Below are 57671 nucleotides of genomic sequence, written 5' to 3'. Positions count from 1 at the left end.
GTGGTTAATCTGTTGTTACAGCACGGGAAATCCAATTCCCGGAGAGTTGCGGTAGATTTTGAAGGAGATCTGTGGACTTACGGCAGGCTTTACGAAGAGGTTTTGAAGTGCGCAGCCTTGCTCAAAACGCTGGGAATCGAAAAAGGCGACAGGATTGCATTGCAGCTTCCTAAGGGAATGGATTTTATTTGTCTTCATCTGGGAATTCAATTCCTGGGAGCCGTGACTCTGCCTTTGAATCCGGCCTATTCTCATGAAGAAATCGAATATTTCCTGAGCGATTCGCAAGCGGCTCTGTACATCACGAATTCAGAAATCTTCGAGCGCACAAAAAAGGGTCTCGAAAACCTGGAGCACCTGAAGATTATGCTTACTGACGACATTAGCCCCGGAGGGCTGGAGCCGATTAAGAAAGAGCTGTCCAGGATTCCTAAACCCCATACGGAACCCTGCCGTGTTTCCGAAAACGACATATCGGCTATATGCTATACTTCGGGGACGACGGGTAAACCCAAGGGGGCGATGATCTCGCATAAAAATCTCATAAGCAACATGCTGGCTCTTCAAAAAATCTGGAGGTGGACGGAACGAGATGTCCTTCTACACGTTTTACCTCTTTTCCACGTACACGGCTTGTTCGTTGCACTTCACGGAGCCTTGAATAGTGGCTGTAAGACCGTAATGCACGCCAGATTCGACCCGGTAAGAACATGGGAAGACATCGAAAAACATAAATGCACTATGCTCATGGCGGTGCCCACAATTTATTATCGGCTTGTAAATGTAAAAGAGATGGTGCAATGCGACATCAGCTCCATGAGGGTCTTCATTTCGGGCTCTGCTCCGTTGCTCGAAAATTTATTTAATCGTTTTGAAGAAATCACGGGCCACAGGATACTGGAACGATACGGAATGACGGAAGCTCAAATGATCACATCCAATCCTTACGAACCGGAAAGGCGTATCCCTAAAAGTGTCGGCTACCCGTTGCCCGGTGTTTCCCTTCGGGTTGTGGATCCCGACGGAAAAGATGTCAAACCCGGCGATGTGGGGGAGGTGTGGATAAAGGGGGATAATGTTTTTCTCGGATACTGGAACAATCCCGAAAAGACCGGGGAAAGCTTTCACGAAGGGTGGTTCAAGTCGGGGGATCTAGGTTACCAGGATCCTGATGACGGAATGAGGCTTTATCTCGTGGGACGGGCGAAAGAGCTGATAATAAGCGGTGGTCTAAATGTGTATCCGAAAGAAGTGGAAAATGTTCTGGAAGAGCACGAGTCGGTAGCGCAGGCGGCCGTTGTGGGCCTGGCCGATCCCGATCTGGGTGAAAGGGTGGTTGCGGCTGTGGTTCTGAAAGCAGGTGTTGAATCGATTGATGAGCAAAAACTTATCAGCTACTGCAGGGAAAGGCTTGCGCCTTACAAGTGCCCAAAGCAGGTTTTCATGGTCGAGGACCTTCCCAAAAATGCCATGGGGAAAGTCCAGAAGTCGGCACTCAGGCGAATACTTGAAAGCAAAGTTTAAACGCATCGGCGAATTAGGTAACACCCATTATTTCTTGACATGTCCTTCTCAAAAGGTTACATAGCACGGCGCAAGGCAGATTGAAGATCTGGTTCAAGGAAGAAAATCGGGAAGGAGGGATATCGTTGCCTCATCATAAATCGGCAATCAAACGGATGAAACAGAATGAAAAAAGGCGCATGAGGAATCGCGCACGCAAATCGAGGATGAAAACCGCAATACGTGCGGTTGAGCAGGCAATGTTTGAGAAGGACATTGAAAAGGTACAGCAGAAGCTCCGGGAAGCCGTTTCCGTAATTGCAAGGACGGCCGCAAAGGGAACCATCCATCCCAACAAAGCCGCCCGGAAGATATCCCGTTTGACCAGAAGGGTAAACCGTTTTTTAGCCGAACAGCAGGCAGCATAGTTCCTAATTCAGGGTACGACTTGCTTTACGAAAGCTCGTGCCCTTTTTTCTTTTGTTTCATCTGAGCAAAGGCTTTCGATAACGACCCTTTCGATCAAATAGACCGGGGGTATTCCGAGAGATTTTATGTCCCTGTCGGCAGAGTAAAGCATTGCATGTATCCGGCGAAGAGCCTTTCCGGAAAACTTCTGGCTTTGATCTCTGAGTTTCTCAACGACGAAGAGCGGCAAATTAAGCTCTCGGGCAATGGTTCTGGAATCGTAATTTTCCGCCACATAGTCCTTTACCTGCCACAGCAACCGAAAATGCCTTGCAATCAGTGATACAAGTGCCGTAGCCGATTCACCGGCATCCATCAGATTTCTCAAGATCTCCAGCGCTTCGGCTCCTTTTCGGTCACCTATTTTATCGGCCAGGTCGAAAATACCGTAACTCACCTTACGATCAGAGACATTCAAAACGTCATCTTCCGTAATTTCTTCTTTATCACTAACGAAGAGCACGAGTTTCTCTATATCACCGTTTAAAACGGACAGATCGTGGCCCGCCAATTCGATAAGTATTTCAACGGCTCCATGAGTTATACGCTTACCTTTGAGCTTCACCCGTTGTCGTACCCAGGCAGGTAATTGAGAAGGTTTCAGAGCAACCGGAGTGATGACCTGTCCCCCGCCGGATTTTACCGCCTGCTCAAGTTCACCATTTCCCTTAACATCGTTCCACAGAAGTATCAGCCTGGCGTTAGGCGACGGTTTTCCCACATATTGCACCAGCTTCTTCAAACCATCCCTGCGACTCTTCTCCACATCGTCAAGCACGATTATCACTTTACGACTTATTATGGGACGCGTTCGGCAGATTTCTATGATATCGTCAAGATTAACCGTCTTTGCGGAAAAATATTTCACGTAAGCCGACGCTCTGTCTTCCCGGGTTATGCTCTTGATAACCTCCTCCCGTGCTTGATCTACAAGGAAGCGGTCGGAGCCTCTTATCAGATAAACCCCTGCATTAACGGATACATTCATGGCCCCGGTCACCTAAAAGCGGTTTATAAAACGATCGTGAATGCGCTGGGCCATCTGCTCCGCAAGGTATTCCAGAGCAGCCCTTCTCCGATTGTAATCCCCGAAGGCGTCTTCCTTCCGAACGAACTCTTCATAATAAGTAAACTGATTGTCCTGCCAGAGTATATCTCCCGTTCTGGCATCCTTACATCGGACATCAACGGTGACGTAGATCCTGGTCTCTGTTGTATGCTCAACTGCATCATGGGCCACATCGGTCGTGTATATTTTCGTAACCCTTCCCACCATAACGACATCTGCCCGGTCTTCCGGTACAACGCTTACCACTCCTTTTTTTATGAATTCGTCCCTGAGAGCCCTGGTGATGAGATATTCAAGGTTGGGCTCCGTCGTGGCGTTGGAAAACATGGGAATGGCGATCGATTCGGGGAGATTTCCGAAGTCCTTATCTCCTCCGCCATATCTCACAAAACGATAACCACAGGCCTGAAAAAGGCAGCAAATCATAAAAAGGATTACCGCGCTTTTCCACATCGATGGGCCGATCTTCATACCTTGTCCCTGAAATAACCCTCTTACGGGTCCCCGGTTAATTAGAATGAAGCTTGCATCCCGGCGGATAATACCCTCCGGGCACCGTTACTCCAGGCCACACCATACTGTTGGGACCGAGAAGAACCCCGGGATTGGTCACGGAATTACAGCCGATCTCGCTACCGTCCCCGATGATGGCCCCGAGCTTTTTCATTCCGGTATCTATCTCCACATCCAGAATCTTAATCTTGACCACCTTTCTGTTGATCTTCAGGTTGGCCAGCTTAACACCCGCACCCAGATTGACATCCTTTCCGAGAATACTGTCCCCGATGTAAGCAAAATGACCGGCCTTGGCACCGTCAAGCATTATCGAATTTTTAACTTCCGTCGTGTGACCCACAACGCAGTTCTTACCGATCAAACATTTCCCGCGGACATAGGCCCCCTGCCTGACTTCTGTACCGTCCCCTATTACCGCGGGCCCTTTTATCAGGGCGCCGGGCTCGACAACAACGCCCTTGCCAATCTTCAAACGCCTATCCCACAAAACACAACCCGCATACAGCACGGTAGCATCCGAAGTAACCTCACCATCGACAATAACCTGGAAGGTTCCTTTTGTGGGATCCCCTCCCAGGATCTCAAAATTGGATGTGTAAACATTGCCTTTCCAGATAACGGTTGTGAGGGATAGGGGAACCGCAACGGGGATGTCCTCTGGAAGCAGGTCCTTCTCGTCCGCCAGAAGTTCGTCACATATCGAACCTATGTCTGGAAGCACTTTCCAGATTTCGTCATACCGGCCTATGTAATCACCGAAGGACACCGAGGTCAGTTCAAAGAAAGCATCAGGCCGCAGTACATCAAAATTTATGTGCTCTGCCACTTTATTCCCCCCGGTAAACAGGTTCTATTTCTGCCCTTCCGAAGCCAGCAACCTCGAATGTTCTATTTTAATACACCTGCTCATCACAACCCTGAGACCCGCCTTCCGGGCTTTTTCGGCCGCCTCATTATGGGCAATCCCAAGTTGCATCCATACAGTTCCCGCACCCACCTTTATAGCTTCGTCAACAATGGGCGGCACCGCCTCGGGCTTACGAAAGATGTCCACCACATCAATTTTTTCAGGAACCGAAGATAGATCGGGATAGCACTTCTCGCCCAGAATTTCCGAACATCGAGGATTGACCGGTATGATTTTATATCCATGCTCTTTCAGATATTTTGCCACCCTGTAACTATCCCGATCGGGTTTGTCCGAAAGACCGACAACGGCAACTGTTCTGGCGGTCTTAAGAATTTCCACGATTTCATCATCCGGAGGATTGTATTCGGGTATTTCGCATCCCTGCATGACCTTCTCCTCTATTTAGATTCAGGTTAAACTTCTTCCACGACTTACCGTCTTCACGACGGTTGTAAGCCTCCAGTACTCTTTCAAATTCTCCCTTTCGCCGGGACAAACCATCGCTCAGATCTATCTCAAAAACCCTGTAACCCAGAGCCAGAAGCCCGGGAATCTCGGAAAACCATCCAACAGGAACTTCTCCGTAGATGTAGGTCAATCCGGAACTGCCTTTGCAAATATAGCGATCACCGTCGGAACTCACAAAGGGTTTTTCCTCCATGAGATCGGGCCGGAGTGCCGAAACCATCAGAGGAAGGCGATGATAAACCAGAATTACGGGCACAGCCGGTAGAGGATATTTTACGAGGCCCTCCAGCTCCGACATGGTTATTTCCGGTGATAGGGTCACCCAGGAGCATCCATGTTCTGCCAGCAGAGCCATGGCATATCTGTTTCTGACGTTTAATCGGGGCCCTCCTATAAGCGTGCAGGAATCCCGAAATTCCTCGAAGAACGAGAAATGTGCAAGGTTGTTAACTTCCCAGAGTCTGAATCCACGATCAACAAACCAGCGCACTGCTCTGTACAGTTCTTCTTCACGGACCACAGGCGACGGCAGGGACAGAACAAGCCGGTCCTTTTGATTCCTGCCCATTCTGGTCCTTGCAAGAACCTCGAGATTATGGATGTCTGCATTCAGGGAAACCCATTGAGCCGGGGAGTGGAAGGCCGCCGGAAGGTCTTTTACAGATCCAACTTTAAGAACCAGAGTCTCAGAATGTTTCTTCATCGAAGATCTGAAATCCCGGATGCTCTGATCCAGATCGGCCTTCAGACCGCTGCGGCCGGCGTTCTGCCGGAGGCCGGATATCTGAGATCGGATACGGTTCCATAATTTACGGGAGTCTGCAGGGCGTGATCCGATCTTGAAAAGCTTTGTCCCGACGGGAAAGGTACGCAACCCCGGTAGAAAAACCTTTTCACCCGGGGACGCCTGATCGATAAAATCTCCCGAAGTCGAATAAATTTCTCTGACGTGCTGAATCGGCTCTTCGCGCCCTATGCCGGTTACCGGCCTGAGCAGATCGTTTACCGCGAAAGGTTTCCTCACGCTGAGCCACAATCCGGAAACGTTCTTCTTTTTTCCGGGTATAACCGTACCGACAAGTATGCCGCTGGTCGTAAACCCTCCTGGGGACAGCACACTTTTTGAAGGACTATCACCCCAGAAACCGGCCGTAAGCTTCCTGGAGGGGACTTCTCCAAGCATCCTTTCGGCTTCCTGGAGTCTTTCCCTCTCCTCTTCGGCATCCCGGGCATCCAGAACGAGTCTATAGGCCTTTACAACCCGGGATACATATTCGGCGGACTTCATTCGGCCTTCGACTTTCAGCGCCGCCACCCCGGATTTCTTCAATACGGGAACAAATCCGATTCCGGAAAAATCGTTGCAGGAAAGAAAAAAACCTTCTCTTTTCCCCTGCCTGTAGCTGAGCCTACAGGGCTGTGCACATTGGCCCATAAGCCCGCTACGACCGCCCCTGAAGCTGCTCATAAGGCAAAACCCGGAGAAGGAAAAACACAGGGCGCCGTGCACGAAGACCTCAATCTCTATGGGTGCTTCCCTGACTATGGAAAGGACCTTCTCCAGGGGTAACTCCCGTGCCAGGACAACTCTGGAAACCCCGAGATCCGCCGCCACCTTTACTCCGGATAGGGTATGGATTCCCGAGAGGGTGCTCAGATGAATCCTTGCCTGTCGTGCAAGTTTCCTCAGCAGGAAAAGGGCCCCTAAATCCTGAACTATTATGGCATCCGGAGCAATAGAGATCAGATCCTCGGCAAGCCGAAGAAGCTCTTCCGACATCCCGGTATCCATCAGGGAATTAACGGCCACGTAAACGGCAATGCCCTGCTTATGGCCCCATTCCACCAGGTCAGCACATTCCCGAAGAGAAAAATTCTTCGCCGATGCCCGGGCGTTAAACCCTTTAAGACCAATGTATACGGCATCAGCTCCCGCATCCACTGCAGCAACAAAGGCTTCAACCGACCCCGCAGGCGCAAGAAGCTCCGGAAGCCTCTTTCCTTTTTCAGGTCCTCTATTACCGGTCCACATTCCCTAGTCCCGATTCATCCGGTCAACGAGCCTGCATATCTCCCGAACCGATCGTTCCATGATGGCTTTTCCCTTCTCGGGAGACGCCTTTGCAGGATCCCCCCAGACACCGCCTCGCCAGAACCTCCTTTTGTCTCGCACTATCAGGTAGTCCGGAAAGGAAGGGTATTCTTCAGAAGAAGAACCCCGAAGAGCTTCGGGCATTAGATACGCAATAATCGAAGTTTCAACCTCTCCGGCATGTGAATCATCGGGCGTTTCGACGATGCCGTCCCAATGTTTTCTTAAGTCGAGAACTGACAGAACCGCACACTTTAATTCGGGAAGGCGCTTTATCATTTCTTCACAGGCATCAACGATCATTGCCATATGAGTACCGCCGGCATGCCCGCTCAGGATAATGATGTTTTTCATCCCCTGATTATACAAAGACTCCACAAGATCGCAGATGACGGAACGAAGAGTTATACCCCTTATACCAACCGTGCCGGGATGGTCCGACGTGCTTCGACACAATCCGTACCACAAAGGCGGAGCAACCCATACTTTCCTTTCCAGAGCAACTCGTCTGGCAATTTCAAGGGCGTGAAAGGTATCGGTTCCCAGAGGCAGATGAGCCCCGTGCTCTTCCACCGAGCCAACGGGGAGCAACACGGTTTGTATATCGTTCCGGAGGCCTTCGAACTCCTTCATCGTAACATTTTCAAGAAGAGGCATGACCGAAAACCCTTGAAAAAATAGTGTCCACATGACGGGTAAAATAGGAAACGTCAAAGAGCCGATCCAGTTCATCAGGGGTTAAATACTGCATTACCTCCCTGTCCTCAAGGAGTCTATCTTTAAGGTTACCTCCCTTTTCCCAGACCTTCATGGAGTTTCTCTGAACCAGCCTATAGGCGTCTTCCCTGGCAAGTCCCTTTCGGGTAAGTGCCAGAAGGACTCGCTGGGAATAAAAGAGACCACCGGTGAGGTTCAGGTTCTTTTCCATATTTTCGGGATAGACCAGCAGATTTTCAAGAATGTCGGCCAGCCTGTTCAGCATGAAATCGAGAACGGTGGTGCTATCGGGTCCTATAATCCTTTCGACCGATGAGTGAGAAATGTCCCTTTCGTGCCACAGCGCAACGTTTTCCATGGCGGCAAGAGCATTGGCCCGAAGTATTCTGGCCAGGCCCGATAGATTCTCACAGCCGATGGGATTACGCTTGTGAGGCATGGCCGAGGATCCTTTTTGACCACGGGCAAAAAACTCCTCGGCTTCCCTCACTTCAGTACGCTGAAGGTGGCGGATCTCCACGGCAATCTTTTCCACTGTGCACCCGACCACGGCAAGTGTCGTAAAGTATTCTGCATGACGATCCCTCTGAACAATCTGATTGCTTATCGGATCGGGCTTCAAGCCAAGCTTTTCGCATGCAGCCTTTTCTATGTCCGGGTCTATGCTCGCATAGGTACCCACGGCTCCGGATATCTTCCCCACCCTAACCGTTTCACGAGCCCTAACCATTCGCTCCCTGTTCCGTTTCATCTCCTCATACCAGAGGGCAAACTTTAAGCCCAGGGTAATAGGCTCGGCGTGGACTCCATGAGACCTTCCCATCATAACCCGGTCTTTCCACCGAAAGGCCTGCGTCTTAAGAACTTCCATGACCCTATCCAGATCGGCGATTATAATGTCGGCCGCTTCAACCAGAAGCAGGGCAAAGGCGGTATCGAGAACATCCGACGAGGTCATACCTTCGTGGATGAACCTTGAGGAAGGCCCTACGTTTTCGGCAACGTTAGTCAAGAAGGCAATAACGTCATGTCTGGTCTCTCTTTCAATTTCTTCTATTCGCGATACGTCAAACCGTGCCCGCTGACGAATCATCTCCCAGTCTTCAGGCGGAATCTCCCCCCGCTCTGCACGAACCTCGCACACTGCAAGCTCCACCTCCAGCCACTTACGGTACTTGTTCTCAAGAGACCACAATCTTCCCATTTCCGGTCGGGTATAGCGCTCGATCATTTTCTGACTGCCTCCTCTATTCGGGATAATCCTTTCCGAGCTTTTCAATTCCGGAATGGGCCCCCAGCAGGATTAACCCATCTCCATCCTGAACAACATACGACGCCCGGGGTATAAACTGCAACTTCTGAAGGCCCTTATTGCGTACAGCGATTACCTGAAGACCGTATTTGTTTATGAGGTCGAGTTCTCTGAGTGGTTTGCCGTGGAAGGCCGAAGGAGCGGCTATTTCAAAAATGGCGTAATCCTCCTGAAAGGGAAGATAGTCCAGCATGTTGGGATGGTGAATTCGTCTGGCAAGCCCGAGAGCCACATCTTTTTCGGGGAACACAATGTGATGGGCACCCACACGCTTCAGAATTCTTCCGTGCTCTTCGCTGAGTGCTTTTGAATATATTTCCTTGACCTTTATCTCCCGGAGATTGAAAGTGGTCAAAATACTTGCCAGCATATTCGTCCCGATCGCAACGACGGCTATGTCAACGTCCTGTATCCCCAGAGACTCCAGGACCTCACGATCTGTTCCGTCGGCCACAACGGCTTCACTGATTTCCTGCCTTATTCTCTGAACCGCCTCTTTACGAATGTCTATGCCTATTACATCATGCCCTTTTTCATAAAGATCCCGACCCAGATAATATCCAAAATTACCAAGTCCTATAATGGCAATCTGCGCCATTGCAATAACCCCTACTTCCTTCAAAAGGAAACCAATATCCCGAGTCTTTCACTCGAGTGATGATAACTTTAAATCATGTACATTAAAAGGCAGGTTTTTACTGCAGTCCGGTAGCAGAAAAATTTTTGCTTTTTTCATTGAAGGGCCGCAGGAAAGACCCACGGCCCGGGTTATTTACCTGGCAAAAACAACTCTCGGTAGCCAGGTTGCCAGAGGTGGGTACAGGGTTACCACCAGAAGGCCGATAAGTTGCATAATCACGAAGGGTATAATGCCTCGATAGATGTGTCCCGTCGTGATTTGTGGTGGTGCTACGCCTTTTAAGTAAAACAGCGAAAATCCAAAGGGAGGGGTCATGAAAGAGGTCTGAAGGTTTACGGCAAAAAGGATTGCAAACCATAGAGGGTCAAAACCCAGGTGTTTCATAATCGGAGCCAGTACGGGAATATGGATAAAGGTAATTTCAATGAAATCGAGAAAAAATCCGATGACGAAAACGATTGACATGCATATGACGAATACTCCCCACTTTCCGTAAGGAATATGCTGTATGTAGCTTCTTACCCAGTGGTCGCCTCCGAGCCCACGGAAGACCAAGCCAAAGGCCCCGGCGCCGACCAGGATTATGAAGACCATGCAGGTTAGGCGTGTGGTGGCCTGCATGACCTGCCTGAGTATTTCAAAGTTGAACTTTCTATTCACAATTGACAGCAACGTTGCTCCTGAAGCTCCAACGGCGGCCGCCTCCGTTGGAGAAGCGATACCGGCGAAAATCGATCCCAGTACGCCTATCATGAGAACCAGGGGGGGCACCATAGCCTTCATAACCCTTTTAAAAAGCCCCTGCCTTTTGGCCTCCTCCCACTCGGCTCTCGGAATGGGTGGCGCCCACGAAGGCTTTATATTGGCAATTATGAGTATGTAAATAATGTATAGTGTCACAAGAACAAGGCCGGGAATGACGGCGCCTATGAAAAGATCACCGACAGACACACCTATTATGTCGCCTAAAAGTACCAGCACTATACTGGGGGGAATGATCTGTCCCAGTGTTCCGGCGGCGGAAATCGTTCCGGTGGCAAGTTCCGGCTGGTAGCCTCTTCGGAGCATGGTGGGAAGGCTGAGAAGCCCCATGGTAACCACCGTGGCACCGACAATGCCGGTGGACGCACCGAGCAGTGCCCCAACGACGACAACCGATATGGCAAGCCCGCCGGGAAGCCTCCCGAAAAGAAGAGCCATGCTCTCGAGAAGCTCCTCTGCAATTCCCGAACGCTCGAGCATAACCCCCATAAAAACAAAGAGGGGAACCGCAAGGAGTGTAAAGTTGGTCATAACCCCCCAGATCCTCAGAGGAAGCAGGTTAAAAAAGCTCCAATCGAAACCGATGAGCCCGAAACACAGCGCAGTACCCAAAAGTGTAAAAGCCACAGGAAAACCCAGCATAAGAAGAATCGTCAGCACAAGAAACATGATGCCAGGCAAAGACTCCATATCAGTGGCCTCCTTCCTTATTGCTTTCCGGCGGATCAGGTATGTCTCGCCCGATAATGGTCATAAAGCTTCTGATCATTAAAGGAATACCCTGGAGTGCTATAAGTCCGAATCCCAGAGGTATCATGGCTTTCAGAAGATACCGGGCAGGGAGACCTCCAGGGTCCGGAGAACCCTCCCGCACCGCCCAGGATGCGGCAACAAACTTCAGAGACGTTACGATAACCAGATAACAACCCGGAAAAAGGAAAAAAATACAGCCGAGAAAGTTGATCCAGGCGCGGGTTTTTTTAGAAAAGCGCTGATAGAAAACATCTACCCTGACGTGGGCGTCATACAGGAGTGTGTAGCCTGCACCTATCAGAAACAAAACAGCAAAAAGGTGCCATTCCAGTTCCTGGACGAAAACGAAGGTTATGTTAAAGGCGTATCTCAAAATAACATCTACGGTTATCACAACGACCATCAAAAGCGATACATAGGATATCCCCCGTCCTACAATTCTGTTTACCTGATCAAGCCGAGCACACAGCTTTTCAACCCATTCCATAGCTCCGCAATAAACCTCCTTGGCGATTTATTTCACCAGGCAAGAGCACAGGAAGGAAATATCCCCGCAAAACGCCCTCTCGGATCGGCTCCTGCCTCCAGACTTCCGTCTTCGCGTCTACAAACGGCACAAATAAATCCATGCCTCCAGGGTGGATCCTTAACGATCTTATGTCCTCGTCTCTCCAATTCTCTGATGGTTTCATGAGAAATTCTTTCTTCTACCCTAACCCGTCCCGGTGATACCTCGTGAGGATAAAACGTTCCGGGGAAGTGGTCGGTACAGAGTTTGGGAGCCTCCAGAGCCTGAGACATACTCATTCCGAAGACAACCATGTTGAGAAAAAATTGAAGAGTCCATTGATCCTGCTGGTCTCCCCCCATGGTCCCAAAAGCCATCCAGGGGCGACTGTCTCTGAAGGCCAGCGACGGGGATAAAGTGGTTCTGGGGCGTTTGCCAGGTTGCAGGCAATTGGGATGGCCTTCCTCAAGATAAAAAGTCTGAAGTCGATTGCCCAGAGGAAATCCCAGAAAGGGCACAACTTCGTTTCCGGAGATCCAGGCTCCGCTGGGAGTAAGAGCCGCAAGATTGCCCTTTTCGTCGGCGACGGCAACGTGAACCGTTCCGTAGCCCCAGTGTCTGCTCCGAAATATTTTTTCTTCCGAAAGCAGCGGGGACTTTTTCAGCGGATCTCCCGGCCGATGGTAAAGAGAAGCTTTCTCAAAATCTATCAATCCTCGCCGCACACTGGCGTATTCTTCATCCAGAAGCTCTCTCAGAGGCACACGAACAAAACGGGGATCGGCATAGTATTGTTCTCTGTCCGCAAAGGCAAGCTTCGCCGCCTCTATCCACAAATGCAGGTACTCTGCCGAATTGTGCCCCAGTGCCCGCAAATCAAACCCTTCAAGAATCTTCAGCATTTGCAGAAAAACGGGCCCTTGAGACCAGGGGCCGCACTTAAAGACTACAGTATTTCGAAAACTCACCCTGACCGGCTCTTCCATAAAGGTGACGTAAGAAGCCATGTCGTCATAGCTCAAAAGACCATCCAGCTCTCTCACAAAGGCTTCAATTTCTCTGGCAATGTCGCCCCTGTAAAAGAGCTCTCGTGCTCTGATAATACCCGCCCTTCGATCCTCACCCCCCTTTCTTGAAGCCTCTATAAGGGCGTCCAAAAAAGACGCATAAGCCGGATTTTTCATCAACCCGCCCGGCTCCGGAACCTTTCCGTCTTCGGTAAGATAGAGCTTTGCAGAATTGGGCCATTCATTTCGGAATCTTTCGGCACAATGCTGGATCCCGAATTTATCCATATAAACAAGCCCTTCATGAACGGGAAAACCCTTCAGAGCCAGTTCCCGGGCCGGGGCCAGAACTTCCTCCAGGGGCATAGACCCGAACTCGGCGAGCACATCCAGCAGAGCGGCGACCGCCGCAGGCACTCCTGCAGAAAACACCCCCGACGGCGGAATTATGTCAATCCCTCTCGACAAATACTCATCAATAGTGGCTTTCGAAGGGGCCTGCGTATTCCCGTTAACGGAAACCACCCTGTTAAGGTCTGCAAGGTAGAGCAACATGGGGCATTCGCCACCCGGGGTAAACATGTGAGGATTCACCAGGCCTTCCACAAAGGTTGCGGCAACGGCGGCATCAAAGGCATTACCGCCCGATTTAAGAATGCTTAGCCCTACCTGGGCGGACAGATAATGCTCCGTTGCAATTGCATGGCTGGAGCCTTTACATGTAAAAACATCTCTGAGATCAACTGACGCAGAGAATACCCGCATTACCTTTTCCCTAACGGAGGAAATATGACAAAAGGCAAAGCAACGAAATCCAGTCCCCTGATCTGAAAGATGGATGCCGTAACGACACCGAACATTTCTCATAGCGAAACATGAGTGAAATTGCAAGAAATGAAAGAAACTTGAAATGATACTAAACATTGTTTTATGAGATCATTGTAGAGTTTGTTAACGAAAATCTCAAATCCTGGAGGCGCTGGGCTATGGAGATAAAAGTAATGCCGGCGGGAGAATCAGAACGACGCCCCAAACCGAAAGACGAAAGCAAACTGGTTTTCGGGACCGTATTCAGCGATCACATGTTTATCATGAACTACGATGAAGGAAGGGGCTGGCACGACGCCAGAATCGTGCCCTACCAAAACCTGAGCCTTGACCCTGCAGCAATGGTACTCCACTACGGTCAGGGAATTTTCGAAGGCCTTAAAGCCTATCGGGCATCGGACGGCCGCATCCTGCTTTTTAGACCTGAAAAGAACTGGGAACGCTTCAACAAATCGGCCCGTCGTATGTGCATGCCCGAAATCGACCCTGCCGTTCTTATGCAGTCTCTGGAAGCCCTTCTCCGGCTGGACGCCGATTGGGTTCCCCGCAGTCGCGGTACGTCTCTCTACATAAGACCCACGATGTTCGCCACCGAGCCCGCCCTGGGTGTGCGCCCTGCAAAGCAGTACGTCTATTACGTAATTACGGGCCCTGTCGGACCCTACTACCCTGAGGGATTTAATCCGGTAAAGATTTACGTCAGCGACGAATACGTTCGCGCAGTTCGGGGAGGAGTAGGCGAAGCAAAAACCATGGGGAACTATGCCGCCAGCCTTTACGCTGCAGAAATCGCCAAAAAGAAGGGTTACACCCAGGTCCTGTGGCTTGATGCGGTGGAGAGGCGGTATGTGGAAGAGGTCGGTACAATGAACATATTCTTCCGCATAGAAGACACCCTGGTAACACCTCCCCTGACCGGGTCAATTCTTCCCGGCGTAACGAGAGAATCCGTAATCCACCTTGCCCGCCACTGGGGCATAAAAGTAGAAGAAAGACCTATAACGATTGATGAGGTTATAGAACGTGCCAAAGACGGTAGCCTTAAAGAGTGCTTTGGTACGGGAACTGCAGCCGTAATATCGCCGGTTTCAGAACTTTGTTACAAGGAAGAGCGGGTAACCATCGCGGACGGATCGGTAGGGGAATGGTCAAGAAAGCTTTACGATGAACTCGTAGGGATCCAGTACGGCGAAAAAGAAGACATTTTCGGCTGGGTCAGGGAAGTTCCGCTGGATAAATGACGTGAAGGGCGCCGCTCTATTTCAACAGGGCGGCGCCTTTCTGTCATATAATCCTGTCAACAAGTTCTTCCGTCATTTCGTTCCCGGTCTGCGCAACCCTGAGGTTCGCCTCGTACAACTGCCTGGCCATTACGGAATTTACCATTTCCCGCTCAAGGGCCACATTGGAGCCTTCTATAAACCCTTGAAGCAGCGTACCCCGCCCGTTTTCACCGGGATACCCAATCTGAGGCACACCACTTTCAGCCCCGGCTCTGTACAGAGTACCTCCGGCCGAAATGAGGCCTTCTTCCGACGGTACTGAAGCAACGCCGATCCGGTATTCATCACCCGCAGGAGCCCAGTTTCCGGAGGAATCCTGTAGATAGATTTCACCGTTTTCCGTAACCTTCCAGTTCTGAGCTTCCGGAAGCGCCGGAATGGGATTACCCTGAGCATTCAGGAGACGATGACCTTCGGGAGTAACGAGCTGACGGTCTTCGTCCAGGCGAAAGGTTCCGTTTCGCGTAAGGTACCTCTCACCTTCTGAACTCTCCACGGCAAAATACCCGGAACCCACAATAGCGAGATCGGAATTCATACCGGTCATGATTAGCGGCCCGGAAGAGAGGTCTTTTGTGACGGCAAGGGTTTTAACGCCGTCACCCGCAGGGGATGCAACGACATCGGCGGATCGCACCTCACCGGCTTTGAACCCCGGAGTCAGTGCGTTGGCCACGTTATGCGACGTGACCTCAAGCCTGCGGACGGCTTCCGACATCCCCGTCAAAGCCGTTTGCCCTATTTTCGATATCATTTTCTCTGCTCCCCGGCGCCTTCACTCCACATAATTTTCACACTCGGCGCACGTAAATCCCGGCCACATGGCCCGGGCTGCCTTATCCAGACAATCATCATAATAGGGGCAGTCGAAGTTACGAACTCCCTTTCCCTCCTTACACTTCACAGGATTTGGAGCGGGCTTTTTCGTAACAGGTTGCCTGGACTTCTTCTGCTGAGCATTTACCATTCCTTACCCTCCCTGACATAAATAACATCGACTGCCGCGTGAGTACACTGAAAATTTTAAATCATCCTCTCTTAGGTGGAAAGTCTCTTAAAGACCAAAGAATGATCAAACCGCAAAGAGCGATTGACCAACACACAAGTTCCATGAAAAAATTCCTCCTTTACAAAAGTGAGAATGTGCTAATTATTGTCCTTTGTTTTGAAGGTCAAGAACAATTTGACAGGGGAGCACGGGAAGTTGATGGAGCAGATACAGTCCGTAAAGGGCATGAACGACATCCTGCCTTCGGAAGCTCCGCTCTGGCGACACATTGAGGATAAAGCCAGGGAAATCCTCAACCGCTTCGGCTATCGGGAGATTCGTACGCCGGTAGTGGAAAAGGCGGAGCTCTTCGCCCGGGGAATCGGCGATACAACAGACATCGTAGAAAAAGAAATGTACACCTTCGCCGACAAAAAAGGCCGCCTGCTGTCTTTGAGACCTGAAGCCACGGCGTCGATAATTCGTGCCTTCATAGAGCACCAGCTTCATATGGTATCGGGACTGCGCAAGTTCTTCCTTATCGGTCCCATGTTTCGGCACGAGAGGCCACAGAAAGGCCGCTACAGGCAGTTTCACCAGATCGATGTCGAAGTTTTCGGCATGAACGACCCAATGGTGGATGCAGAGGTCATGTACCTGGCCTGTCTCTACCTGGAAGAGATCGGTTTAAAAGGCGTTCGGCTGGAAATAAACACTCTGGGCTGTACGAAGTGCAGACCCCGGTTCAGAACGGTTCTTCGAGAGTTCCTCCTCGAACACGTGAGCTCTCTCTGCCCTGATTGTGCCAGGCGGGCCTATAAAAACCCTCTTCGCGCTTTCGATTGCAAGGTTCCGTCCTGTGGTGAAATTGTGGCCGACGCTCCCGTTATCACGGACTTCGTCTGTGACGAATGTGTCAACCACTTTGATCAGGTTAAGCAGTACCTGGAAGAGCTCGGCCTCGGTTACAGCCTTAATCCCAGGCTGGTTAGAGGGCTGGACTATTACGTTCGCACGGCTTTTGAGATAGTTACGGAGCATCTCGGTGCTCAAAATGCCGTGGGAGGCGGAGGCCGTTATGACGGTCTCATGAAAGAACTAGGAGGGCCTGATCTACCGGGCATAGGGTTTGCCCTGGGGATGGAGCGAATAGTTCTCCTTCTGGACCAGACTCTTGAGCCCTTTCAGAACGGGCCTTTCCTTTACTGCGTTTTTATAGGCCCGGAAGCAAAGAAATACGGCTTTAAACTGGTACAAAAGCTTCGCAAAGAAGGCTTTTCCGTTGATTGCGATTACGAGGATAAAAGTGTTAAAAGCCAGATGAGGATGGCCCATCGTGTGGGAGCATCCTACGCACTTATACTCGGAGAAGATGAACTTCAAAAGGGAATTGCCCAGTTGAGAGACATGCACCGGAGTGAACAGTTTGTGGTTGAATTGAGCGAAATCGTAAACGAGCTTCACTCCCTGGCAGAGATTGAAGGAGGTAGACGGTCGTGACAGAACCGCTGGCGGAACACATTAAGCCGGAAGAAGAAATATCGGCAGAAAGGTTCTCCGAGGTCTCGCTGGACTCTTTAGGTGAGTGGAAGAGAAGCCACCACTGCGGAGAACTCGGCGCAGAACACATAGGGGAAGATGTGATTTTGATGGGGTGGGTACAACGCCGTCGAGATCACGGGGGTCTGATTTTCGTGGACCTTCGGGACCGCGAGGGTATCACCCAGGTGGTGTTCGACCCACAGCACTCCAGGGAGGCCCACGAACGCGCCCACTCTCTCAGAAACGAATACGTCATTGCCGTGAAAGGCACCGTGAGGCGTCGTCCCGAGGGAATGGAAAATCCAAAGCTCAAGACCGGAGAGATCGAAGTTCTCGTTCACGACCTGAAGATCCTGAATGCCTCCAGAACCCCACCCTTTCTCGTGGAAGATAGGGTTCAGGTCGGAGAAAATGTAAGGCTACAATATAGATACATAGACCTGAGACGCCCTTCAATGATGCGAAATCTCAGGACCAGGCACGAGGCTCTGCAGATTACCAGGAATTTCTTTTCAGAACGAGGATTTATCGAAGTAGAAACCCCTGTGCTGACCAAAAGTACTCCCGAAGGTGCAAGGGACTACCTTGTCCCCAGCCGGATCTACCCGGGCCGATTTTACGCCCTTCCCCAATCTCCTCAGCTCTTCAAACAACTCCTCATGGTCTCCGGCTTCGATCGCTACTTTCAAATCGTAAAGTGCTTCAGGGATGAAGATCTCAGAGCCGATCGTCAGCCCGAATTTACTCAACTGGATCTCGAAATGTCCTTCATCAGTGAAGCGGATATTTACGCCATAATCGAAGAGTGGCTTTATACCCTCTTCAAAAAAATAGCGGGTGTAGAGCTCCAGATACCCTTTAGAAAGATGACCTATGAAGATGCCATGAACAAATACGGAACAGATCGGCCCGACCTCAGATACGATCTCGAGATAATCGACGTAACCGACATCGTGTCGGCCTCTGACTTCCAGGTGTTCCGACAGGCTATATCTTCGGGTGGAAGGGTCTGCGTGCTGAAATATCCGGGCGGGGTTAAGTTTTCGAGAAAGGAACTGGACGACTTTATCGCCTTCGTTCAGAGATTGGGTGCTAAGGGAATGGCCTGGATAAAAATTCAACCCGACCAGTGGCAATCTCCCATTGCGAAGTTCCTGGATGAAGGTGTTCGTGCGGCTCTGACCGAGCGGCTCAATCTCGGCGAAGGCGACATCATCTTCTTTATGGCGGACCGACGGGATGTGGCTTTCCCCGTAATGGGAGAATTTCGGACCCATCTCGCAGAAAAAGAGGGCCTTGCGGAAAAGGGGAGCTACGAATTTGTTTGGATCACTCATTTCCCGCTCCTTGAGTGGAGTGCCGAGGAGAAGCGCTTTGTATCCGTCCACCATCCCTTTACGGCCCCTGTGGAAGAAGAACTCCATCTGCTTGAAGAATCTCCGGAGCGGGTACACAGCAGAGCCTATGACCTTGTACTCAACGGGATTGAGATAGGCGGAGGCAGTATACGAATCCACAGAAGGGACGTTCAGGAGAGGGTCTTCAGGGTTCTCGGGATCGGCGATGATGAAGCCAGGGAGAAATTCGGCTTTCTTCTTGAGGCCCTCCAATACGGTGCTCCACCTCACGGGGGTATTGCCTTCGGCTTCGATAGGCTTTTAATGCTTATGGTCGGGGCTTCGTCAATAAGAGACGTTATAGCCTTTCCCAAGACACAAAAGGCAACCTGCCTCCTCACAGGAGCGCCCTCTGAACCCGATGTGCAACAACTCCTTGAACTGCACATCAGGGTGGAAGTAGAAAAAGAAAAAACCGGCAATCTGTCTTAAAAGAGAGGGAATCATGGCCCGATGGAATCCTCGAAAACGGCTTCTCGATCACGAACATTCTAAGTTCTGGCGGTATGACCTCAGAGACGTGGAAGAACCCAATCTTCTGAGAGAGATTTTCCCTTACGACGAAGTGCCGAAAATCGACTTCGATCACAAGCTGGAACCTCTGGATCCCGCCGAAGACATGTTCATAACCGACACAACCTTTAGAGACGGCCAGCAGGCGAGGCCTCCTTACACAGTCGATCAAATAGTAAGGATCTTCGATTTTCTCCATCGACTTTCCGGACCTCGAGGCGTCATAAGGCAGACGGAGTTTTTTCTTTATACGAAGAAGGACAGAGAAGCCGTAGAACGCTGTAGGGCAAAAGGCTATCGTTATCCCGAAATAACTGCCTGGATAAGAGCCAGGAAAGAGGACTTACAGCTCGTTCTGGATATGGAAATCGAGGAGACGGGCCTTCTGACTTCCGTTTCAGACTACCACATATTTCTCAAACTGGGGAAAACACGACGCGAAGCTATGAACGATTATCTTGATGTTGTTCGTGCTGCGCTTGAAAAGGGCATCCGTCCCAGATGCCACTTTGAAGACGTAACCAGAGCCGACATTTACGGTTTCTGCATCCCCTTTGCCATAGAGCTTATGAAGCTTCGGGAAGAGTCCGGGGTCGATATCAAGATTCGGCTCTGCGACACCCTTGGATTCGGCGTGACCTACCCGGGAGCAGCACTTCCGAGGAGTGTTCCAAAGCTCGTACGGGCTTTTATCGACGAAGCCGGGGTGCCGGGGCATCTGCTTGAGTGGCACGGTCATAACGACTTCCACAAGGTTCTGATCAACGCCACCACGGCGTGGCTCTACGGTTGCAGTGGCGCAAACGGCACACTTCTGGGATTCGGAGAGCGCACCGGTAACGCCCCTGTTGAAGGCCTTATAATGGAGTACATCTCACTGCGGGGTACCACCGACGGAATCGATACGACGGTGATAACGGAAATTGCCGAGTATTTCGAGAAAGAACTCAACTACGCAATACCCGCCAAGTATCCCTTCGTGGGAGAGGATTTCAACGCCACGGCTGCGGGAATACATGTGGACGGTATCATAAAGAACCCTGAAATTTATAACATTTTCGATACCGAGAAGATCCTTAAGCGTCCGATCACCATAACCATAACGGACAAGTCGGGCATTGCGGGAATCGTCTACTGGGTAAATCAGAGGCTGAAGCTAGAAGGTGACAGGAAACTCGACAAGCGGCATCCGGGAATACAGAAAATTTACAAGCGCGTCATGGAAGAATACGAAAAAGGACGTAACACTTCCATATCAAAAGAAGAGCTGGAAAAATGGGCACGGAGGTATCTCCCCGAGTACTTCGAAAGCGAATTCGACCTGCTCAAACAGAGAGCCCGATCTCTGGCCGCTCACCTTATCGAGGAAGTCGTGGAAAACGAAGCTATTCGCAGCATGGATCCCGAGCGTCAGGAGCCTGTTCTTCGTACACTACTCGAACTTAACCCCTTCATACAGTATGCTTACGTAACGGATGCCGAAGGAAGACGCATCACCAGAAACATCACCCACATTGTGGACAAGGCCAAGTACGAGAAGGCTCAGGTTGGAGAAGACCTTTCCGACAGGCCATGGTTTATCGAGCCCATGCGCACCGGTAAGGTTCACGTTACCGATTTCTATACCTCCAGATATACCGGCGCACTTTGTATTACCGTCTCGGCCCCGATTCGTAACGAAAAGGACGAAATAGTCGGGGTCCTGGGCGTTGACATAAGGTTCGAAGACCTGGCGAGAATGGAGGAAAGGGCATCCAGGTAGGAATACCGAAACGGGGGCAGTCAATGAAAGTTGAAGGCGCTCGGGTGCGTATTTTAATGCTGAGCCTTATGATCTGCACGGCCGTCTTTTCCTGTGCCACGATTCCGGCGAAAAAAAAAGAAAAGCGAACCGTTAAAACGAAGGTAAAACCTTACTGCGTTCAGGATCAGTGCTATTTCCCCTTACCTTCCGCCGAGGGCTACGTTGAAGAAGGGTATGCAAGCTGGTACGGTCCGGAGTTTCACAGAAAAAGAACAGCAAGCGGAGAACCTTACGATATGAACGCAATGACGGCGGCCCATAAGACCCTCCCATTCGGAACCTATGTGAAAGTCACGAGGCTGGACAGCGGGAAATGGGTTATCGTGAGAATAAACGACCGCGGCCCCTTTGTCCGGGGTCGCATAATAGATCTTTCGAGGCGCGCGGCAAAAGAACTGGGGATGCTCAACGACGGCATTGCAAAGGTAAGAATCGAAGCCGTTCAACCCGCCACTCTGATCCCCTATGCGAGCCTGCAACCAATATGGGAACTTCAGCCCGTGCCGTCTTTCCGAACCGGTGAGTTTGAAATTCAGGTGGGAGCCTTTCTGTTAAGAGATAACGCCGAACGGTTGCGCAGTCGTCTGAAAGGATCGTACGATTACGTCGTCATCGTGCCCTTTGAATGTAGCGGCAGGATTTTTTACAGGGTCAGGGTTGGTCTGTTCAAGGATCTGGTGGAGGCCGAAAGGGAGGCGGAAAAAATTCGCAGGCGCGGTTTTCCCGATGCTTTCGTCATAGCAAGAGAAGGAGCCTGAAAATGATAGCCCTTTATTCATACCCCTCGGACGCTTCAGAGCAATTCCTTCGCCGCCTTAGAGAACGGGGAGCAATTGTCGATGAAACCATTGAAGCACGGGTTAAAGGCATACTGGAAGAGGTGCGGAAAAAGGGCGACAGGGCCATCGTTGAATACACCAGGGCTTTTGATTGCCCCGACTTCGAAAAAGCAATGATTGCCGTTTCCGACGACGAAATCGAGAAAGCCTACGAGGAAATATCAGGCTTTGATCGGGATTTTACCGACATCATTCGCAGAGCCGCAGACAACGTCCGCGAATTTCACGAGGCCCAGAAAGAAAGGTCCTGGTTTATGACCCGGGACGACGGGGTTTTCCTCGGGCAAATGGTCAGGCCCGTGGAATCCGTAGGTGCTTACATTCCGGGGGGAGCAGAAGGAGCCACGCCTCTTATTTCGACCGTAATCATGACGGTAATCCCCGCAAGGGTTGCGGGGGTTAAGGAAATCGCCATTGCCAGCCCTCCCAGAAAAGACGGGACCCTTCATCCCGGTTTACTCGTTACGGCAAAGGAGTGCGGGGCACAAAGAATTTACCGAATGGGAAGTGCCTGGGCAGTTGCCGCATTTGCCTGGGGTACGGAGACGGTCAAACCCGTAAACATCATAGTAGGACCCGGTAACATTTACGTAACAACCGCCAAAAGACTATTGATGGGAATTGTGGGCGTCGACATCATAGCAGGGCCGAGCGAAGTTCTCATAATTGCCGACGAAACAGCTAACCCCGTCTTTGTGGCCGCCGATCTCCTAAGCCAGGCGGAGCACGATACCTACGCCAGCCCTGTTTTGATAACCTGGAATAAGGAACTTGCCGAAGGGGTGATAGAAGAAGTAAAAAGGCAGGTCCGGAGCTTACCCAGAAGGGACGTGGCCCTGGAGGCTCTGACCAACTACGGAGCCTGTTTCCTCGTGGAAAACGAAGACGTTGCGGCCGAACTGGCCAACAGAATTGCACCGGAGCATCTCGAGCTTCACGTCAAAACACCCTGGGATTGGTTGGGCAAAATAACCAACGCCGGCGCCCTGTTCATAGGTCACTACACCCCGGAACCTCTGGGAGATTATTTTGCAGGTCCGAATCATGTACTTCCGACTTCACAAACTGCGCGTTTTGCCTCGGCCCTTGGCGTGCAAAACTTTTTAAGACGGATCAGCCTTCTCCACTACCCTGAAGAGGCCTTCTTCCGGGATGCTTCGGCCGTGGAAAGGATGGCCAGATGGGAAGGGCTGGAAGCCCACGCCCGGTCAATATCGATCAGGAAGAAGAACGGGTAACTTCGAAGACCCAGGAAATGTATCCGTCAATCCCGTCAGAAAGTCTCACGCCGATTATTTCCGGAACTTCGTAACTGTGAAGCTCCTTTATTCTGTCCCGGATCGCACCAAAAAGCTCGGCTCTGGTCTTGATGATCATAAGGCTTTCCGGATCATCGCACACTTCCCCCTTCCATGAATAGACGGATCTTATCTGAGGAACGATATTGACACAGGCTGCCAGTTTTTCCTGCACGACGGTTTTTGCGATTCTCGAAGCTTCTTCAGCATTCGGCACAGTAACGAGAACAACCATAACGTTCTGCGCTGCCGTATTCATAGCCTTCTTCTCCTTTTAACCCTTCCGTTTTCACAGACACCTCTGCCGGGTAACCAGCACCGGATCAAAAGACTACTCCTCCCGGACCGTTGCATAACAGGATAATGATTTTTTGCCGTGGTTCCAGCGAAAGATAACGCAGTGGGCAGGCATTTCGCCTGCCCGGGCTTTTATTTTTTAATCCACCCAAGCACTTCTTCTTTTTTCGGAACCTTGCCCACGGACTTTACTTCACCGTCAATGACGACGGCGGGGGTTCCAAAGACCCCGTAGTTTGCAATCTCCACGGGGTCCTTCACATGATCAATCTTTGCGTCAACACCCGCCTCCTTCAGGGCTTCTCTGACGATTTCCTCGGTTTGCTGACATTTTTTACATCCCGGTCCGAGAACTTTGATTTCCATGGTTTACCTCCTTTATTTAGCACAAATCTTCGAGCGATCCAGATCAGGGGCCTTTTTCATGATTTCTGCTATTTCGGGATCTTCGTTGAGCCAGTGCCTCAAGGCGCCCAAAAGAGTTGCAGCGTAAGGGCTGCTGGCTCCGTCGGCAATGCTGTAAATCACCCAGAGGCCGTTTTTTTTGCTTTTGACGAGTCCGGCATCTTCGAGAATTTTTAGATGCTTGGAAACGGTGGGTTGGGATATATTGAGCGCTGCCTGTATTTCGCAAACGCAGAGTTCTCTTACCGTTAAAAGCTTTATTATTTTCACCCTGTTGGGATCCGAAAGGGCCTTCATGACCCGTATAAAGTCCTTCATGGGCGTTCCTCCACAGCACATTCATGTATCGCCATACGGTAAAATAGTCAAGAAGTTTACCTCAACCCTTCCCATTTTCACTTACCGCTCCCGAGCTGGCAACTTCAACCAAAAAATCTTGCAACGACACGCCGCTTTAAGGAAGTATGTCTGCATCCCCAGCCCAAAACGGAGGCAGGTCAATGTTTAAAACAGCACTGGTACTGAGCGGTGGAGCCGCAAGAGGACTGGCCCACATCGGAGTTCTGGAGCAACTGGAAAAGGCACGAATATCCTTTGATATGGTCGTGGGAACCAGCATGGGAGCCATCATAGGCGCTCTTTACTGCTACACCGGCAACGCTTTCCTCACAGCCCAGCGAATGAAATCCTTCCTTCAAAGTGAAATCTTCACAAAAGGCCTTGCCCTTGCCGTAGAACAACCGGCTCTGACGGATCAGTCGGAAGGGGCGTTCCAGAAACTTTTTGCATCGTTGAAAAAAGGACTCTACTACACCCGCTCGGTTACCCGCCCGAGCCTGGTTCCCGAAAAGTTTTATCGCCAGGCAATTTCCGAACTTCTGCCGGACATACTGATCCAGGACATGCCCGTTAGATTTGCAGCGGTAAGCCTGGATATGACAAAGGGCGAAGAATACATTTTCACCAGAGGTCCCTTAAGAAAGGCAATAATGGCAAGCGCCGCCATTCCCGGCGTGTTTCCTCCCGTAGCAATAGGGGAACGCCTTCTGGTTGACGGTGGGTGGATCGATAACGTACCGGTCACGCCCGCAATTAAAATGGGAGCACACTGCGTTATATGCTCGGATTCATCCTGGTCGGTTGCCGAACTAACCCCTTTTCCGACAAACGCCGTTGAGGTTGCCTTCAGATGCAGTGACATAACCAGAATCCTTTTGACCGAAATCAAGAAAAGCCAGGCCGACTTTATCATTCGACCCGGTCTTTACGGCGTCAGGTGGTCTGATTTTCACATGTTCGACTATTGTGTTTCTGCCGGTCGAGAGGCCTGTGCCAAAGTATTGAAAAGAATCCGGAGGACAATCAGGATCAGAAAAATCCAATCCCTGGGCGGTCTTTGCCGTCCACGAAGAGGGTGCTCAAACCCGGTGGGAATGGTCTTTCACGATGAATTCCATGCGTAAAAATGATGCACGGGACTGTGACCACGTCCCACGGGAAAGGCATGCTGGAGTGCCCGGGTTATGTATTCCTTAGCCCTGCTTACGGCTTCACCGACTTCCTGCCCCATGGCAAGAAAGGCGGTTATTGCAGCAGAAAAGGTGCACCCCGTTCCATGGGTATGACGGGTTTCCACCCTGGGGGATTCAAAAAACCGCCAATCTTCCCCGTCGAAGAGAATATCAACGCACACTTTTCCCGAAAGATGACCGCCTTTCACCACAACGTACTTCGGACCGTAATCCCGTATTGCCACGGCGGCCTGCTTCATGTCATCAACGGACCTTATGGTTATACCGGTCAGCGATTCCGCTTCGGCTATGTTTGGCGTAACGACATGGGCCAGGGGTAAAAGCTCATCTTTAAGCACCCTGACCGCATCGCTCTTCAAAAGAGCGGCTCCGCTTTTCGAGATCATTACGGGATCAACTACCATTTTTTCTATCTTCCATTCCCGAACCTTCCGGGCCACGGCACGAATTATTCCGGCATCCGAAAGCATTCCCGTTTTTGCCGCATCCGTCCCTATATCTTCCATAACGGCATCTATCTGAGCGGCAACAAAGTCGGCATCGACACCATATATGCCCGTTACGGCGCAGGTATTCTGGGCAGTAAGAGCCGTTATAACGGTCGTTCCGTAAACGCCAAGAGCCGAGAAGGTCTTTAGATCTGCCTGGATACCGGCACCTCCACCGGAGTCGGAACCGGCTATGGTCATGGCCTTTGCAACCTTCACACCTGCCTCCGATCCCGTCAGAAATGAGTCCACCCCATGCTGGCAAAAAACTCCGCAGACACTTCGGATCCGTCATTCATCCGGATCCAGACCCTACCGGAACCTTCACGAAAATAGCCTATTACATTAAGCCCGACAACAGAACCGAAGATTTCGAAAAGTCTTTTAAAATCCTTCTGCGTTGTTGCAAAAAGAAGCTCGTAGTCCTCTCCCCCGGTAAGAGCCCATTCGAGAGGATCTTCACCCACTTCCTTCGCCACCAAGGCACATGACTCGTCCACGGGGATACTCTCAAGATCGATGACGACATCAACCCCTGAAGATCTGCAGATATGCAAGGTATCCTGAAGGAGACCGTCGCTTACGTCAATCATTGCCCGCGCAAGTCCTTCTGAACCGATAAACCTGCCCAGTTCCATCCTGGGCTCAGGCGCATAATAGTGGAGAATAGCATTCTTCAGAAGATCATCGATGCCGGATCGGGAAGAACCTTCCAGAATTTTTTGAAGGCTTTCGGCATCCTTTCTAAGGAGCAGCGTCAGGCCGGCCCTGGCTCTGCCCAGAGTTCCCGAAACTACGAGAAGATCTCCGGGCTTTGCTCCGGAACGGGTGACCATTCGGCCCTTTTCAACGCGGCCCGTAAGAAACAGATCAAAAACGGTATCTCTGGAAGTCCTCGAGCAGTTGCCTCCGACTAGGGAAGCCCCGATTTTTTCCAGGCCTTCCACTATCCCCTCGTAAAACTCCTCAAGATAAGAGACATCGGTGTGATCGGGCACGTTCATTGCCACAAGAGCCCACAGAGGAGTTCCCCCCATCGCGGCAATGTCGCTTGCATTTACCGCAACCAGGCGCCTTCCCGAATATCGGGGCGGAACTCTGTCGGATAAGAAATGAACTCCTTCAACCTGACCATCACAGGTTGCAAGCAAATAAAAAGGGCCCACATCAACAACGGCCACATCATCTCCTATCCCCACGACCACATCACTCCGCCTGTGATGCCGGAAGCGATTCCTGATGAGTTCGATAAAACCAAACTCTCCGAGGTCTTTAATGGTGAGCCCTTGCACGGTTGTATCTTTCCAAAAAAGCCTGAGCTGCAAGTTCCGGATCTGTGGCTCCCATGATTGCGGAAACGACGCACACTCCATCTACACCGGTTTTGTAAACCTCCTCCACGTTGTCCAGATTAATTCCGCCTATTGCGACAGAAGGCACCGTCGCGGCTCTGACCAGTTGCTCAAGCCCGGAAATTCCCAGGGGAGTTTGGTGATCCGGTTTTGTGGATGTGGCAAAAACGGGTGCGAAGGAAACGTAATCGGCACCGTTTTGCTCGGCGGCACGACGCTCCAGATCGTTGTGAACGGTGATGCCGATGATTGCGCCGGAGCCCAGAATTTTTCGTGCCAGATGCAAGGGCATATCGTCCTGGCCGAGATGCACCCCATCGGCTTCAACGGCAAGAGCCACATCAACCCTATCGTTTACCAAAAACAAGACTTCGCAGGACCTGCAAAGGTTTCTAAGCTCTCCGGCTTCTTCGATCATTTTTCTGGTGGAAGCCTCTTTTTCTCTGTACTGAACCGCCGTTACCCCGCCTCTGATGGCCGATTCGACCACATCCTTCAGAGACTTTCCTTCGGGAACGAAACGATTATCCGTAACGAGATACAATGCCAGCTTCGAAGAAAGAGCGGACTTCGTCGTCATGCCGTCCCTCCGATCTCCTTTAATGCCCCCTTGATGTGCCGGTAGAGAACGTAGGAGAGTGCAAAAATCTGATCAAGTACGGGAAAGTGCCTCGTAATGGTCTCATCAAACCTCAGGGCAGCCTGAGGGTCGAATTCTTCGTCCCCTTCCCAGAATATAACCATCACGGGTACTCTTGGAAAAACACGAAACACATAGGAGCAATCGCCTTTATCACCTCGAACCCCACCCAGAAACTCCACGGCCTTTTCCATATCTTCCGGATTCATCTGAAACATTTCGGCCAGGGGTCTCGTCGGGAGTTGATGAGGCCCCTGGAAAAAGACGAAGCCGCCGGGGAGATCCTTCTCCCCGACCCATTTTCCGAGAGGCTCCACGGGTTCGGCGTTTATGAGATAATTCAATCCCACAAGGGCAGTTTCAAAGTCCACGGTAAGAGCAGAAAAAGGCGGATCCACTTCAATAATTCTTCGCTCAGGGTTACAAACAAGGGTTCTGTTAAAGAAAGGAACCCTGTAGCTACCGCTCAGCTTGTCGTATTCAGCTCCGGAGGCCCGGCAAACATCATCTGCGGAAAGCCCGAGAAGCTCGTCCCAGAGGGCCGGATCTACTTCGTCGGGATCTTCATAGAGTCCTTTCCTGGGTTGATTCTTCAAAAGGGCATAGATGATTCTTATGGCATTATGATAGTGCTGGCGTGGAACGAGCACATGCCCCCATCCCTTCTGAACCACGAAAAGCCCATCATAAGCTGTGTCCTCAAAGGATCGAATCCAGAAAGGTATATTTTCCTGTTCCAGTGCATGGGCAACTATGTCGGCTTCAAACCTGTTGGCAAGAGTATAAACCGTTACATAGGATTTTTCTCTAACATCCATTTTCCACCCTTCGTTCTATCTGATATGTCAGGCCACCAGAGAGAGTTCCTTACGGCAAGCTCCGCACAGCAAAATCCAGCCTGTTTCAGCGGTATCGATATGGGCCAGCGTCTTCCTGACATGTTCAACCATATTCAGAGTGGCAAAGTAACTGCCGCAGGATTTGCACGCCACCAGCGGGAATTTACACTCAACCCTTTCATCAGAAAGTTTCTCCGTAACTTCCAGAGCCTGCGTAGGGCAAAGGTCCCGGCAGATCCTGCATTGCTCTACCGGGCACCTGCCGGGAAAAGACAGGACCCTGTAACCATCAGCATCTTTTAACGAAATTAACCCCTCGGTGCAGGAAACACTGCAGGCCCTGCAACCTATGCATTTCTCCAGGTCGATTTTAAGACCCTTCACCGATGAACCCTCCTGAACGGACATATCTGAAGGCCCTATACCGTGTTGCTTTCCCGAAATCCTCAACAGGCCTCATTTCTATTGCTCCGGACGGACAGGTCGCGGCGCAGGCAGGAATTTTTCCACTGCTTTCACGGTTCTCACATCCATCACACTTTATCGGATATGAATTGGCTCCAGTAAAGATGGCGCCAAAAGGACAGGCAATTTCACAAAGCCCACACCCCGTACAGCTTTCCTGCTTAAATCGAACCCGTCCCCTTTCGTACACAAGAGCCATCCTATAGCAGACCGAAACGCAGGGCGCTACATCGCAGTGGCGGCAGAAGGCAGGGAAGTTCACGCCGTTGCGAGACACCACATGAACTCTGGAAAGGCCCTCGTGTTCTCGTTCACAGGCAAGCTCACAGGCATGACAGCCGGTACACCGGCCCGGATGTACCAGTATTTCTGATCCTGCACCCTTCATCACTCTATCTCCACACTGCACCTGGTATCCTTATAGGCGGGAACCCTTGCTTCAGGATCCAAAACGTCTTCGGTCAAATTGTTTACTTCCGGAAAGTGGAAGGGAATAAATACGGTCTTTTCGTGAAGATTACGGCTGGATCGCAGGGGGAAACAAGCTTCACCGCTCGAAGTTTTTACGAGAGCCTTTCCGTGCACTGCCTTTTCTGCCCTTTCGCATCCGGGGTTGATTTCCACTTCTGCTTCGGGTTTGTATCTGTTCAGATTTTCAATACGGCGGGTTATGGATCCCGAATTGTAATGAATTCCCAGCCTACCGGTTATCAAAAAAAGATCGGTTCCTTCGGGGAATTTTTCTGAATAATTCACCGCCGTAAAACGCGCAAGTCCGTCATCGGTATAAAAGCGATCTTTGAAAAGAACGGGGGTTCCCTCATGAGCTTCATCAGGACAGGGCCATATAAGCCCTTCCTCCGAGTTTTTTAGCCTCCTTGAGGTAATCCCACCGTAAGCCGGTATGACTTCCGCGATTTCATCGAGAACTTCTTCGGCACTTCCGCAGTCTTTCCAGAAGCCGGCACGTCTGCCCAACTCGCTTATTGTCCATAAATCGGGCATCGCCTCACCAGGCGGTTCGACAGCCTTAAAAGACCACTGAACCCTCCGCTCCGTATTGGTATAAGACCCGGATTTTTCAGCCCATGCCGCAGCCGGCAGAATCACATGGGCATATTTAGAGGTCTCCGTAGGAAACAGGTCAATAAGCGCCAGGAAATCGAGTTTTTTCAGCGCTTCGGCAGTCTTACCGGAAGCAGGATCGGTCACAACGGGATTCTCACCCATTATTACAAGTCCGCGAACTTCGCCTCTGATTATCGCCTCGGGAAGCTCCGCAGCGGTGTAACCGGGCGATGAAGGCAACCTTTCACACCCCCACAGTTCCGCAAACCGCCTGCTCCGTTCGGTATCCGAAAGAGGAACGTAACCGGGCAGAAATTCCGCAAGGCAGCCCATATCACAGGCGCCCTGAACGTTGTTCTGTCCCCGCAAGGGATACAGACCCGTTCCGTCGCGACCGATATGACCGCAGAGAAGAGCCAGGTTTGCACAGGAAAGCACGTTATCGGTTCCGCGCCTGTGCTGAGTAATTCCCATGCAATATACGAGACTTCCTCTTCTTGCCTTTCCGTATGCCTCGGCCACCCTTACGATCGTCCCGAGATCTACTCCGGATATACGCGAAACCTTTTCAACTTCCAGATCGCGCAGGCTTTCTTCCAAACCTTCGAAGCCAACGGTACGCGCCCCTATAAAGGGATAGTCGGCATAGCCTCTTTCGATAATCACCTTCATCAATGCTCCGAGGAGCAACAGGTCCGTTCCGGGTAAGGGTGCAACGTGCAAATCTGCAATCGAGGCCGTGGCGGTTTTTCTCGGATCAACGACTATCACAAGGGCTCCCCGATCTTTTGCCTGAAAAATTCTTTTTGCTACGACCGGATGGGTTTCGGCAAGATTGGAACCGATAATCAAAAGGCAGTCCGACAGAGCCAGATGGGAAATGGGATTGGTCATAGCACCAGAGCCGAAAACCTTCCTCAGCCCCACCACAGAAGGTGCATGACAAAGCCTGGCACAATGGTCTATGTGAGGGGATCCGAAAAGGCGGGCAAATTTCTGAAACATGTAATTTTCCTCATTTGTTGCCTTGGCCGAAGCAAGAAAGGCGACCGATTCGGGTCCGTAGCGCTCCCGGAGTGACATAATCGAGCCCAGAATGCCATCGAGTGCCCTATCCCAGGACACGCTCTGCCAGCCTTTTTCGTTTCTAATCAGGGGAGTGGTTATTCTGTCGGGATGACCTAATAACTGCCATGCCGCATTTCCCTTGGCGCACAATGCTCCACCGGCAACGGGATGATCCACAACGTAGTCCAGTCCTTTTACTTCTCCGTTCTGAACGACCAGCTCAAACACACACCCTGCCCCACAAAAAGGGCAAACGACACGGCATCTTTTCATTGCTCCAGACCTCTGACCGCACTCTTCAAAGATTCTTTCCTGCGAAGACTCTCAAAGTCCGTTTCTTCCGTGAAAACCAGTGCCCCTGTAGGGCATGCCTCCACACAGGCCGGCGTTACTCTTTCGGGACAGCGGTCGCATTTTACGGCTATACGCCTTTCGGCCTCACGGTTTATAACACCGTAAGGACAAACCATCGAGCAAAGCCAGCAGCCGATACAACGATCGGGGTTGTGAGAAACGATGCGAGTAATCGGATCCTGATTTAAAGCACCGGTACGACAGGCGCCCACACAGGGGGCATCCTCGCAGTGGCGACAAAGGAAGGGAAGCTTACGCCCCTCGATATACTCAACAAAAACCCTTCGCCTGGGACGGGGAGTTTCGCCAACTGCTGCATAAAGGTTCTTACTCTGCGAGTGCTCTACGGCGCAGGCCAATTCACAGGACCTGCAACCCACACATCGCTCAAACCTGACGAAGATCTCTTTCATGATTCCCTCCTCAACAACACTGGCAGGTACGCACCTGGCACTTAACCACTTCTCATGCTAACCAGTTTATATTTAACCTTAAATGTTTCCAACCTTAAATCGAGCCGAGATTTTCCATCAGGAACAGGTCCCGGAATCTTTTGAAGGAATTAGAGGTTTTTTCTTTAAGGTAGCTGAAAGTCCTTTGACTCTATCCCGTAACAAAGCCCATTAGACCGCCAAATACCTGCACTGAACATCCCTGTTTTCGAGTAATTCTTCCTTTGTGCCTTCAAAACATATTCGTCCCTTTTCGATAATGTATCCTCTATCAGAAAGTCTGAGGGCAAAGGCCACATTTTGCTCTGCCAGCAAGATGGGAATTTCCTTCTTTATACCTGCTATCACATCACCGAGGAGTTCAACCACAACCGGAGCAAGCCCTTCGCAGGGTTCATCAAGGAGAAGCAGTAAAGGATTTAATACCAGAGCTCTGGCTATTGCCAAAAGCTGTTGCTCTCCTCCACTAAGCTGCCCTCCTTTTTTGTTGCGAAGCTTTCGCAAAAGCGGGAAAGCCTCAAAAACTCTCTCCGGTGTCCAAACATCTTTCCCGTCGTGTCGGGGTCTGAATGCTATTTCCAGGTTTTCTTCTACCGTAAGATTCGCAAAAATTCTTCGGTCTTCCGGAACGTAGCCTATGCCCATGCTAACGACCTGATAAACCGGAGTACCGTTGATCTTTTGCCCTCTAAAAATTATTTCCCCTCTAAAAGGTCTGGCATAGCCCATTATAGACCGCATTGTGGTGGTCTTACCGGCTCCATTTCTTCCCAGCAGGCATACGAGCTCGCCTTCCCCGACGTTTAAGCTCAAACCCTGAAGAACATAACTATCGCCGTAGTAAACGTGAATGTCTCTGACTTCAAGAATCAAGAGCCCCCCCCAGATAAGCTTCTTTAACCTGTTCGTTCTCCCTGATTTCTAAGGGCTTTCCCTGAGCCAGCAACCGACCTTGATGCAATACATAAATGTATTCAGCAACCGAAAACACTACCTTCATGTCGTGTTCGGTCAGGAAGAAGGTTATCCCCGTCGTGTTTGCAAGGTGTTTTATGAGATTAATCGTTTTATCCGTCTCTTCCGGGGTCATTCCGGCCGTCGGCTCATCCAGAAGAACCATGTCGGGTTTTCCGGCAAGGACTATTGCGATCTCGAGAAGTCGGCGATCTCCGTAGGAAAGCTCTCTAACAAACTTCCGGCTTAACTCTTCAAGCCCTACAAGTTCGAGAATACCAAGGGCTTCATCACGACTGTACCGATCCTTTTTTACAGAACTCCATATCCGAAAACCCTTCCCGTTACGCAAAATGATGGGAACCATAACATTTTCAAGAACCGTTAGATTGCCAAAAGTATTGGTTATCTGAAAAGACCTGGCAAGGCCCATGCGAAACAACCTGTGAGGTGGATACCCCGTGATGTCTTTATTCTTGAAAATAATCCGTCCGGAAGTGGGGCGAAATTTGCCGGACACCACATTGTAAAAGGTCGTCTTACCAGCACCGTTTGGGCCAATAAGAGCCGTCAACTGCCCCCACGGAATTTTTATGTTAACATCCTGCAAAGCCACGAAATCACCGTAGCGATGACTAACACCGTTGACCTGAAGAAGAATTTCACCCCTTGACGCCTGCATGCAGGAACCTCCGAAGGACCTTCAATACCGTTCCCAACACCCCTTCCGGGAAAAAGATCACCACAGGGATGAGAATGGCTCCCAGAACAAAAAGCCAGTTCTCCGTTATGTCCGTCACGATTTGTTCCAGCACAAAGAAGATCACCGAACCTACAAAAGGTCCCCAGAAAACGGACGATCCTCCCAGTATGCTCATAAGCACAGGCCGGGCCGAAAAACTCCAGTGAAGCATATCAGGGGTTGCCATACGGTTGTAAATGCAAAAAAGCATCCCGGCCAGCCCCGATAATGTTCCGGCTATGACGAAGGCAACCAGCCTTATAAGCGCAACATTACCGCCTGAAAAAGCCAGCCTCTCTTTGTTTTCCTTCGATGCACGAAGAATTAACCCAAAATGAGAATCCGTAATCACCTTAAGAAAGAGCATGGAAAGAAAAACCAGAGTCAGAACAAAATAGTAGCCGTTCAGGGGATTAAATAAGCTTACTTCAAAGAACACAGCTTTTACGGGGGGAATGGTACCAACGGGCAGGCCGTCACTGCCGCCCGTTACCTCCAGCCAGTTATGGGCTACCGTAAAAAGCATCATTCCGAAACCAAGAGAAAGCATTGCGAAAAATATTTCATCCCTCCGGACGCAGAAGAAACCGACAATCAGGGAAACCACGAAAGACAAAGCCATAGATCCGAGTATTATCAGCAGGTACGAGTTTACTCCTTTGGTTAGCATTATACCCGCCGTATAAGCTCCTACCCCGAAAAATCCGGCCTGCCCGAAAGAAAGGAGCCCTCCGTAGCCGAAGAGGAGATTAAAACTCATTGCAAAAAGACCCATAATGAGAATCTCTGTGGCTATCATGGTCCAATAAAGCGGAATAAACCGGGGAATCATTAGGGCAAGCACCATAAACAGGCAGATTCCGAAGTAAGGGGAATTTAACAGTGACCTGACGAATTTCCCGCCCAACTTCTCACGCCTCCTTTCCAAACAACCCGGCCGGACGCACCAAAAGCACCAGTGCCAGCAGCATATAGGGCAATGCCATCTGAACTCTTCCGGCAAACATGGTTCCAAAAGACTCCAGGAGGCCAAGTGCTACGGCCCCTACAAAAGCCCCGGGAAAGCTACCCATTCCTCCGATCACAACGACTATAAAACTCTCAATGATAATCTTTTCGCCCAGCGACGGCCCAAGGCTCTGATAAGGAACGGACAGGGCACCCCCAAGCGCCGCAAGCCAGGTACCCATGGCAAAAACCAGAGTAAATATCCGGGGAACCTTTAGCCCTATGCCTTCTGCCATTTCACGGTCGAAAGCCGCAGCCCTGATGATTTTCCCCCACCTGGTTCTCCGGAAGAAAAACCACAGCAAAATGCCGACGGCAGGACCGGCGGCCATGAGAAAAATCCTGTAAACAGGATAGCTTTGCCCGAAGAGGGTAACCGAACCCGCAAGTACTTCGGGAGGATCAACCACATGATATCCCGGCCCCCAAATGATCCTTACGGCATCGTCAAGCACCAGCAGCACGGCAAAAGTAAGAAGAAGTTGAAAGGTTACGTCCCTCCCGTACACGGGCCTCAGAAGAGCCATTTCCATAATCACACCCACAAAAGCAACGAGAACAGGCCCTATCAACAATCCCACCCAGAAGCTGGAAGTCCATTTCATAAACTGCATCCCCAGATAAGCACCCAGCATGAACAACGATCCGTGGGCGAAATTGAGAACCCCCAACACGCCGAACACGGCGGTCAGCCCCGAAGATATAAGAAACAGAAGAGTGCCCCAGCTTAAACCGTTCAGAAGATTTATCATAAGGGTATCCATGATCGTCCACTTCCCCGACAATTCCGATCCGAGACGAAAAGGAGAGAGGGTTCAAAGCCCCTCTCTCCAGACCTTATTCCATCTTGCAACCGGTCTGTTCAACAGGTGGCGTAACCTGATCGGCAGGGAAAACCCTGACAGGTTTCAAAATTCTGATGGGGTAGTTTGGATCGGCCGCCGTTTTGCCCCAGGTTGCTGGCGTAAGGGCCTGATGATCTTCGGGTCGAATCTTCACGAGACCCACAGGCAGTTCTATCTCCAGGCCTTCCAGGGCTTTTACAACGGCTTCCTTTTCGGTAGAGCCGGCCATCTCAACGGCTTTTTTATAAGCATAAACGGCAGCATAGGCGCCATGAGCATTGTAAGAAGGATATTGACCGTATCGCTTCAGGTAGGCTTCCCGAAAGGCAACGTTAACGGGGGATTCGTTCCCCAGAAACCAGTACCTCGTTCCAACCCATATTCCTTCGGGCATCTTGTCCTGCAGGGCATACAAAACTTCCGTTGCCGCTCCAAGAGTCATCAGCACTTCCCACTCGCCGTTGAAAAATCCCATTTCCGAAGCCTGCCTGACGAAATCTATCAGGTTTCCACCCCAGAGAGAAATCAACACACCTTCAGGCTTTGCATGCATAATTTTCGTGATGTAAGGGCTGAAATCGGTGGTTTTGATCGGCGCAAAAGCCACCTGATCATCCGGCATAAACAGGACATCAGGCTTTAACTCCTTAAGATACTTTTGAAAATATTCCCAGGACTGATGACCGAAGGCATAGTCAGGCCCAACGGTGGTCCATTTTTTTGCTTTCATTTCAGATGCCAGCAATGCCGCAGCCTTTACGTTCTGTGCAAGGTTAACCGAAATTCTGAAGGCGTATCTGTTGCACTGAGACCCGGTAACATCAGGTGTTGCAGCATGAGTGATTATCAGCGGGGTTTTCATCTCCTTTAAAAGAGGAACCACGCTTTTGGCAACGCCGCTTGAATCCAGGCCGATAAGACAGTCAACCCCATCCTGATAAACGAGTTTCCTCATCGCTCTTGCGGCGACATCGGGCTTACCCGTGGAATCCTCAAAAAGAGCTTCAACCTTTCTGCCGAGTATCCCTCCCTTTGAGTTTATCTCATCAACGGCCAGCTCGGCTCCCTGCCTGGCAAATTGTCCATAGGTCGCAAAAGGGCCCGACATAATGTAAATAAAACCCAGTTTTATGGGCTTCGAGTCGGCATAAACACGATAAAAAGGAACCACCACCAGGCAACACAGGGCCAGCAGGCCTACCAGGTTAAAACCCCACCGCTTCATAACCGATCCCTCCTGGTTAAGTCTGGTTAAACAAAGCAGGAAATCAATCCAATAGGGGATCCCTTGAAGTCGGGATGCCCTCTTTCGACCACCCTCTGGCTTTATAGTAATCATCACGCAACCGCATAAATTCACCTTCTGTTATAAGGGCCCCGTTTTCCAGAGGTTCGGTAAAGAATCTTTTCGGCAGGGAATCATCTTCCGCAGTCAGACCTTCTCGAAGGTTGAATCGCCGGGTATTATCGACCACCGACGATGCAATCTTCCTCAGACGAGCTCGATCGAAGTGCAAACCCGTGGCCATTCCATAAATTTCTGCAAGCTCATCCCATAGATAAAAATCCCTGTAAAACCGACAAAGTATTCCACAGTCATGCAGGGTACATCTGTCTTCAAAATCAAGGAACATTTCCACCTTGCCTTCAATTTGGTCCGGAGGTATCAGCCCTGCGAGCTCGGCTTTGTAAAAGGTACTCCTTAAATGACAGGCTCCGCGATCGCTGACGGCATACGCCAGCCCCATCCCTTTCAACACCCGGGGGTCGTATCCTGCAGGCTCCAGTCCTTTGACGTGAACCGCCAGATCTTCCATATCCCATTCTCTGGCAGCCCTCCGAATACCGTCGGCGAGAACCTCACCAACCCCTCGCCTGTAAGCTACATCTCTCAGAAGATTTGCAATCCCTTCAACGTCTCCATAGGTTATCCGGAAAGGCAACTTTCCCCGGTACGAAGCTTCTACGGCAAAAGCTGCAAGGTTGCCCGCCGTTATGGTGTCCATTCCCAGTCTGTCACACAGGTCATTCAGATAGGCAATGGCGTCAAGTCGATCTATTTCACAAAGTCCTCCAAAGGCATAAATGGTTTCGTATTCCGGACCTTCTATAACGAGCCCCTTGTAAGGCCCTTCTTTTATTTCCAGAAATTTCCCGCAGGCCATAAAACACTTCCTGCAGGCCCTGGGCCTGGCACCAAGATGATCTTTGAGCAACTCCGCACTGATGTGTTGCCACCGGTCGAAAAAGCCTTTACGCCAGTAGCGGGTTGGAAAACCGTTGACACTGTTTAGAAGAGCTACCATCATCGGCGTTCCGTAATTACGGTACGCCTGCGCTGCGGGGTGATCTTTCCAATCTTTAATGCTTTTTTTTGCATATTCCGCAAGTCCGTCGTAATCGTAAAAGGGCCTTCGCCGTTTCCCCGAAAACGCAAGAGCTTTTATCTTCTTCGAACCAAGAAGAGCTCCCATTCCCGTCCGGCCTGCAGACCGCCACCTGTCGTTCTCCACGACGGCAAACAGAACCAGATTTTCACCTGCAGGACCTATTGACAGCACGGCAGCATCATCGCCGATAATTTCCTTAATCCGTCGCTCTGTTTCAAAGGTATCAAGCCCCCATAGGTCGGTAGCATCATTGAATCTCACACCTTCATCGGTAATCCACAGCCAGACCGGATTGTTCGAGGCTCCCGAAATGCAAAGAGCATCAAAACCGGCCCTGCTTATAACATCGGCAGCCCTACCACCCGAATAGGATTCAGCATAAAAACGGGTAAGAGGAGATTTGGAAAAAATGCCGTGCCGACAGGAACCCTGGAGGGGGCTGTCAGAAAACGGCCCAAGCGCAATTATGATGAGATTGTCCGGCGAAAGAGGATCCACGCCTTCGGGGTTTCTCTTGAGCAGAAGATAAGTAGCCAGACCCTTACCTCCCAGATAATTTTCAAATACCCGGGATTCCAGAGGTTCCGTAAACCAGCTTCCCGATGACAAATCCACAGAAAGGAGCTTTCCGAAAAAACCGCGGACACTCATTCTATACCCCCGAAAAAATTGTTTTCCTGAACCCGAGATTCCAAATTCGAAACCCTTAAAGGAATATAACTACCTTTAACATCAATCATCGGAAAACATCAACAACAAATTCAACCTGTTAGCGAGCACTGCCCATGAAGGAAGATTATCGGAGGGTCACCGGTTACGTCTTAATTTCAAGTCCACAACAGGGTTGACCAGGGGATGAAACCCCGTAATTCGGCACTCGATGACATCACCCTCTTTCAGAGGAACTGCACCGGGCGTTCCGGTAAGGATTATGTCACCGGGTAGCATGGTCATGATTCTGGAGTGATAGGAAACGAGAAAATCCGGAGGGAAGGTCATATTGGAAACGACATCTTCTGCATGAACTTTTCCGTTTATCACGGTCTGTATCTTTAAACTGTAAACATCATCCACTTCGTCAGCGGTGTAAAGGATCGGACCAAGGCTGAGAAAGGTATCAAAGCTTTTGGACTGAGTCAGGTTTCTGGGATTTCGTCTGAGAATATCTTCGGCCGTCATATCAATTGCCGAAGTAAATCCGGCCAAAACGGTCAACCACTCGGAGGCCTCCACATTCTTACACTTTTTACCGAAAACAAGCACAAGCTCGGCCTCTCCGGTGGTTTTCTCCGACATGGTGGGTATCCTTATCTCATCACCATAACCGATTATCGTGGTGTCCGGCTTCATGAAACTGGCCGGTTCCTGCGTAGGGACCCTTTCAGACAAATCCTCGGCATGGGCTTTATAATTCAGGCCAATTCCCCATATCTTCCTCGGACGTCTGTAAAGGGGAGCGAAACGGACACTTTCCAGCGGCACGCAGAGATCTTTAACCTTTTCGGAAGACGAGATTTCGCTTTCACTGAACCATGATTTTATTTCATCAAGCTTTCCTTCGGTCAGAATGCCCAGAATATCAACAGGCCATTCTTTACCGAAGCGATCGTTAACTGAAGGCAGAGGCAGAAAGCCGAAATCCGTCAAGATTGCGGCTACTTCGGCGTCCTGGCGCTTTATTGCAGCAATTCTCATGAATCTTCTCCAGAAATCGGTCCACCTGATTCACACAGATCCCCCAGACTTTACCAGAAGCAGGTTCTTCATAATAGAAAAAGTTCTTCTCGTAAAATCAAAATGTCGGTGAAAATACACCTGATCGGCCCAGAATAAACCCCGGGCTACAGTAACCCACCGTCAAAAATCCTCAGGAAATTCAAAGTTTAAAAACCTTTCGTGGTCACTCCGCCAGCCTTTCTATTATTGCTCTGCAAAAGGCGGGCAGATCTTCCGGCTTTCTCGAAGTAATCAGGTTTCCGTCTATGACGACCTCCGAATCTTCCCACAGGGCACCGGCGTTCACCATGTCATCTTTGATTGCAAAAAAGCTCGTCGCTCTTCGGCCTTTGAGAATGCCGGCAGAAATCAGCACCCAACCGGCATGACATATGGCGGCAACAACCTTGCCCTTCTCAAAAGCTTCCCTTACTAGTTTCGTAACCGACCCGTAACGACGAAGAAGATCCGGAGCGTAACCTCCGGGAATGATTACGGCGTCGATCTGGTCGGCAGATACTTCGTCGGCCGAGATATGGACGGTCACCGGATAACCATACTTGCTCGTGTAGGTTTGAGAACTGCCCGTGCCCACTATTTTCACCTCAGCCCCTTCTTCCAGCATCCTCAAATAAGGATACCACAGCTCAAGATCCTGATAGTTATTTTCGGCCAAAAGGGCTATTTTCTTACCTTTAAGCCTCATCGCTAACCTCCGTTCTCATACATCAGCAGGCTATTTTTACCGAGTTACTGCTTTCCGTAATGAGTGGTCAGATAATCCACAATTGCCTCCGCTTCTTCGTCCGTAATGGATGCACCCGGCTTGGCCTTCATTCTCGTGACGGTCTCAACCCATTCTTCTCTGGATTTTAGAAGGGATTTGGGACGATCAAGTCCGTGACACACACTGCATTTGGTTTCGAAAAGGGCTTTACCGTCGTCCATCCGGGTATGCCCCTGATAGGGTAAGATCGAAATAGTTGCAACACAGGCGAAAAAAATTAACAACACTGAACCTTTTTTCATCCTGACCTCCATAATTTTACGTTCATCCGATCATCGCGGCCGAAATTCCGGCATCCTTACACTCAAACCGATCGATTAACAATGGAGGTGATTATTTAAAAAGCTCCACGACGTTGGTTCCCGCTTCCCGGGCAAGCGCAGGAAGGCCTCCTTTCAAGAGATAGGCATCAAAACCGAGCATCTTTAAAGCCATGGCAACCGGGGCAGCCCTCGTGCCGCTGTGGCACACGACCACGATCTTTCTGTCCTTCGGAAGCCTGCCGAGATTGTCTTCTCGGAAAAGCTCGTTCATGGGAATTCTGAGTGTGTCCGGGTAGGTCAGTCCGACAATTCCGGTTTCCTGAGGTGTTCTTATGTCCAGAAACAGGAAAGGCTCCCTGGCTTTGATCATCTCGAGAACCCTGGCCGGGGTAATCTGACAGGGCTTTTGGGCTACTACCTCGGGGGTCATTTGAGAAAACATGCCGTAGAATTTCTTAGCAAGTTCCGTATCAAAGGCATAAGTGTAGGCCGACAAAGCAGACAAAAAACATACCATCAAGATTGAAATCTTAGATAAATGCTTTTCCCTCATGGCATTACCTCCGGCTAAATTAGCATAATTGTTACGCTGATCCGCAATGTTACCGTTTATGATAATCACTTGCATACAAAACAGCAAGGCATACCGAGTTTATCCTTTCGGGATTGTGTGACTCCTGCCATGCTGGTCAGGTAACTCACGTAGTAAAAGAGAAGTTAGATTTACAAAGCTTTTTGGGTATCCTTCACGTTCTTTGATGAAAACGCAGCTCTTTGAATCCCATGCCCTCGGTTACCGTCATCACGAGGATATCGGTGGGAATGAAACCTAAAGATTAAGTTCCGCAGGTGGGCCTTCATCCCAACCTAATGGATCGGCAAAGCTTCTTTGGTTCGTGCCGGATTACAGGGGTTAAAATTTTATTGTGACTTTGATTTCACAAAAATATATTTTCAATTCTACAATTCAAACCCCGGAAAGGTATTATGGCGAACCGATGGCGTGACTGGTATGAACAGGGAAAAAGGGATTACGAACGAGCACTGCTGGATTTTCGTTACGGATACTACGAATGGGCATGTTTTACATGTCAGCAGGCTGCAGAAAAAGCCATAAAGGCTCCTGGTATGGTGAAGGGGTTAACCCTTTGGGGGCATTCTTTAACGGAAATGCTAAAAAAAATTCAGGAAATACTGTTTGTCCCCGAAGAGTTAGTAGACCTGGGAAGGTTGCTGGACTTCTATTACATTCCTGCCCGTTATCCCAACGGTTTTGCTTCGGGGAAACCGGCGGATTATTTCACAAAATCACAGGCCCAGGAGGCCCTAGGTGCGGCAGATAGAATCATCAGGTTCTGTGAAAGCCATCTCCCTCAATCGTAGTAAACTCATTGACCGCTTAATAGAAATTTCCATCGAAGCTCTGAAAACCTTTCCCGAAATCCTCGAAATAAGACTCATTGGCTCTTTAGCTGCGGCAACTCACAGCGGGACGAGCGATGTGGATCTTCTGATAAAGCTAAAAAAAGCACCTGATAATCCCCTTCAGACGATAAAAAATTATTATTTCTTCTTCTCAAAACGCCTGGGTCTGGCACTAGACATCTTTTGCGTAGATTCGTCATCAGGAGACGATCGCGAAAAAATCTTTGAAAAAAGCCTGATTCTGGCTTCCCGAGAAAATCTCTCCGAAAGGCTAAACTGCTGAAATCCGACACGATCCGATCACTCAGCCACAATCATCAGCACCTTTCAGTCAGGAAAACACTTCGATCCCGGGATAGTGGAACTTTTTCTCAAAATAATCGAAGAAGAAAAGGAACCTCATTAAAGAAACAGCACAGGTCTTAAACGCGTTTTCTCGCTATGATCAAAGCCGAGGTGACATGATCATCGACGCCAACCCCCGGTGCCCAGTCTCTGATAAAAGAACTGCTTCCCGGAACAGGCTCAATACTGATATCGACAAAACCGACCTTCCTGAGAATCCTTTCGATCTCTTCCGCCGTAACAGCACCCGATATGCAACCTGCATAAAGATCCGGATTCCTTTTTATCTCCTGCGGCAACTCTTTAAGCGCCAAAATGTCTGAAATCGCCAGTCTTCCTCCGGGTTTCAACACCCTGAAAGCCTCACGAAATACCCGCTCCTTCTCAGGCGAAAGGTTTATAACGCAGTTTGAAATGACCACATCGACGCTTTCATCGGCAACAGGCAGTTTTTCTATATCGCCAAGCCGAAAATCAACGTTTCTGCATCCGGCTTTTTCGGCGTTTTCCCTTGCCCTGGCAATCATTTCCGGGGTCATATCAACACCGATTACGAGTCCCTCCTCTCCAACCTCGCCCGCTGCAATGAGGCAATCAAACCCGGCTCCGCATCCCAGATCAAGAACGGTTTCACCCCGTTTAAGACATGCCGACCTCAGGGGATTTCCGCAACCGAGCCCGAGATTTGCCTCCCGGGGAACTCTCTCAAAAACATCCGGGGAATATCCGAGTTTACCGAATACTTCATCATTTTTCTGAGGGCCGCCACAGCAGGAAAGGACTTCGTTGCAACAACCTTTGCGATGCCCAGAGGCAATTTTGCCGTAGTAGTTGAGAAGCATCCTTCGAACTTCTTCTTTTTTATCTTTCATCGTCATCCTCACTGTTTTTTGAGCTGTTATCGAACCTTTCTTCTGGAAGATTTAGAGGCCATTGTCGAGGGCAACATGCTTCAAAGGCATCTGCAAGGGCTCGCAGGAAGCGTATTAATTCACCCGTATTGATCGAATACCGAACTTCCTTGCCCTTTTTTCTGGCAAGAAGAATACCGGCATCCCTGAGGATTGCGAGATGCCTCGACACTACGGATATGTCCACCGGTAAATTTTCGGCTATTTGAGTTACCGTAAGCGGCATTTGTGATTTACTGAGCACGCATACGATGGCTATGCGATTGGGATCGGTAAGGGCTTTAAAGAATTCTGGAGACAGAAGCCTTTCCAGTGCTTCGGTTTCTTTACAGCAATTCATGGTTTTTTTCCGGTTCCCGTTCGTGTATGTTTGCACAATCGTGCAATTAAAATACCCCCTTCCGGGCGTTGTGTCAAGCAGAATGTCCCACCCTGTTTCGGCAACCCTTCAAATCGACCGCTTACACCAGATCCGTGGACTCAGCACCCTGCAGGTTAAGCAAACCAACCACAAAGTTTTGCTTACTTAGAATTTTTAATCTATGCTAAAAAAGAAAAGTCCGTCCGGGACGGCATTAATCTGCAGCTTTTCGAAGGTTCCACAGGCAAAATGAAAATAAAAATCAAAAATAAAAACTTTGTGTCCCGCCCGGTTCTTTTAATTGCGCTAATGTTTTTCTTAAAGATCTCTTTATCGGCTACCCCCTCCGTAGCCCTGGATCTCACAACTCTTAGCCTCGAAGAACTTATGAATATAGAAATTTCATCCGTTACCAAAAGAACTCAGAAAGTGAAAGATGCTCCGGGGGCCGTCTATGTGATCACAGCCGAAGATATCCGAAGATCCGGAGTCACAACCGTTGCGGATCTCTTTCGGATGGTTCCCGGTGTTCACGTTGCCAAAATAGACGCCCAGGCCTACGCCGTTTCAGTACGGGGCTTCAACGATCGTTTTGCCAACAAACTTCTGGTACTTGTGGATGGAAGAACCGTTTACAACCCTCTTTTTTCCGGCGTTTTCTGGGAGTATCTGGATACCATACTGGAAGACATAGAGCGAGTTGAGGTAATCAGAGGGCCCGGCGGGAGCATCTGGGGAGCAAACGCCGTAAACGGCATTATAAACATCATAACGAAAAAGGCTTCCGATACACAGGGACTGTATGCGTCGGCAGCAGCGGGCACCAAGGATCGGGAGATCCTGTCCCTTCGATACGGGGATTCAATCGGCAAGGATGGAGCTTACCGCGTCTATCTGAAAGCCAGAGAGCACGACGAAGGGAAAAAGATCAACGGAGAAAAGGATGTTGACGACTGGCGAGAAATCATGGGCGGTTTTCGACTGGATCTGAGGCCGTCCTACGGAGAATCTATTATGTTCCAGGGGCAAGTACAGCATTGGAAGGGAGATCATCTGGAAATTACCCAGAACCTGGCCGGCCCTGCCTTTAGCTGTCACATCTGCCATTCTTCTACAAAGGTGTACGACTCGGTTTACTTTTCAGGTCAATGGCGTCGTGAAAACAGTACCGGCAATGCTCACCAGATTCGGGCTTTTGTTCAATACGAAAAGTCCACGGGAAGCGCAGTAATGGACTGGAACAACACCGTTTTTGATGTTGAATATCAGCGGGAACTCAGGTGGAAAGAGCGTCATTGGTGGACCTGGGGAGCGGGTTTTCGTTTCTACCGGACGGACACAAAGGGAATTCACGGCTACCGTCTTGACCCGGAAGCAAACGAATGGGTGATACTCAATGCTTTTCTTCAGGACGAATTGGCATTAATTCCGGACAAACTCACTTTCGTGGTCGGCACCAAGGCGGAATATCATGAAAACGTCGGGATCGACCTTCAGCCAACAGGACGCCTGATGTGGAAAATAAACGATAAAAACAGGCTCTGGGCGGCAGTATCAAGAGCGATAAGGACGCCGTCCAGAGGGGAATTAACGGGGAATACACGAGTTGCCTTTCCAGGTTCGCGACAATCTCCGGAAGACATCGTCCTGTTTAAAGCTTACGGAAACGAAGATCTGGATTTTGAAGAGTTGCTTGCCTTTGAAGCGGGATACCGCTCCCAGTTCTCCGAAAGACTTACGCTCGACATGGCGGTATTCTACAATCGCTATGATAACCTTTCGGCAGTTCCGGAGCCTGAAAATTTCACATTAACCCTCGACCCTGTACCACACTTCGAAGCGACAACCCAAATAGAAAACATCATGAACGGAGAGGTTTACGGACTGGAAGTTGAAGCAAACGCCAGCCTTACGGACTGGTGGAGGCTGAAGGCTGCTTACACCTTTACAAAACTTTTTCTTCATCCGGAAGGCGAGCAAAACACCCTATTCTGGGGAGAAGACTTTGAGAAAGCGTGGCCCTCCCATATCCTATCCCTGCGCTCCCAGTGGGATTTACCGGCGAATCTGGAACTGGATCTGTGGATGCGTTACGTCAGTGACCTTCAGGCACAGGACATTCCTTCCTATTTTACGGCCGATCTGCGCCTGGCCTGGCGGCCACGACCCAATCTGGAGGTGAGTCTGGTGGGGCAAAACGTATTTGATCCGGTTCATCCCGAGTTCGGAAAATGCTTTGTTTTGCCGTCTCCGGTCGGTGAAGTAGAAAGGTCTTTTTTCTTCAGGATCAACTGGTCTTTTTGAATTCGGACGAAAAGTTAATTGGTTAACATGAAGTTGCAAACTCTACTTACCCTGATCGCCTTCTGTACGGTCTTTCTGTTAACGGATGTATCCTCCGATCAGAATTCTCCGGCATATGATTCGGGAATCTCCGAAGAAAGGCTTAAAGCCGCTTTTGTTTACAACTTCCTCAAATTCACCGAATGGCCGTCGAGATCTGACGAAGAAGATACCCTTCTTCTGTGCACCTCCGCCCCTCCAGCCATGACAGAAAGCCTAAAGGACCTTGAGGGCAGGAAAATCGGTAAGAGAACCGTAAAAGTTTTAGAACTCGAGAAAGCAGGTAACGATAGAATTTGCCATGCCCTGTTTATTGATGATAGTTCAAATAATGCAATGGTCCCTTCGCTTTTGCATAAGTTCCGCAATGATCCCGTTCTAACCATAGGCGACAGGCCCGACTTTTGCCGGATGGGGGGCATTATCCAGCTTTTTCGGGAAGGGAATAAACTCCGATTTAACATAAATCTGCGTCAGGCCAGGAAGTCCGGAATCAAGATCAGCTCCAGGCTGTTAAAACTGGCCCGACGAGTTATAGAATAGCTTGGCCGGGAGGAAATAAAATGTCCGCCTTTGCTTCTTGGCCCATCAGAAAGAAGCTAACAGGCCTTATGATACTTGTCAGCGCCGCCACTCTTGCTCTGGCCTCCCTGGGATTCATCGCATTTCAATGCTACGAATTTTCCTTAAACGCCATACAGCAACTTTCCAGCATCACCAGGGTTTTAAGTGCCAATTGCGTCGCTCCCCTCAGCTTTAACGATGAAGCCGCCGCAGCCGATACACTCCAGTCGTTGAAATCCGTAGGCGACATCAGGGCGGCTTTTGTCTTCCGACCGGACAAAAGCATCTTCGCTTCCTATCTCAGGGAGGGTGAGTCAGAAAGTGAGATGATTCAACATGTGATGAAGGAATTGGAAAGAGCTAACTGGTACGGTGGTCAAGTCTCCAGAATACTTGAGATATTCGCCAAGGGTGAACTGGACGTGATGGAGCCCGTCGTCTTTGAAAAAGAAATTCTGGGCTTCATCTATGTAACTCGCGACATGACCGCTTTATATGCAAGCATATTTAAAGGTCTCCAGATAGTCGTTGCCGTGTTTTTCATATCAATCTTCCTGGGCTTTCTCATTGCATCCCGCCTTCATCACATCGTTTCCGATCCGGTCGTGGCCCTTCACAGAGCTATGCAACGAATATCCAGAGAAAAAGATTATTCCCTCAGGGTGCGCAAGAGATCGGATGACGAGCTGGGCAGTCTGGTTGACATGTTCAACGAAATGCTCGAACAGATTGAAGAACGCGACAAAGAATTGCAAAAGCACAGAGAGCGTCTGGAAGAGCTGGTTTCCCGCCGGACCGAGGAACTCGTCAGATTAAACGAGGAACTGGAGCGGAAGCTTGATGAGCTCAGAGAAGCAAAAGACGCTGCCGAAGCGGCAAGTCGTGCCAAAAGTCAGTTTCTGGCTAATATGAGCCACGAGATACGAACACCTCTTAACGGAATTATAGGAATGACAGATCTCCTGTTACGAACCGTACTGGACGATCATCAGAGGCAACTGGCAGAACACGTAAAGGATTCAGGCCAGATCCTCCTTTCGATCATAAATGACATACTGGACTTTTCCAAAATAGAAGCAGGCCGAATGGAACTCAACATGACGGAATTCCGGCTTAAGGAACTAGTCGAAGAAGTGGTAGCCCTGTTTGCCGAGCCGGCAGAACGAAAAGGGCTGGAGCTGATCTGTGCCCTGGATCCCGACCTTCCGGCCAGTGTCGTAGGAGACCCTGACAGAATCCGCCAGGTTCTTATCAACCTTATAGGAAATGCCGTCAAGTTCACCGAGAGCGGCGAAGTAGTCTGCAGAGTTTCCCTTGCTAAAAGCGGAGCTGCCCGCTCAACAAGGGCCTTGATTCACTTTTCTGTAAAAGACACCGGAATCGGGATTCCCAAGGATAAACAGGATGTTATCTTCGAGGCTTTTGCTCAGGCCGACGGTTCCACTACGCGTCGCTTCGGAGGTACAGGTCTGGGGCTTGCGATAGCTCGAAGTCTTGTGGAACTTATGGGAGGAAGACTTGAGCTGGAAAGTGAGCCCGGTAAAGGGACGATCTTTAGTTTCTGCCTCGACTTACCTGTGGTTTCCTGGGAAGAACATGCTGAAAAAACGGCAGACGGTCCGCTTTCGGGGCTTTGTGTCCTGGTGGTTGACGATCACCCGGTAAATCGCGAAACCCTGGTGGGCACATTAAAAAAGTGGGGAACCCTTCCCGATGAAGCAGAAAACGGTTATGAGGCCCTGGAAAAGATAGAAAAAAGAGTTTCTGAAGGTAGCCCCTACGATGTGGTTATCGCCGATGCGGACGCTCCTGAAATGAGCGGCCTTGAGCTTGCGAGGGCAATCAGGCAAAATCCGGCTACATCGGACACATCGGTGGTGATCATTTCGTCAGTAAGTAAAGTAATTAACGGATCAAAAGATGAACACGGAATAAGCTGTTGGTTAACCAGGCCGGTAAAAACTTCACTGCTCTACGACTGTCTGATGAACCTGAAAAAAACGACTTCTTTACTTCCGTGGACGACTGCCGCCGACGCGGGGGACGAAAAAATTCCGGAAACCACGGCGGCCTCTTCCGGAGGGAACGGGAAAATCCTCGTCGTGGAAGACAACCCCGTGAACCAGGAATACTGTCGCCAGGTCCTGAAACTTCTCGGTTACGGCGTTGACATAGCTTCCAACGGAAAGGAGGCTCTTAAAAAACTCAAATCGGAAGGCTACGATTTAGTGTTTATGGACTGTCAGATGCCGGAAATGGATGGCTACGAAACCACAAAGGAACTGCGACGCATGGAACATGAAGGCCTGACGCCTCGAAAAAAAACCCCCGTCGTGGCACTTACGGCACATGCAATGAAAGGAGATAAAGAAAAATGTCTTAATGCCGGGATGGATGATTACCTGAGTAAGCCTTTTACGGTGGAACAAATGAAGGCAATAATCGAGAAGTTTCTGGGATCCCGGACCACTGCACCGGTAGAGGATTCGCACAGGAGGGAAAGTCTCGATCAAGACCGCCCAAGCCCCCCTGTTCTCGATAAATCGGTTCTGGACAAAGTTCGCTCTTTCAGCGGCAACGACGAAGAAGAATTTCTCAAACGCATGGTTAAACTATACTTGGATCGTTCCTCCGAACTGCTCATGGAAATGCACGACGCCGCAGCGAGAGGAGACCTCGAAGCGTTTCACCGCGCGGCTCATAGCCTCAAGTCCAGCAGTGCCCTGATGGGAGCAATGACCGTTTCAGAAATTGCCAGAGAGATTGAACTTAACACCATAGATAAATGGCCCTCGAATACCCCGAAGTTGATCGAAAAACTCGAAGAGGAACTCCGCAAGGCCCAGAGGGCTTTCGAAGAGATTCTATCCCGGGAAAGTCGATCAAGGTAACCCATCTTAATCCATTTTTAATTTATTGATCATCTTTTTTTTGAAAAAATCCTGCACAACTCCGTAATAACTGATGAGGCATTGAATATTGCCGTTACTTTGATCATAATCGCTACAGTTAACGGAGCCCTGCAGGGAATTTATGGATTTTAGCCGATCAGGGAGATGGAAAATGGGCATCCTCTGGACGGGAAACCCCTTTGTTGATGCCGGTATTGCGGCAATCCTGGCCGCAACGGAAACCTTAAAACCAGAAGAAGTAAAAGACGAAGAATTGAGGAAAGCAGCGGAAAGGCTGGAGCAAATACTTCTCAGCGACCAGAGCCTCGGAATTAATGTCGAAGATTCTTTTGCAAGGAAGGAGCTTTCACAGGTCTTCCCCAACAGCGAACTGGTAAACCCTTCAAACTGGAAAGGGGGACCGGAAGCAGTAAGGAAAAAATTTCGGAATGCCCTTAAGGCCGATTTAGAACGCGCCCTTCTCTGTCTGAAAAACAACGGCAGTTCAACCTGCCTACTCTGCGGACGGAAGGCGCCCACGGAGGGAACCGTTGCCGTTCGCAAAGACAAAGTTCCCATGCTTTCAGGAATGGTAAATTTTTACTCTGCCTTTACTGCCGGTGTCACAATATGCGGAGTCTGCGCCTTTGCCATAAGGTTCCTCCCAATGTCCATAACGAGAACCGGAGGTACCGGCCGCCTTTGGTTTCTGCACATTCAGTCACCGGAAATAGCCTCTGAAATTTCAAAGACTTACTGCTGGGCCAAATTTGAACTGGCAAAATCTTCCAACTCCCCTCTGAAGTTCTATAACGAGTGGCAGACGGCAGGAGATGCCGGAACGGTCCTTTACGTACTTTGTGAGCTTCTATCCAGGGCCGGATATCAATTAAGAAATGTTTGCCTTAATCCAATGCCCACGACGGCCTACATCTTTTCAAACGATCTCCGTAAGCCCTTCGTAACGGCCTACTCCATTCCCAATAAATTGCTGAAGTTTCTGGCAGGGCTTCAAATAAAAGGTAATCATTTTTTCGACCGCTTCCGCCGTGAGTTGCTGCGAGTACCGAAGAATCTGGACGATAAAGATAAAAAAGGCCGCGAAGCTTTCGTCAGAGATGTTTCTTTAAGAATGCTGAACCGCGAAAAAATCATCGCCCTGTGTCTCGATCACGGAAACGAAGCCGAAGGAAAAACTCCGTCCCTCAGAGGCGGATGGGTGGCTCAGGGTCTTTACCTTCTGGAGGTTTTAGAAATGCTCGAAAGCAAACTCAGCATAATTGAAAACCTGGGTATTAAAATAGCCAGGGATGACGACTCCCGTAAGTACATTATGCAACTGCGTAAAAGCGAGAATCTATATGGCCTCTTTCTGGATTTCGTAAAAAAAGGCCTGATAACTCACGACCAGTTCTACACACTGCTGCCTCCTAACGACGATTTAAGAGCCTCAGAAATCAGGGACATGGTTCTCGGGGTAATTTACGAATGGCAGAATTGCAGGGATAGGGGTCTGGAATTTCCGGAAGTTACGAAAAATGAAGTGATCCTCGTTGAAGATCAGATCATAAAACGGATCAGGCAAATCGGCGAACGATTATTGGGTAGCTTGCCGTCTCCGGAGCGCTGGATTGCCAGACTTCAAACTGCCAGAAGCCCTGCTCAAATTCGTGGAGTTTATCTAAGGGCGGTCCGGGATGGAGCAATCGGTTTTAATGATTTCGTTTTCCTGGTGCCTCTCGAAGACAGAGGAATGCTCTGGTTATTAAGAGATTATCTGTTGGCCTTTTTGTTCGAAAAGACCGCGGGTAACGGGAGCTTGCCCGAGGAAGTTATTTCTTTCGAAGACCGGGAAGAATTATTCTAGCCAGAGGAGGGAGAAATGGCTTATCCGGTTATTACAGGTGCCGTGCTCGTCGAGGCAAACGGGGCTGCTCTTAACAACGCAGGGCAGGCCGAAGGTTTAAGGGTTGATAACGCCGTTGTGGTTAAACAGATCCGACTCGGACGGCTGCGTTTTCCCTATGTATCCGGTCAGGCCTGGAGGCGCTGGTGGCGTGAAGTGCTTTATCAGGATTTTGGCTGGAAGCCGAGCGAAGTAACCCGTGAGGCCAAAAGCGCTTATACGGCGGGAGATCCCATTCTGTACGAAGAAGACGATATCTTCGGCTATATGGCTGCAAGAAAAAGAAAAAAGCCCTCGTCCTCTGCCGACACGGGATCCGGTACATACAGGAGAATATCTCCGCTGAAAAACAGTCTTCTTATTTCCGTTTTGCCAAACGTGATAACCCGTGACTTCGGGCACTTCTCCCGAAATCTGCCCCCGGACGCAGATATCATACCCTTTGAATCGGAGCATTATACCACCTATCTTCAAGGGGTTTTTACCATCTCCTTAAGTGACGTGGGCAGGTTTGCTAAAGGTGAGATGGCCGATCTTTCAGAGGAACTGGTAAAGGCTCACTCCGATGTGCTCGAAAAGGATGAGGAAGACGACAGGGTTTATCGGATAAACCTGGAGGAGCGCATCAGACGAGTTCGGGACGCTTTGAAGGCTCTGGCAAGACTGAGGGGTGGCGCTCAGCTCGCCCGCAACCTCTCGGAAGTCAGTCCGGTGGTGGTGCTGGTAGGCTTCCTGGACGGCGGTAATGCCCCATTTCAAAGAATCTTCGAAGCCGACATAAATAACGAAAGGATCGTTCTGAATCTTCAAAGGCTGGAATCTGTGCTGACCGACTACAAAGACCGTGTGCTCTTATCCGGTAACGGTAAGCCTGTGTTCTTCGGCTATCGACCGGCTCTGTTAGCCAATGAAGAAGAAGTTTTAAGTAAATTCACGAAGGATGAACCTTTTTCAGACCTGATTGATGTGGTCGGCACGCCCAATCAGGCCCTCGAAAAGGCAGCAGAACTGGTGGATCAGGTTTTCAGTGCCCTGTGATTTTGCCGGAAGGAGTATGCAGACCCATGCTGGAAGGCATAAGAATTGAGATCGCGGCTTATACCGCTTCTTTCAGGGTGCCTCATTACGTAGGGCATCAACTGACCCTGACCGTGCCGCCCCTTTCTACTATTTACGGGCTTCTTTCGGCCGCTACCGGAAGATGGATACTGCCTGAAGAAGTCGATTGGATGGCTTACCGATTTGAGTACGAAAGCAGAGGGGAAGATCTGGAAAAGATCTATCAGTTCGAAAGGAACAAAGTTGGAGCGCCTGCAAAACCCGGAAAAAGCACGGTCGTCAGGCGGGAATTTCTCGTAATGCCCCGTCTGATTCTTTATCTCCCCCTGCGCTGGGAAAACTGCTTTCGCAATCCTCGATATACCCTGCTTCTTGGCCGAACCCAGGACGTTGCCTTCGTTGAAAAAATCAGGCGGGTCTCTTTGCAGAGGGTCTCAGATGGAGAGGTCCGCGGATGTCTCGTGCCTTTCGAACTGATTTCAAAGATGTCGGGTTCGGCAATTCTTTATAACCTTCCGGTTGCCTTTAACGACGAGCCCGTACGAAGCCCCCTGAAAATGGCCGTTTTTGGCATTGTGGATTTTCACAATCCCGTCCGGCTGGAAACCGCCGGGGACTGGCTCGTCAGAAACCGGGAAGGCGGAGATGTTGTGCTTTTATTTCGAAAGGAGTGGACATCGAATGGCACGTCAGCAACTGCTGGCTAAATCTGGTGACCCCCCGATCCCGCTGTCGGAGCATCTCAAGGACGTTTCGGAATACTGTAGGGAGATCACCGAGGCCTACTCTGTTCACTGGGAAAAACTCCTGGGTTCTGAAGGGGCCCGCAAAGTCTCGGAGGCTCTTGTTATCGCCGGGCTCAGCCATGACATAGGTAAATGCGCTGAAGGTTTCCAGCGTTCCTTAAAAGATCGGCAGAAGGCCTGGAATTTTCGCCACGAGGTATTATCGGCAGCCTTCTTGCTGGCCTGCAAATTTCCCGATTATGTGACCCAGAAGCTGGCATTCACGGCCGTACTGACACACCACCGGGATCTATCCGACAACAATTTACTGATAGATTCCGGTTTATTACCACTCCCCACACCGGAATTCGTAAACGAAGCGAAAGAGAAATTCCTTCAAAGGCTTGGCGAAATGGCCGCATCCTGGGACTGGCTTCGAAGCTTCCTGTCCTCACGTAACGAATTCATGGGAATAAAGCTTCCCGAAAGGCTGAAGAGCGTGCCTTTCCCCGAAAAGTATCTCTCAGACCTTAGAGAAGAGCTCTTAAGATCCAGAAGTTTTTATGATGCCAGTTCTTTACCTTTTGTGCTCCTTCGAGGCTGGCTCATGGCGGCAGACCATGCCGTAAGCGCCGGCATAAAAAATTTGCGAACGGAACTGTTTCCCGGAAAGATGCCACCTTCAAGAAGATTTCAGGAAGAAGTGGGCAATCACAGGGGACACGCCTTTCTTGAAGCTCCCACCGGTTCAGGCAAAACATTGGCTGCAATAAAGTGGGCTCTGAGAAATCGCAAAAAAGGCGAACGCATCTTTTACCTCCTCCCCTATCAGGCAAGCATAGAAGCAATGGCGGATAAGCTGGAGGAGTTCTTCGGCAAAGAAAACGTTGCAGTTCTTCATGCAAGGGCATTGGACTACGCCTTTCGGGATTACTTTGAAAGGACGGAAGACTATCACACGGCGTACTCTATGGCAAAAATAGATAAAGAGCTCAATCGGCTTGCCCATAAGCCGCTAAAGCTGGCTACGCCCTTTCAGCTCATGAAGTGGCTCTTTGGCATAAGAAGATGGGAGATGGGCCTTAGCGAGATGGTGGGCGGTATCTTCGTCTTCGATGAAATTCATGCCTATGACGCTCATGTCGTTGCTCTGATCGTTGAAATGGTTAGGTTGCTCGGGCAACTGGGGGGACGATTCCTTTTCATGAGTGCAACCTTTCCCGAATTTCTCAAAGAACTTTTAAGAGACGCCCTGCAGGGGGATATTCCGGTATTCAGGGTAAAACCCGAAGATGAATGGTCCAGGATGTTCCTGCAAAAAGCCCGTCATCGAATTTTCTGGCGAAATGAGCCGCTGGAAAGGATGTTGCCGGATATCATAGAAAGGGCAGAAAAAGGAGCAAAGGTTCTCGTCGTGGCCAATCGGGTGGCTCAGGCACAGGCTCTTTACAGAGAACTGGCAGAAGCCGTTCCGGGGGTCTACCTTCTGCACAGCAGATTTACCCATCAGGACCGCGTTACCCTTGAACGACAGATCATCAAATCACTCCAGAAAAAACACGATCTCGATCTTAGAATCCTGGTAGCCACGCAGGTCGTTGAAGTATCCCTGGATGTGAGTTTCGACACACTCTTCACAGAGATCGCTCCCGTGGATGATTTGTTGCAACGCTTTGGAAGGGTAAACCGCTACGGAGAGCATGCCGAAGCAGTGAACATCTACGTTGCAACAAACTTCGACGAAAATAAATTAAAACACGTTTACGATCTTCAGCGAATAAAGGACACGGCATCAAAGGGACCTGATAACGGTTCGGAACTTACGGTACCTGTGATGTCAGAATGGATCACCGGGGTTTATTCCTGGGGATGGACAGAGGGCGAAAACAGGCGTTTTTGCCAGGCCAGGAAATCTTTTCTAAGGGTGCTTCAATACTTAAAGCCGATTATGCACATGGATGAAGGCAGCGAGGACTTTCGAGGTCTCTTCAAGGCCGTAGAAATCCTCCCGATTCAACTCTTTCAGGAATATCAAGAGCACCGCCAGGCCGGAAAACATCTTATAGCAAATCAGCTGTTGGTGCCCATATCCCTTGGTACCTGCTGGAAGCTGAGATCGGAAGGCAGGTTAAAGACATTGTCGGACGGTTTGTTGATAGCCGACGCCGGATACGATCCCAAACTGGGGCTTTTACCGGAAGATTCCCCGAGAAAGGACCAGAGTTTTTTGCTTTAAGCGCCGAAAAGGAATTGGATCCCAAATGCAGGACAGAACCGGAGAACCGAAAATCACGGGCAATCTCGTAAATGCTTACTTTGTGTGTCCACGAAAGGCATGGTTTTACGCCCGACAGCTTAATCCCGATCCCGACATGGAGCTTCTCGTCATTGGGCGACTCGTTTCAGAAGAGAGCTATTCGAGAAATAAGAAAGAGATTCAGCTCGAAGGAATAAAAATCGATCTAATCGTCCTGGAAAATAATAGCCTTGTTATTTGCGAAATAAAAAAGTCATCAAAAGAACTCACTGCAGCCAGAATGCAACTGCTCTTTTATCTTAATAATCTCAAGACACATGGCTTTAGTGCCAAAGGAGAAATAAGAATACCAAAGGAGCGCAAAAAAATTACTGTAGAACTCGACGACACCAGTATAAGTGATCTGGCTAATACCGTCAAAATCATAAGCCAAACGTGTAGCAGCGATACACCCCCTTCTGTCAAAAAGCAAAGAAAATGCAAGAAATGCGCTTTTTTCGAGTTATGCTTTGCCTGATGGAGTAAGCCATGAAGCGAAGCGTCTATGTTTTTTCCAATGGTGACGTAAAAAGAAAAGACAACACCCTGTATCTGGAGACGGAAAACGGCAGAAAGTACGTTCCTGTTGAGGCAGTGAGCGAACTTCTTATATTCGGGGAAATAAACTTAAACAAAAGACTATTAGAATTTCTGTCCCGCCACAGTATAATCATGCACTTTTTCAATCATTACGGTTATTACGTGGGGAGCTTTTATCCGAGAGAACATTTCAATTCTGGGTATATGCTTTTGAAACAGTGCGAGCATTATCTGGATTCAGAGAAGAGACTGATTCTGGCAAGGAAGTTCGTGCGTGGTGCGGTGGAAAATATCCGGAAGGTTCTGAGTTACTATGCCAATCGAGGGAAAGAAGTCGACCAAAATCTGGAAAAGATCGAAAACCTATGCATTTCCATAAACCAGTGCCGTAACGTGTCTGAATTGATGGCCGTTGAGGGGAATGTCAGAGACCTTTATTATCGGGCCTTTGATGTTATATTGGCGGACGATGAATTTGCCTTTGAGAGCCGCACCAGAAGGCCTCCACAAAACCGCCTTAATGCTCTGATAAGTTTTGCTAATTCACTAATTTACGTGTTTTGTCTTAGCGAAATCTATCAGACACACCTGGACCCCAGAATCGGTTTCTTGCATGCTACGAATTTTCGGCGCTTTACCCTGAACCTGGATGTTGCGGAGATATTTAAGCCCGTGATAGGGGACAGAACAATCTTCAGCGTTTTAAATAAAGGTATTCTCAAGGCAAAACACTTCGAAAAACGCCTTCAGGGGATAATTCTAACCGATGAAGGTCGGGAAATTTTCGTGAGACACATTGATGAACGAATGAGAACCACCTTTCACCATCGTAAACTTGGCCGTCACGTGTCTTATAGGGAGCTTATCAGGTTGGAGCTTTACAAAATTCAGAAGCATCTTATGGGCGAGCAGGAATACGAACCCTTTGTAATGTCCTGGTAAGAGCCATGTTTGTAATTCTCGTGTACGACGTAAACGTGAAGCGGGTGTCAAAAGTTTTAAAAACCTGCAGAAAATATCTGCACTGGGTTCAAAATTCTGTTTTTGAGGGTAAGACAACGGAAGCAAGGCTTGCCCGCTTAATGTCCGAGCTAAAGAAAATCATCAACAGGGAAGAAGACTCGATAATTATTTACTGTTTCGAAACGACCCGGTACAGTAACCGCGAAATAATAGGATTAAAAAAGGGCGGAGAAGATTATTTCATTTAGAGACCCATCACCGCCGTCGATCCCCAATCGTGCAAAAATTTACGGAGCATCGACGACACTTTACTATCACCGCAACGGGTCGTAATAATTGACAAAGTCGTAAGAATTAACGATTTGACAACAGCCAAATTTTATGTTTACCGGTAGGCGGGATTTGGTGTAGATACTGGAATGAGATTGGTTGCGAGAGTACCTATGAGGGATTGAAACCG

Annotated in this window: 57 protein-coding genes (1 of these 57 running past the window's edge); 21 read left to right on the top strand and 36 right to left on the bottom strand. The window is 49.8% G+C overall.

Annotated features, from left to right (window positions below; translation table 11 throughout):
* Both BM091_RS07335 and rpsT read left to right on the top strand, forming a co-directional pair.
* Nucleotides 1-1524: the 3' portion of a class I adenylate-forming enzyme family protein gene (locus tag BM091_RS07335; RefSeq protein WP_218148834.1), read on the top strand. The gene continues 6 nt to the left of window position 1, outside the view; 1524 of the gene's 1530 nt are visible here — the last part of the coding sequence; its start codon lies off the left edge, out of view; its stop codon occupies nt 1522-1524.
* Nucleotides 1525-1649: 125 nt separating this feature from the next.
* A complete protein-coding gene (rpsT, locus tag BM091_RS07330; protein ID WP_093394655.1) occupies nt 1650-1931 on the top strand; it encodes a 30S ribosomal protein S20 in 282 nt (93 codons plus the stop codon).
* Nucleotides 1932-1939: 8 nt separating this feature from the next.
* On the opposite strand, the gene holA is transcribed toward rpsT, so the two are convergent.
* The 11 genes from holA to BM091_RS07275 form a co-directional block, all read right to left on the bottom strand.
* Nucleotides 1940-2959, bottom strand: coding sequence for a DNA polymerase III subunit delta (gene holA, locus BM091_RS07325; protein ID WP_093394653.1), 1020 nt, complete (start codon nt 2957-2959; stop codon nt 1940-1942).
* A gap of 12 nt (nt 2960-2971) precedes the next feature.
* A complete protein-coding gene (locus BM091_RS07320) occupies nt 2972-3511 on the bottom strand; it encodes an LptE family protein (protein ID WP_093394652.1) in 540 nt (179 codons plus the stop codon).
* A 37-nt stretch (nt 3512-3548) separates the two neighbouring features.
* A complete protein-coding gene (locus BM091_RS07315; protein ID WP_218148833.1) occupies nt 3549-4382 on the bottom strand; it encodes an LbetaH domain-containing protein in 834 nt (277 codons plus the stop codon).
* A gap of 24 nt (nt 4383-4406) precedes the next feature.
* Nucleotides 4407-4853 (bottom strand): CoA-binding protein, encoded by a 447-nt coding sequence (locus tag BM091_RS07310; protein WP_093394650.1) that lies wholly within the window; start codon nt 4851-4853, stop codon nt 4407-4409.
* The gene (locus BM091_RS07305) at nt 4813-6966 is read right to left on the bottom strand and encodes a U32 family peptidase (protein ID WP_093394649.1); all 2154 of its coding nucleotides are present in this window, start codon (nt 6964-6966) and stop codon (nt 4813-4815) included. The genes BM091_RS07310 and BM091_RS07305 overlap by 41 nt, the downstream gene beginning before the upstream one ends.
* Before the next feature lie 3 nt (nt 6967-6969).
* Nucleotides 6970-7683: a creatininase family protein gene (locus tag BM091_RS07300; RefSeq protein WP_093394647.1), complete on the bottom strand. Its 714-nt coding sequence runs from the start codon at nt 7681-7683 to the stop codon at nt 6970-6972.
* Entirely contained in the window at nt 7670-8974 is a 1305-nt protein-coding gene (gene purB / locus BM091_RS07295; protein ID WP_093394646.1) for an adenylosuccinate lyase, read from the bottom strand. Before purB ends, BM091_RS07300 begins: the two co-directional genes overlap by 14 nt.
* Before the next feature lie 16 nt (nt 8975-8990).
* Nucleotides 8991-9677, bottom strand: a complete 687-nt coding sequence (locus BM091_RS07290) for a potassium channel family protein (RefSeq protein ID WP_143083118.1) — start codon at nt 9675-9677, stop codon at nt 8991-8993.
* A gap of 150 nt (nt 9678-9827) precedes the next feature.
* Nucleotides 9828-11147, bottom strand: a complete 1320-nt coding sequence (locus BM091_RS07285) for a TRAP transporter large permease (protein WP_093394642.1) — start codon at nt 11145-11147, stop codon at nt 9828-9830.
* Nucleotide 11148: 1 nt separating this feature from the next.
* The gene (locus BM091_RS07280; RefSeq protein ID WP_093394641.1) at nt 11149-11697 is read right to left on the bottom strand and encodes a TRAP transporter small permease subunit; all 549 of its coding nucleotides are present in this window, start codon (nt 11695-11697) and stop codon (nt 11149-11151) included.
* Nucleotides 11698-11729: 32 nt separating this feature from the next.
* Nucleotides 11730-13490 carry a gamma-glutamyltransferase family protein gene (locus tag BM091_RS07275; RefSeq protein ID WP_177193570.1) on the bottom strand — a complete coding sequence of 587 codons (1761 nt, stop codon included), beginning with the start codon at nt 13488-13490 and terminating at the stop codon, nt 11730-11732.
* A gap of 221 nt (nt 13491-13711) precedes the next feature.
* Here BM091_RS07275 and BM091_RS07270 point away from each other — a divergent pair, with 221 nt between their 5' ends.
* Nucleotides 13712-14794, top strand: a complete 1083-nt coding sequence (locus tag BM091_RS07270; protein ID WP_093394637.1) for a branched-chain amino acid aminotransferase — start codon at nt 13712-13714, stop codon at nt 14792-14794.
* A 43-nt stretch (nt 14795-14837) separates the two neighbouring features.
* On the opposite strand, the gene BM091_RS07265 is transcribed toward BM091_RS07270, so the two are convergent.
* Nucleotides 14838-15590, bottom strand: a complete 753-nt coding sequence (locus tag BM091_RS07265; RefSeq protein WP_093394635.1) for a flagellar hook-basal body protein — start codon at nt 15588-15590, stop codon at nt 14838-14840.
* A gap of 21 nt (nt 15591-15611) precedes the next feature.
* On the bottom strand, nt 15612-15803 hold the full coding sequence (locus tag BM091_RS07260; RefSeq protein WP_093394633.1) for a hypothetical protein: 192 nt from the start codon (nt 15801-15803) through the stop codon (nt 15612-15614).
* A gap of 240 nt (nt 15804-16043) precedes the next feature.
* On the opposite strand from BM091_RS07260, the gene hisS reads away from it, so the two are divergent.
* Genes hisS through hisD form a run of 5 tightly spaced genes read left to right on the top strand, consistent with a single transcriptional unit; the run spans nt 16044 to nt 23157 of the window.
* The gene (gene hisS, locus BM091_RS07255; protein WP_093394631.1) at nt 16044-17324 is read left to right on the top strand and encodes a histidine--tRNA ligase; all 1281 of its coding nucleotides are present in this window, start codon (nt 16044-16046) and stop codon (nt 17322-17324) included.
* A 38-nt stretch (nt 17325-17362) separates the two neighbouring features.
* Entirely contained in the window at nt 17363-19195 is a 1833-nt protein-coding gene (aspS, locus tag BM091_RS07250) for an aspartate--tRNA ligase (protein ID WP_425443307.1), read from the top strand.
* A gap of 13 nt (nt 19196-19208) precedes the next feature.
* Nucleotides 19209-21038: a triose-phosphate isomerase gene (locus BM091_RS07245; RefSeq protein ID WP_093394629.1), complete on the top strand. Its 1830-nt coding sequence runs from the start codon at nt 19209-19211 to the stop codon at nt 21036-21038.
* A gap of 23 nt (nt 21039-21061) precedes the next feature.
* Nucleotides 21062-21838 (top strand): septal ring lytic transglycosylase RlpA family protein, encoded by a 777-nt coding sequence (locus BM091_RS14405; RefSeq protein ID WP_093394627.1) that lies wholly within the window; start codon nt 21062-21064, stop codon nt 21836-21838.
* A gap of 2 nt (nt 21839-21840) precedes the next feature.
* Nucleotides 21841-23157, top strand: a complete 1317-nt coding sequence (hisD, locus tag BM091_RS07235) for a histidinol dehydrogenase (RefSeq protein ID WP_093394626.1) — start codon at nt 21841-21843, stop codon at nt 23155-23157.
* Here the strand turns inward: hisD and cutA are convergent.
* The 3 genes from cutA to BM091_RS07220 all read right to left on the bottom strand — a co-directional run bounded on the left by cutA (nt 23138) and on the right by BM091_RS07220 (nt 24237).
* Nucleotides 23138-23476: a divalent-cation tolerance protein CutA gene (cutA, locus tag BM091_RS07230; protein WP_093394624.1), complete on the bottom strand. Its 339-nt coding sequence runs from the start codon at nt 23474-23476 to the stop codon at nt 23138-23140. The genes hisD and cutA overlap by 20 nt on opposite strands.
* A 170-nt stretch (nt 23477-23646) precedes the next feature.
* Entirely contained in the window at nt 23647-23880 is a 234-nt protein-coding gene (locus BM091_RS07225; RefSeq protein ID WP_093394622.1) for a thioredoxin family protein, read from the bottom strand.
* A 12-nt stretch (nt 23881-23892) separates the two neighbouring features.
* Nucleotides 23893-24237, bottom strand: coding sequence for an ArsR/SmtB family transcription factor (locus BM091_RS07220; RefSeq protein WP_093394620.1), 345 nt, complete (start codon nt 24235-24237; stop codon nt 23893-23895).
* 182 nt (nt 24238-24419) lie between these two features.
* On the opposite strand from BM091_RS07220, the gene BM091_RS07215 reads away from it, so the two are divergent.
* On the top strand, nt 24420-25382 hold the full coding sequence (locus BM091_RS07215; protein ID WP_177193569.1) for a patatin-like phospholipase family protein: 963 nt from the start codon (nt 24420-24422) through the stop codon (nt 25380-25382).
* Here the strand turns inward: BM091_RS07215 and thiD are convergent.
* The 18 genes from thiD to BM091_RS07125 all read right to left on the bottom strand — a co-directional run bounded on the left by thiD (nt 25361) and on the right by BM091_RS07125 (nt 41435).
* Nucleotides 25361-26158, bottom strand: coding sequence for a bifunctional hydroxymethylpyrimidine kinase/phosphomethylpyrimidine kinase (gene thiD / locus BM091_RS07210; RefSeq protein ID WP_218148832.1), 798 nt, complete (start codon nt 26156-26158; stop codon nt 25361-25363). The two genes, BM091_RS07215 and thiD, sit on opposite strands and share 22 nt — an antisense overlap.
* Nucleotides 26159-26175: 17 nt before the next feature.
* Complete coding sequence (thiL, locus tag BM091_RS07205) at nt 26176-27231, bottom strand: thiamine-phosphate kinase (protein WP_177193568.1); 1056 nt, start codon at nt 27229-27231, stop codon at nt 26176-26178.
* Entirely contained in the window at nt 27212-27871 is a 660-nt protein-coding gene (thiE, locus tag BM091_RS07200; RefSeq protein ID WP_093394615.1) for a thiamine phosphate synthase, read from the bottom strand. Before thiE ends, thiL begins: the two co-directional genes overlap by 20 nt.
* A complete protein-coding gene (locus BM091_RS07195) occupies nt 27868-28749 on the bottom strand; it encodes a DUF3786 domain-containing protein (protein WP_093394613.1) in 882 nt (293 codons plus the stop codon). The genes thiE and BM091_RS07195 overlap by 4 nt, the downstream gene beginning before the upstream one ends.
* Before the next feature lie 27 nt (nt 28750-28776).
* Entirely contained in the window at nt 28777-29154 is a 378-nt protein-coding gene (locus BM091_RS07190; protein ID WP_093394611.1) for a 4Fe-4S dicluster domain-containing protein, read from the bottom strand.
* Complete coding sequence (locus BM091_RS07185; RefSeq protein WP_093394610.1) at nt 29141-29623, bottom strand: 4Fe-4S dicluster domain-containing protein; 483 nt, start codon at nt 29621-29623, stop codon at nt 29141-29143. Before BM091_RS07185 ends, BM091_RS07190 begins: the two co-directional genes overlap by 14 nt.
* Complete coding sequence (gene fdhF, locus BM091_RS07180) at nt 29623-31644, bottom strand: formate dehydrogenase subunit alpha (RefSeq protein WP_093394608.1); 2022 nt, start codon at nt 31642-31644, stop codon at nt 29623-29625. Before fdhF ends, BM091_RS07185 begins: the two co-directional genes overlap by 1 nt.
* On the bottom strand, nt 31641-32138 hold the full coding sequence (locus BM091_RS07175; RefSeq protein WP_093394607.1) for a 4Fe-4S dicluster domain-containing protein: 498 nt from the start codon (nt 32136-32138) through the stop codon (nt 31641-31643). The genes fdhF and BM091_RS07175 overlap by 4 nt, the downstream gene beginning before the upstream one ends.
* Nucleotides 32139-32348: 210 nt before the next feature.
* A complete protein-coding gene (locus BM091_RS07170) occupies nt 32349-33050 on the bottom strand; it encodes an ABC transporter ATP-binding protein (RefSeq protein ID WP_093394605.1) in 702 nt (233 codons plus the stop codon).
* The gene (locus BM091_RS07165) at nt 33040-33813 is read right to left on the bottom strand and encodes an ABC transporter ATP-binding protein (RefSeq protein WP_093394604.1); all 774 of its coding nucleotides are present in this window, start codon (nt 33811-33813) and stop codon (nt 33040-33042) included. Before BM091_RS07165 ends, BM091_RS07170 begins: the two co-directional genes overlap by 11 nt.
* On the bottom strand, nt 33794-34780 hold the full coding sequence (locus BM091_RS07160; protein WP_218148831.1) for a branched-chain amino acid ABC transporter permease: 987 nt from the start codon (nt 34778-34780) through the stop codon (nt 33794-33796). Before BM091_RS07160 ends, BM091_RS07165 begins: the two co-directional genes overlap by 20 nt.
* Before the next feature lie 4 nt (nt 34781-34784).
* Entirely contained in the window at nt 34785-35645 is an 861-nt protein-coding gene (locus BM091_RS07155; protein WP_093394603.1) for a branched-chain amino acid ABC transporter permease, read from the bottom strand.
* 73 nt (nt 35646-35718) lie between these two features.
* On the bottom strand, nt 35719-36951 hold the full coding sequence (locus BM091_RS07150) for an ABC transporter substrate-binding protein (RefSeq protein ID WP_093394601.1): 1233 nt from the start codon (nt 36949-36951) through the stop codon (nt 35719-35721).
* Nucleotides 36952-36994: 43 nt separating this feature from the next.
* A complete protein-coding gene (locus tag BM091_RS07145; RefSeq protein WP_093394600.1) occupies nt 36995-38767 on the bottom strand; it encodes an aldehyde ferredoxin oxidoreductase family protein in 1773 nt (590 codons plus the stop codon).
* Between the two features lie 156 nt (nt 38768-38923).
* Nucleotides 38924-39811, bottom strand: coding sequence for a fumarylacetoacetate hydrolase family protein (locus tag BM091_RS07140; RefSeq protein ID WP_093394598.1), 888 nt, complete (start codon nt 39809-39811; stop codon nt 38924-38926).
* A 205-nt stretch (nt 39812-40016) separates the two neighbouring features.
* Nucleotides 40017-40538 (bottom strand): type 1 glutamine amidotransferase domain-containing protein, encoded by a 522-nt coding sequence (locus BM091_RS07135; protein WP_093394596.1) that lies wholly within the window; start codon nt 40536-40538, stop codon nt 40017-40019.
* A gap of 44 nt (nt 40539-40582) precedes the next feature.
* A complete protein-coding gene (locus BM091_RS07130; protein ID WP_177193567.1) occupies nt 40583-40861 on the bottom strand; it encodes a photosystem P840 reaction-center cytochrome c-551 in 279 nt (92 codons plus the stop codon).
* A 91-nt stretch (nt 40862-40952) separates the two neighbouring features.
* Nucleotides 40953-41435 (bottom strand): rhodanese-like domain-containing protein, encoded by a 483-nt coding sequence (locus tag BM091_RS07125; protein WP_218148830.1) that lies wholly within the window; start codon nt 41433-41435, stop codon nt 40953-40955.
* 434 nt (nt 41436-41869) lie between these two features.
* Between BM091_RS07125 and BM091_RS07120 the strand changes: the two genes are divergently transcribed.
* Complete coding sequence (locus BM091_RS07120) at nt 41870-42265, top strand: HEPN domain-containing protein (protein ID WP_093394593.1); 396 nt, start codon at nt 41870-41872, stop codon at nt 42263-42265.
* Complete coding sequence (locus BM091_RS07115; protein ID WP_093394592.1) at nt 42213-42590, top strand: nucleotidyltransferase domain-containing protein; 378 nt, start codon at nt 42213-42215, stop codon at nt 42588-42590. Before BM091_RS07120 ends, BM091_RS07115 begins: the two co-directional genes overlap by 53 nt.
* Before the next feature lie 139 nt (nt 42591-42729).
* On the opposite strand, the gene arsM is transcribed toward BM091_RS07115, so the two are convergent.
* Together arsM and BM091_RS07105 are read right to left on the bottom strand one after the other, a co-directional pair.
* Complete coding sequence (arsM, locus tag BM091_RS07110) at nt 42730-43524, bottom strand: arsenite methyltransferase (RefSeq protein WP_093394590.1); 795 nt, start codon at nt 43522-43524, stop codon at nt 42730-42732.
* Complete coding sequence (locus tag BM091_RS07105) at nt 43514-43903, bottom strand: ArsR/SmtB family transcription factor (protein WP_093394589.1); 390 nt, start codon at nt 43901-43903, stop codon at nt 43514-43516. Before BM091_RS07105 ends, arsM begins: the two co-directional genes overlap by 11 nt.
* 270 nt (nt 43904-44173) lie before the next feature.
* On the opposite strand from BM091_RS07105, the gene BM091_RS07100 reads away from it, so the two are divergent.
* The 10 genes from BM091_RS07100 (at nt 44174) to cas2 (ending at nt 57459) form a co-directional block, all read left to right on the top strand.
* Entirely contained in the window at nt 44174-46228 is a 2055-nt protein-coding gene (locus BM091_RS07100) for a TonB-dependent receptor plug domain-containing protein (RefSeq protein ID WP_093394587.1), read from the top strand.
* A gap of 27 nt (nt 46229-46255) precedes the next feature.
* Nucleotides 46256-46810 carry a YfiR family protein gene (locus BM091_RS07095; protein WP_093394586.1) on the top strand — a complete coding sequence of 185 codons (555 nt, stop codon included), beginning with the start codon at nt 46256-46258 and terminating at the stop codon, nt 46808-46810.
* Nucleotides 46811-46830: 20 nt separating this feature from the next.
* Nucleotides 46831-49722, top strand: a complete 2892-nt coding sequence (locus BM091_RS07090; protein WP_093394584.1) for a response regulator — start codon at nt 46831-46833, stop codon at nt 49720-49722.
* A gap of 172 nt (nt 49723-49894) precedes the next feature.
* On the top strand, nt 49895-51589 hold the full coding sequence (locus tag BM091_RS07085) for a type I-B CRISPR-associated protein Cas8b1/Cst1 (RefSeq protein WP_177193566.1): 1695 nt from the start codon (nt 49895-49897) through the stop codon (nt 51587-51589).
* Nucleotides 51590-51604: 15 nt separating this feature from the next.
* Nucleotides 51605-52666 carry a type I-B CRISPR-associated protein Cas7/Cst2/DevR gene (cas7i, locus tag BM091_RS07080; RefSeq protein WP_093394583.1) on the top strand — a complete coding sequence of 354 codons (1062 nt, stop codon included), beginning with the start codon at nt 51605-51607 and terminating at the stop codon, nt 52664-52666.
* Nucleotides 52667-52692: 26 nt separating this feature from the next.
* A complete protein-coding gene (gene cas5b, locus BM091_RS07075; RefSeq protein WP_093394581.1) occupies nt 52693-53394 on the top strand; it encodes a type I-B CRISPR-associated protein Cas5b in 702 nt (233 codons plus the stop codon).
* The gene (locus BM091_RS07070) at nt 53369-55648 is read left to right on the top strand and encodes a CRISPR-associated helicase/endonuclease Cas3 (RefSeq protein WP_093394580.1); all 2280 of its coding nucleotides are present in this window, start codon (nt 53369-53371) and stop codon (nt 55646-55648) included. Before cas5b ends, BM091_RS07070 begins: the two co-directional genes overlap by 26 nt.
* A gap of 25 nt (nt 55649-55673) precedes the next feature.
* The gene (cas4, locus tag BM091_RS07065) at nt 55674-56186 is read left to right on the top strand and encodes a CRISPR-associated protein Cas4 (protein WP_093394578.1); all 513 of its coding nucleotides are present in this window, start codon (nt 55674-55676) and stop codon (nt 56184-56186) included.
* An 11-nt stretch (nt 56187-56197) separates the two neighbouring features.
* Complete coding sequence (gene cas1b / locus BM091_RS07060) at nt 56198-57190, top strand: type I-B CRISPR-associated endonuclease Cas1b (protein ID WP_093394577.1); 993 nt, start codon at nt 56198-56200, stop codon at nt 57188-57190.
* Nucleotides 57191-57195: 5 nt separating this feature from the next.
* A complete protein-coding gene (cas2, locus tag BM091_RS07055; protein WP_093394575.1) occupies nt 57196-57459 on the top strand; it encodes a CRISPR-associated endonuclease Cas2 in 264 nt (87 codons plus the stop codon).
* Nucleotides 57460-57671: the final 212 nt, after the last annotated feature.

The organism is Thermodesulforhabdus norvegica, assembly GCF_900114975.1.
Classification (GTDB): Bacteria; Desulfobacterota; Syntrophobacteria; order Syntrophobacterales; family Thermodesulforhabdaceae; genus Thermodesulforhabdus; species Thermodesulforhabdus norvegica.
Note: the sequence above shows the minus strand (reverse complement) of the source record. Positions and strands in the feature narration are given on the sequence as shown.

Coding starts and splice junctions, on each gene's coding strand:
- holA (WP_093394653.1), bottom strand. CDS start 2,959: ATGAATGTATCCGTTAATGCAGGGGTTTATCTGATAAGAGGCTCCGAC.
- BM091_RS07320 (WP_093394652.1), bottom strand. CDS start 3,511: ATGAAGATCGGCCCATCGATGTGGAAAAGCGCGGTAATCCTTTTTATG.
- BM091_RS07310 (WP_093394650.1), bottom strand. CDS start 4,853: ATGCAGGGATGCGAAATACCCGAATACAATCCTCCGGATGATGAAATC.
- BM091_RS07305 (WP_093394649.1), bottom strand. CDS start 6,966: ATGTGGACCGGTAATAGAGGACCTGAAAAAGGAAAGAGGCTTCCGGAG.
- BM091_RS07300 (WP_093394647.1), bottom strand. CDS start 7,683: ATGCCTCTTCTTGAAAATGTTACGATGAAGGAGTTCGAAGGCCTCCGG.
- purB (WP_093394646.1), bottom strand. CDS start 8,974: ATGATCGAGCGCTATACCCGACCGGAAATGGGAAGATTGTGGTCTCTT.
- BM091_RS07285 (WP_093394642.1), bottom strand. CDS start 11,147: ATGGAGTCTTTGCCTGGCATCATGTTTCTTGTGCTGACGATTCTTCTT.
- BM091_RS07280 (WP_093394641.1), bottom strand. CDS start 11,697: ATGGAATGGGTTGAAAAGCTGTGTGCTCGGCTTGATCAGGTAAACAGA.
- BM091_RS07275 (WP_177193570.1), bottom strand. CDS start 13,490: ATGCGGGTATTCTCTGCGTCAGTTGATCTCAGAGATGTTTTTACATGT.
- BM091_RS07270 (WP_093394637.1), top strand. CDS start 13,712: ATGGAGATAAAAGTAATGCCGGCGGGAGAATCAGAACGACGCCCCAAA.
- BM091_RS07265 (WP_093394635.1), bottom strand. CDS start 15,590: ATGATATCGAAAATAGGGCAAACGGCTTTGACGGGGATGTCGGAAGCC.
- BM091_RS07260 (WP_093394633.1), bottom strand. CDS start 15,803: ATGGTAAATGCTCAGCAGAAGAAGTCCAGGCAACCTGTTACGAAAAAG.
- hisS (WP_093394631.1), top strand. CDS start 16,044: ATGGAGCAGATACAGTCCGTAAAGGGCATGAACGACATCCTGCCTTCG.
- BM091_RS07245 (WP_093394629.1), top strand. CDS start 19,209: ATGGCCCGATGGAATCCTCGAAAACGGCTTCTCGATCACGAACATTCT.
- BM091_RS14405 (WP_093394627.1), top strand. CDS start 21,062: ATGAAAGTTGAAGGCGCTCGGGTGCGTATTTTAATGCTGAGCCTTATG.
- hisD (WP_093394626.1), top strand. CDS start 21,841: ATGATAGCCCTTTATTCATACCCCTCGGACGCTTCAGAGCAATTCCTT.
- cutA (WP_093394624.1), bottom strand. CDS start 23,476: ATGAATACGGCAGCGCAGAACGTTATGGTTGTTCTCGTTACTGTGCCG.
- BM091_RS07225 (WP_093394622.1), bottom strand. CDS start 23,880: ATGGAAATCAAAGTTCTCGGACCGGGATGTAAAAAATGTCAGCAAACC.
- BM091_RS07220 (WP_093394620.1), bottom strand. CDS start 24,237: ATGAAGGACTTTATACGGGTCATGAAGGCCCTTTCGGATCCCAACAGG.
- BM091_RS07215 (WP_177193569.1), top strand. CDS start 24,420: ATGTTTAAAACAGCACTGGTACTGAGCGGTGGAGCCGCAAGAGGACTG.
- thiE (WP_093394615.1), bottom strand. CDS start 27,871: ATGACGACGAAGTCCGCTCTTTCTTCGAAGCTGGCATTGTATCTCGTT.
- BM091_RS07195 (WP_093394613.1), bottom strand. CDS start 28,749: ATGGATGTTAGAGAAAAATCCTATGTAACGGTTTATACTCTTGCCAAC.
- BM091_RS07185 (WP_093394610.1), bottom strand. CDS start 29,623: ATGAAGGGTGCAGGATCAGAAATACTGGTACATCCGGGCCGGTGTACC.
- fdhF (WP_093394608.1), bottom strand. CDS start 31,644: ATGAAAAGATGCCGTGTCGTTTGCCCTTTTTGTGGGGCAGGGTGTGTG.
- BM091_RS07175 (WP_093394607.1), bottom strand. CDS start 32,138: ATGAAAGAGATCTTCGTCAGGTTTGAGCGATGTGTGGGTTGCAGGTCC.
- BM091_RS07165 (WP_093394604.1), bottom strand. CDS start 33,813: ATGCAGGCGTCAAGGGGTGAAATTCTTCTTCAGGTCAACGGTGTTAGT.
- BM091_RS07155 (WP_093394603.1), bottom strand. CDS start 35,645: ATGGATACCCTTATGATAAATCTTCTGAACGGTTTAAGCTGGGGCACT.
- BM091_RS07150 (WP_093394601.1), bottom strand. CDS start 36,951: ATGAAGCGGTGGGGTTTTAACCTGGTAGGCCTGCTGGCCCTGTGTTGC.
- BM091_RS07145 (WP_093394600.1), bottom strand. CDS start 38,767: ATGAGTGTCCGCGGTTTTTTCGGAAAGCTCCTTTCTGTGGATTTGTCA.
- BM091_RS07140 (WP_093394598.1), bottom strand. CDS start 39,811: ATGAGAATTGCTGCAATAAAGCGCCAGGACGCCGAAGTAGCCGCAATC.
- BM091_RS07135 (WP_093394596.1), bottom strand. CDS start 40,538: ATGAGGCTTAAAGGTAAGAAAATAGCCCTTTTGGCCGAAAATAACTAT.
- BM091_RS07130 (WP_177193567.1), bottom strand. CDS start 40,861: ATGAAAAAAGGTTCAGTGTTGTTAATTTTTTTCGCCTGTGTTGCAACT.
- BM091_RS07125 (WP_218148830.1), bottom strand. CDS start 41,435: ATGAGGGAAAAGCATTTATCTAAGATTTCAATCTTGATGGTATGTTTT.
- BM091_RS07120 (WP_093394593.1), top strand. CDS start 41,870: ATGGCGAACCGATGGCGTGACTGGTATGAACAGGGAAAAAGGGATTAC.
- arsM (WP_093394590.1), bottom strand. CDS start 43,524: ATGAAAGATAAAAAAGAAGAAGTTCGAAGGATGCTTCTCAACTACTAC.
- BM091_RS07105 (WP_093394589.1), bottom strand. CDS start 43,903: ATGAATTGCTGTAAAGAAACCGAAGCACTGGAAAGGCTTCTGTCTCCA.
- BM091_RS07100 (WP_093394587.1), top strand. CDS start 44,174: ATGAAAATAAAAATCAAAAATAAAAACTTTGTGTCCCGCCCGGTTCTT.
- BM091_RS07095 (WP_093394586.1), top strand. CDS start 46,256: ATGAAGTTGCAAACTCTACTTACCCTGATCGCCTTCTGTACGGTCTTT.
- BM091_RS07090 (WP_093394584.1), top strand. CDS start 46,831: ATGTCCGCCTTTGCTTCTTGGCCCATCAGAAAGAAGCTAACAGGCCTT.
- BM091_RS07085 (WP_177193566.1), top strand. CDS start 49,895: ATGGGCATCCTCTGGACGGGAAACCCCTTTGTTGATGCCGGTATTGCG.
- cas7i (WP_093394583.1), top strand. CDS start 51,605: ATGGCTTATCCGGTTATTACAGGTGCCGTGCTCGTCGAGGCAAACGGG.
- cas5b (WP_093394581.1), top strand. CDS start 52,693: ATGCTGGAAGGCATAAGAATTGAGATCGCGGCTTATACCGCTTCTTTC.
- BM091_RS07070 (WP_093394580.1), top strand. CDS start 53,369: ATGGCACGTCAGCAACTGCTGGCTAAATCTGGTGACCCCCCGATCCCG.
- cas4 (WP_093394578.1), top strand. CDS start 55,674: ATGCAGGACAGAACCGGAGAACCGAAAATCACGGGCAATCTCGTAAAT.
- cas1b (WP_093394577.1), top strand. CDS start 56,198: ATGAAGCGAAGCGTCTATGTTTTTTCCAATGGTGACGTAAAAAGAAAA.
- cas2 (WP_093394575.1), top strand. CDS start 57,196: ATGTTTGTAATTCTCGTGTACGACGTAAACGTGAAGCGGGTGTCAAAA.